General features: G+C 48.9%; 47 protein-coding genes, 3 tRNA genes and 1 other annotated feature (2 of these 51 cut by a window edge). Of the genes, 18 read left to right on the top strand and 32 right to left on the bottom strand.

From position 1 onward, the window contains the following. The 6 genes from Q4579_RS05480 to Q4579_RS05505 form a co-directional block, all read right to left on the bottom strand. On the bottom strand, positions 1–2,366 hold the 5' portion of the coding sequence (locus Q4579_RS05480; RefSeq protein WP_303562321.1) for a non-ribosomal peptide synthetase. 4,747 nt of this gene lie to the left of the window's left edge; only the first 2,366 of its 7,113 coding nucleotides appear in the window; it begins with the start codon at positions 2,364–2,366; its stop codon lies off the left edge, out of view. Between the two features lie 10 nt (positions 2,367–2,376). After that, positions 2,377–3,288: a class I SAM-dependent methyltransferase gene (locus Q4579_RS05485; protein ID WP_303562323.1), complete on the bottom strand. Its 912-nt coding sequence runs from the start codon at positions 3,286–3,288 to the stop codon at positions 2,377–2,379. Positions 3,289–3,300: 12 nt separating this feature from the next. Beyond that, positions 3,301–4,275 (bottom strand): diiron oxygenase, encoded by a 975-nt coding sequence (locus tag Q4579_RS05490; protein ID WP_303562330.1) that lies wholly within the window; start codon positions 4,273–4,275, stop codon positions 3,301–3,303. 156 nt (positions 4,276–4,431) lie between these two features. Continuing rightward, positions 4,432–5,631 carry a multidrug effflux MFS transporter gene (locus tag Q4579_RS05495; RefSeq protein WP_303562332.1) on the bottom strand — a complete coding sequence of 400 codons (1,200 nt, stop codon included), beginning with the start codon at positions 5,629–5,631 and terminating at the stop codon, positions 4,432–4,434. A gap of 778 nt (positions 5,632–6,409) precedes the next feature. Next, positions 6,410–6,500, bottom strand: a tRNA-Ser gene (locus tag Q4579_RS05500). 6 nt (positions 6,501–6,506) lie between these two features. Next, positions 6,507–6,594: transfer RNA gene (locus Q4579_RS05505), tRNA-Ser, on the bottom strand. A 199-nt stretch (positions 6,595–6,793) separates the two neighbouring features. Between Q4579_RS05505 and mscM the strand changes: the two genes are divergently transcribed. Then, on the top strand, positions 6,794–10,111 hold the full coding sequence (mscM, locus tag Q4579_RS05510) for a miniconductance mechanosensitive channel MscM (protein WP_303562334.1): 3,318 nt from the start codon (positions 6,794–6,796) through the stop codon (positions 10,109–10,111). A 72-nt stretch (positions 10,112–10,183) separates the two neighbouring features. Here the strand turns inward: mscM and Q4579_RS05515 are convergent, their stop codons facing one another. The 3 genes from Q4579_RS05515 to Q4579_RS05525 all read right to left on the bottom strand — a co-directional run bounded on the left by Q4579_RS05515 (position 10,184) and on the right by Q4579_RS05525 (position 13,964). Then, the gene (locus Q4579_RS05515) at positions 10,184–10,609 is read right to left on the bottom strand and encodes an L-alanine exporter AlaE (protein WP_303562545.1); all 426 of its coding nucleotides are present in this window, start codon (positions 10,607–10,609) and stop codon (positions 10,184–10,186) included. 667 nt (positions 10,610–11,276) lie between these two features. Continuing rightward, entirely contained in the window at positions 11,277–13,112 is a 1,836-nt protein-coding gene (locus Q4579_RS05520) for a M4 family metallopeptidase (protein WP_303562336.1), read from the bottom strand. A gap of 764 nt (positions 13,113–13,876) precedes the next feature. Continuing rightward, positions 13,877–13,964: transfer RNA gene (locus tag Q4579_RS05525), tRNA-Ser, on the bottom strand. Positions 13,965–14,209: 245 nt separating this feature from the next. Here Q4579_RS05525 and Q4579_RS05530 point away from each other — a divergent pair. Next, positions 14,210–14,785: a UPF0149 family protein gene (locus Q4579_RS05530; RefSeq protein WP_303562338.1), complete on the top strand. Its 576-nt coding sequence runs from the start codon at positions 14,210–14,212 to the stop codon at positions 14,783–14,785. A 99-nt stretch (positions 14,786–14,884) separates the two neighbouring features. Here Q4579_RS05530 and nadA read toward each other — a convergent pair whose 3' ends face one another. The 18 genes from nadA to aspS form a co-directional block, all read right to left on the bottom strand. Further along, on the bottom strand, positions 14,885–15,946 hold the full coding sequence (gene nadA, locus Q4579_RS05535; RefSeq protein WP_303562340.1) for a quinolinate synthase NadA: 1,062 nt from the start codon (positions 15,944–15,946) through the stop codon (positions 14,885–14,887). A 154-nt stretch (positions 15,947–16,100) separates the two neighbouring features. Further along, the gene (gene ybgF, locus Q4579_RS05540; RefSeq protein ID WP_303562342.1) at positions 16,101–16,850 is read right to left on the bottom strand and encodes a tol-pal system protein YbgF; all 750 of its coding nucleotides are present in this window, start codon (positions 16,848–16,850) and stop codon (positions 16,101–16,103) included. A 15-nt stretch (positions 16,851–16,865) separates the two neighbouring features. Then, positions 16,866–17,396 (bottom strand): peptidoglycan-associated lipoprotein Pal, encoded by a 531-nt coding sequence (pal, locus tag Q4579_RS05545; protein WP_211647635.1) that lies wholly within the window; start codon positions 17,394–17,396, stop codon positions 16,866–16,868. Positions 17,397–17,432: 36 nt separating this feature from the next. Then, complete coding sequence (gene tolB, locus Q4579_RS05550; protein ID WP_303562345.1) at positions 17,433–18,779, bottom strand: Tol-Pal system beta propeller repeat protein TolB; 1,347 nt, start codon at positions 18,777–18,779, stop codon at positions 17,433–17,435. 13 nt (positions 18,780–18,792) lie between these two features. Further along, positions 18,793–19,839, bottom strand: coding sequence for a cell envelope integrity protein TolA (gene tolA / locus Q4579_RS05555; RefSeq protein ID WP_211647633.1), 1,047 nt, complete (start codon positions 19,837–19,839; stop codon positions 18,793–18,795). 8 nt (positions 19,840–19,847) lie between these two features. Next, complete coding sequence (gene tolR, locus Q4579_RS05560; protein ID WP_249199198.1) at positions 19,848–20,297, bottom strand: protein TolR; 450 nt, start codon at positions 20,295–20,297, stop codon at positions 19,848–19,850. A 5-nt stretch (positions 20,298–20,302) separates the two neighbouring features. After that, positions 20,303–20,989: a protein TolQ gene (tolQ, locus tag Q4579_RS05565; RefSeq protein ID WP_211647632.1), complete on the bottom strand. Its 687-nt coding sequence runs from the start codon at positions 20,987–20,989 to the stop codon at positions 20,303–20,305. Then, complete coding sequence (gene ybgC, locus Q4579_RS05570; RefSeq protein ID WP_211647631.1) at positions 20,990–21,394, bottom strand: tol-pal system-associated acyl-CoA thioesterase; 405 nt, start codon at positions 21,392–21,394, stop codon at positions 20,990–20,992. It lies immediately after the preceding gene. A 239-nt stretch (positions 21,395–21,633) separates the two neighbouring features. Further along, positions 21,634–21,939, bottom strand: a complete 306-nt coding sequence (locus Q4579_RS05575; protein ID WP_303562546.1) for a cyd operon YbgE family protein — start codon at positions 21,937–21,939, stop codon at positions 21,634–21,636. Beyond that, complete coding sequence (gene cydX / locus Q4579_RS05580; RefSeq protein ID WP_211647629.1) at positions 21,932–22,051, bottom strand: cytochrome bd-I oxidase subunit CydX; 120 nt, start codon at positions 22,049–22,051, stop codon at positions 21,932–21,934. The genes Q4579_RS05575 and cydX overlap by 8 nt, the downstream gene beginning before the upstream one ends. Before the next feature lie 11 nt (positions 22,052–22,062). Continuing rightward, on the bottom strand, positions 22,063–23,199 hold the full coding sequence (cydB, locus tag Q4579_RS05585) for a cytochrome d ubiquinol oxidase subunit II (RefSeq protein ID WP_303562349.1): 1,137 nt from the start codon (positions 23,197–23,199) through the stop codon (positions 22,063–22,065). Positions 23,200–23,224: 25 nt separating this feature from the next. After that, complete coding sequence (gene cydA / locus Q4579_RS05590) at positions 23,225–24,808, bottom strand: cytochrome ubiquinol oxidase subunit I (protein ID WP_303562351.1); 1,584 nt, start codon at positions 24,806–24,808, stop codon at positions 23,225–23,227. Positions 24,809–25,856: 1,048 nt separating this feature from the next. After that, positions 25,857–26,870, bottom strand: a complete 1,014-nt coding sequence (gene ruvB / locus Q4579_RS05595; RefSeq protein ID WP_303562352.1) for a Holliday junction branch migration DNA helicase RuvB — start codon at positions 26,868–26,870, stop codon at positions 25,857–25,859. A 13-nt stretch (positions 26,871–26,883) separates the two neighbouring features. Beyond that, a complete protein-coding gene (ruvA, locus tag Q4579_RS05600; protein WP_303562354.1) occupies positions 26,884–27,504 on the bottom strand; it encodes a Holliday junction branch migration protein RuvA in 621 nt (206 codons plus the stop codon). Positions 27,505–27,606: 102 nt separating this feature from the next. Next, a complete protein-coding gene (locus Q4579_RS05605) occupies positions 27,607–29,064 on the bottom strand; it encodes a methyl-accepting chemotaxis protein (protein WP_303562356.1) in 1,458 nt (485 codons plus the stop codon). Positions 29,065–29,234: 170 nt separating this feature from the next. Next, a complete protein-coding gene (ruvC, locus tag Q4579_RS05610) occupies positions 29,235–29,756 on the bottom strand; it encodes a crossover junction endodeoxyribonuclease RuvC (protein ID WP_211647623.1) in 522 nt (173 codons plus the stop codon). Positions 29,757–29,759: 3 nt separating this feature from the next. Further along, entirely contained in the window at positions 29,760–30,503 is a 744-nt protein-coding gene (locus Q4579_RS05615; RefSeq protein ID WP_303562358.1) for a YebC/PmpR family DNA-binding transcriptional regulator, read from the bottom strand. A gap of 164 nt (positions 30,504–30,667) precedes the next feature. Continuing rightward, a complete protein-coding gene (aspS, locus tag Q4579_RS05620; protein ID WP_211647621.1) occupies positions 30,668–32,455 on the bottom strand; it encodes an aspartate--tRNA ligase in 1,788 nt (595 codons plus the stop codon). Between the two features lie 298 nt (positions 32,456–32,753). Here aspS and Q4579_RS05625 point away from each other — a divergent pair, with 298 nt between their 5' ends. The 9 genes from Q4579_RS05625 (at position 32,754) to Q4579_RS05665 (ending at position 41,777) form a co-directional block, all read left to right on the top strand. Continuing rightward, a complete protein-coding gene (locus tag Q4579_RS05625; RefSeq protein ID WP_303562360.1) occupies positions 32,754–33,629 on the top strand; it encodes a DUF72 domain-containing protein in 876 nt (291 codons plus the stop codon). 159 nt (positions 33,630–33,788) lie between these two features. Beyond that, positions 33,789–34,517, top strand: a complete 729-nt coding sequence (gene cmoA, locus Q4579_RS05630; RefSeq protein WP_303562361.1) for a carboxy-S-adenosyl-L-methionine synthase CmoA — start codon at positions 33,789–33,791, stop codon at positions 34,515–34,517. A gap of 37 nt (positions 34,518–34,554) precedes the next feature. After that, positions 34,555–35,529 (top strand): tRNA 5-methoxyuridine(34)/uridine 5-oxyacetic acid(34) synthase CmoB, encoded by a 975-nt coding sequence (gene cmoB / locus Q4579_RS05635; protein WP_303562362.1) that lies wholly within the window; start codon positions 34,555–34,557, stop codon positions 35,527–35,529. Between the two features lie 214 nt (positions 35,530–35,743). Further along, the gene (locus Q4579_RS05640; RefSeq protein ID WP_368501959.1) at positions 35,744–36,385 is read left to right on the top strand and encodes an ATP-dependent zinc protease; all 642 of its coding nucleotides are present in this window, start codon (positions 35,744–35,746) and stop codon (positions 36,383–36,385) included. A 100-nt stretch (positions 36,386–36,485) separates the two neighbouring features. Continuing rightward, positions 36,486–37,991 carry an inactive transglutaminase family protein gene (locus tag Q4579_RS05645; protein ID WP_303562365.1) on the top strand — a complete coding sequence of 502 codons (1,506 nt, stop codon included), beginning with the start codon at positions 36,486–36,488 and terminating at the stop codon, positions 37,989–37,991. Between the two features lie 3 nt (positions 37,992–37,994). Next, positions 37,995–38,966, top strand: coding sequence for an alpha-L-glutamate ligase-like protein (locus tag Q4579_RS05650; RefSeq protein ID WP_303562367.1), 972 nt, complete (start codon positions 37,995–37,997; stop codon positions 38,964–38,966). 108 nt (positions 38,967–39,074) lie between these two features. Continuing rightward, positions 39,075–40,223, top strand: a complete 1,149-nt coding sequence (locus tag Q4579_RS05655; RefSeq protein WP_303562368.1) for a MalY/PatB family protein — start codon at positions 39,075–39,077, stop codon at positions 40,221–40,223. Positions 40,224–40,288: 65 nt separating this feature from the next. Next, entirely contained in the window at positions 40,289–40,834 is a 546-nt protein-coding gene (locus Q4579_RS05660; RefSeq protein ID WP_368501960.1) for a VC2046/SO_2500 family protein, read from the top strand. 253 nt (positions 40,835–41,087) lie between these two features. Beyond that, positions 41,088–41,777, top strand: a complete 690-nt coding sequence (locus Q4579_RS05665) for an SDR family oxidoreductase (protein ID WP_303562370.1) — start codon at positions 41,088–41,090, stop codon at positions 41,775–41,777. Between the two features lie 179 nt (positions 41,778–41,956). Here the strand turns inward: Q4579_RS05665 and adhE are convergent, their stop codons facing one another. After that, positions 41,957–44,680 (bottom strand): bifunctional acetaldehyde-CoA/alcohol dehydrogenase, encoded by a 2,724-nt coding sequence (gene adhE / locus Q4579_RS05670; RefSeq protein WP_303562371.1) that lies wholly within the window; start codon positions 44,678–44,680, stop codon positions 41,957–41,959. Between the two features lie 616 nt (positions 44,681–45,296). On the opposite strand from adhE, the gene Q4579_RS05675 reads away from it, so the two are divergent. Next, positions 45,297–46,142 (top strand): ion transporter, encoded by an 846-nt coding sequence (locus Q4579_RS05675; RefSeq protein WP_303562373.1) that lies wholly within the window; start codon positions 45,297–45,299, stop codon positions 46,140–46,142. A gap of 36 nt (positions 46,143–46,178) precedes the next feature. Here Q4579_RS05675 and Q4579_RS05680 read toward each other — a convergent pair whose 3' ends face one another. From Q4579_RS05680 to cysS, 4 genes are all read right to left on the bottom strand, one after another. Then, positions 46,179–47,210, bottom strand: coding sequence for a hypothetical protein (locus Q4579_RS05680; RefSeq protein WP_303562375.1), 1,032 nt, complete (start codon positions 47,208–47,210; stop codon positions 46,179–46,181). 56 nt (positions 47,211–47,266) lie between these two features. Continuing rightward, complete coding sequence (locus Q4579_RS05685) at positions 47,267–48,874, bottom strand: D-arabinono-1,4-lactone oxidase (protein WP_303562377.1); 1,608 nt, start codon at positions 48,872–48,874, stop codon at positions 47,267–47,269. A 72-nt stretch (positions 48,875–48,946) separates the two neighbouring features. Beyond that, the gene (locus Q4579_RS05690; protein WP_303562379.1) at positions 48,947–50,791 is read right to left on the bottom strand and encodes a carotenoid oxygenase family protein; all 1,845 of its coding nucleotides are present in this window, start codon (positions 50,789–50,791) and stop codon (positions 48,947–48,949) included. A 337-nt stretch (positions 50,792–51,128) separates the two neighbouring features. Next, a complete protein-coding gene (cysS, locus tag Q4579_RS05695) occupies positions 51,129–52,508 on the bottom strand; it encodes a cysteine--tRNA ligase (protein ID WP_303562380.1) in 1,380 nt (459 codons plus the stop codon). Positions 52,509–52,790: 282 nt separating this feature from the next. Here cysS and Q4579_RS05700 point away from each other — a divergent pair, with 282 nt between their 5' ends. The 6 genes from Q4579_RS05700 to hisD all read left to right on the top strand — a co-directional run. Beyond that, positions 52,791–53,288, top strand: coding sequence for a peptidylprolyl isomerase (locus Q4579_RS05700; protein WP_211647606.1), 498 nt, complete (start codon positions 52,791–52,793; stop codon positions 53,286–53,288). Between the two features lie 48 nt (positions 53,289–53,336). Beyond that, positions 53,337–54,068 (top strand): UDP-2,3-diacylglucosamine diphosphatase, encoded by a 732-nt coding sequence (gene lpxH, locus Q4579_RS05705; RefSeq protein ID WP_303562382.1) that lies wholly within the window; start codon positions 53,337–53,339, stop codon positions 54,066–54,068. Positions 54,069–54,372: 304 nt separating this feature from the next. Beyond that, positions 54,373–55,587 carry an EAL and HDOD domain-containing protein gene (locus tag Q4579_RS05710; protein ID WP_303562383.1) on the top strand — a complete coding sequence of 405 codons (1,215 nt, stop codon included), beginning with the start codon at positions 54,373–54,375 and terminating at the stop codon, positions 55,585–55,587. A 3-nt stretch (positions 55,588–55,590) separates the two neighbouring features. Beyond that, positions 55,591–56,076, top strand: a complete 486-nt coding sequence (locus tag Q4579_RS05715) for a YchJ family metal-binding protein (RefSeq protein WP_303562385.1) — start codon at positions 55,591–55,593, stop codon at positions 56,074–56,076. A 161-nt stretch (positions 56,077–56,237) separates the two neighbouring features. Continuing rightward, positions 56,238–56,376, top strand: a sequence feature (His leader region). Between the two features lie 48 nt (positions 56,377–56,424). Beyond that, complete coding sequence (gene hisG, locus Q4579_RS05720; protein ID WP_303562386.1) at positions 56,425–57,321, top strand: ATP phosphoribosyltransferase; 897 nt, start codon at positions 56,425–56,427, stop codon at positions 57,319–57,321. 5 nt (positions 57,322–57,326) lie between these two features. Beyond that, positions 57,327–57,671 carry the 5' end (the start) of a histidinol dehydrogenase gene (gene hisD, locus Q4579_RS05725; protein WP_303562388.1) on the top strand. It continues 978 nt past the right edge of the window, so the window shows 345 of its 1,323 coding nt (coding positions 1–345); it begins with the start codon at positions 57,327–57,329; its stop codon lies beyond the right edge, outside the window.

A 57,671-nucleotide genomic window follows, 5' to 3' on the forward strand; every position in this document is an offset into this window, starting at 1 on the left:
ATTGCGAACTCAATGTCACCCAGCTCAATCCGATGGCCTCTCAGCTTCACCTGGAAATCACCACGGCTTATAAATTCGATATCGCCCGAGGGTAAATAACGAACCTTATCACCCGTTTTATACATTGAGTCACTGTGCTTCTCGCCATATTTTATGAATGGGTTTGGCAGAAATGCACCTGAAGTCAACTCCGGCTGGTTAAAATATCCGGCCGATACCCCTTCACCAGCAATGTACAGCTCCCCGATCACACCAGGAGCAACCGGCTGCATGACATCATTCAGTACATAGCACTGTGTATTCGCTAATGGTTTTCCAATATAGACTCGCTGATTTGTCGCCGTCAGATGATATGCGGTAGACCAGACTGTCGTCTCTGTTGGCCCGTACACATTCCAGGCATCACGGGTCAGTTTTGCTAATCCTTGCGCAACGTCAATTGGAACCGCTTCACCGCCACAAAGAACAGTGATGTCCAGATATTGACCTTCGAAATCAGAAACAACCTGCCGCCAAAAAGAAGGAGTCGCTTGCATATGAGAAACATCATTATTCTCTAAAGACTGCTTGAGTATGTTCATATCAAGCAACTGCTTTTGATCCGCCAACACCACACCAGCACCGAACATTAGAGGCATAAATAGTTCTAATGTAGAAATATCAAATGCCAGTGTTGTTAAAGCAAGCATCCGGGAATCTTCTGTTAAGCCAATTTTTTGCGAAAAGTCAGATGCGATATTCACAAAATTACGCTGTCGAACAGCAACACCTTTTGGCGTGCCTGTTGTCCCAGAGGTATAAATAATGTAAGCCAGATCATCAATATTAGGCTGGCTCGGAGACAATAGATAATTGGTGTTTTCTAAGCGATGTACAAGCGATTTCGTTACCGACAGAACTGAAACATGGCTTGGTATCCTTGCCTTTGACATCTCATCACTCAATAACACAAGTGCCGGTGAAGAATCCTGCAAAATGGCCTGAATTCGAATCTCAGGGGAGTTTTCATCAAGAGGGATATAAGCACAACGTAGCTTTTGTATCGCCAACAAGCTGATGATTAATGTGGCATCGCGTTGCATTTGAACTGCGATTCTTTCCCCAGGTTGAACCTTAAATTCATGTGCAATGAAACCAGCCAAAGCATCGGAAAGATAATGAAGCTGGGCATATGTTAGTTCAGTTTTTCCCGCTATCAATGCGATGCGGTCAGGATTATGAGTCACCTTTTCCTTAAACAACTCGATGATGGTTTTCTGTGGGTATACTCGCTTTTCCGGATTCATTGCATGATAATAATAAGCAACTGTATCTTCTGGCAAACGGCAGAATTCTTCCCAATTTAATTCACCTGACAAAAAATAGCCAATTCTACTGTGAAAGGTTTCAATATAATTCTGAATCAGAGAAAAGAATGGTACATGTTGATTAAAAAATATACGAATTCTATCGGCATCTATCTGAATAAAAAAGGTACCGCTATCCATAGATAACGGTAATTCAGGGTGTTCATAAAATCTAAATCTTGGTAAAGGAAAATCCGAGTGTATGTAAAGACGATCAATAAATATGTTACTTTTATCGCTATCATTAATTTCCGGAAGAAGATCTGAATAATACGCTTTCCCCTGCAGAAGAATATACCGAGTTAATTCACTATTTTTTGCCTTCTTATGAAACCCATACAATGTTTCTTGATTTGCATTTAAAATATACTGTATATAAAGTAGAAACAACGATGTTTCCGTACTATTCCAAGCATAGTTAAATTGTATTGACTCATAGCATTTAGGATTAACTTCATCATCAGTAAGAAAGACATCATGTAACTTTGCCTGCCGATTCAGTTCATCTTTTCTTTGCTGATTAATAAAACTCCCTTCGTACCAGAGTTGAGCATCATTGCTCCCCTGATATAATTCATAGTAAGATAAAGAATCAGAACGACCTAAATCAATAAAACAATCTATAAATAATTCAATAAGAAGGTTCAAAGTCTCTGGGTAGTTACTATAAACCTCTGAAGCATTTGAGACCGACACGACTCTTTCAACTTCAGAACAACTTACAATAGCATTAAATATAATATTCTGATCTTCAGAACAATTTAATCCAAGTCGAACCTTATTCGCACCCGAAAATGAAGTATCGTCGGGGTAACAAAACTCATAATCAATCTGATAATTCGCCACATCCCGAGCCGAGACAAGCCGAATATTATGATGGTCGTATTCAGCAATGGATGGTCTATCACAGAGTTCAGAGCTCACAAGGTGAACCTGATGCCCTGCATCAGCAAGGTAACGGATAACTTCCTGGTTTACTGCATCATCACTGACTTGGCTTAAAATATTTAATATACCCATGACCTTCTCCTTACGCTGGCTTCACTGCCTTCAATATTGGTAAAACGCCACGCTCGTTGTAGTAAACATCTGTGACCACCAAACCAGCATCTTCCATTTGAGCTCTGATTTCATCTTCACTGACAAAATTTAAATAGGTCGCTTGTAAAATATCACCAAAAATTGAAAACTCTTTCATAAGATCAGCTTGGGGAATACCATATTTCTGCCATTCTGAATCACCCGGTGGTGGAGGCGGCGTCAGAAAACTAATATAAAGTTGTCCTCCTGGTTTAAGTGCATTCGCGAAGTTACGGTATAATTCAATCAGACGTTCTGGGTTGGATTCATACATGTTCAAACCATTGCTTGTAATCACATCAAATTCATCAGAATAATCTAAAGACCAAGCATCCTTTACATCGAAGAAGCATATTTCAGATAATCCAACACGATGTGATTTTTTCTTCGCATACGCAATAGACTCCGGGTCGAGATCAATACCGAATAATTTCACATCTGATCGACCACGGTAGTCCTGATCTAATAACTCATCCATGACACCACAAGGAATAGAGGCAATAGCATCCACATGATCTATTTCATTTTTCAGGAGGTTCTTAAAACGAATAAACCTTTCTCGTGCCTGACATAACAATGAGTTTTCCATCAGCCAGTATTTCAGAGGATGTGTATCCTCAGAATCACACTGTTCCGTGAATATATAGGACGTCCAATACCCATTTAAGCCACGATTGTGTAGTAGAAAAATGCCCAAATCGAAGGTTGCTAACTCATCAACTAAAGTTAACGTATCTTCTAAAGGAAGTATCAGACTAGATTGGTTTTCTATAAGTCTATTTTTAATTTCATATATAATATTTTTTGTTTCTTCAGAAAGAGATAGTTCAGATGTTGTCTTATGCGAAACCATTGTCGTCATTGTATTTACCCTTTAAATAATCCAACCAGCATTGATGAAACCAGACTTAACATATTTGTCATCTAATAATTCTGTACGCTTTAGTGCACGCATAACATTTTTTACGATAGGCACATCAGGTGTAACTTCAAAACCTTTGTAGATTCTATCAATGACATTCTTATTCTCTTCTTCATCATCAATCATGCTATCGAGGTAGCTTTTATTAAACGATTTCTCAGATTCGACATTTAAGTACATTTTCACGAATTCTGCGATATGACGACCAATATCTTTTCTCGAAGATTCGGACATCTCTCCCCAGGTATATTTCAAGAGCTCCATAAAGAATATATAGTGTCTTGATTCATCATTCATATGATCATTTACATAATTTTTGATCGACGGGTGGACAGACTTTGCATTGAAGAACTCGACCAATTCCCTAACCAAAGTTGTTTCAAATATACAGACTGCAATAATTTCGAAGAGTTCTTTATTTTCATCATCTAATCGGCTCATGATTTCTGTGACTGAATAATAAGAATCTGATTGAGGCAGAACATCTTGCTTCAAGTAAGGATACTGTGATTTCAGTTGATTCATTAAATCCCGAGCAACATATACATGATAATACTCATCAATGATTACCGTGTATGCGTTCATTTTAATTTGCTCAGGATAAGAAACAGGTAAATCAGAGTAGATTAATTTGTTACACGCCGAGCTGATCAGTTTAATCTCTAAAGTTACAATATCATTTAAGTATTTAAAAAGAGACCGAATTAAGAGTTCGGATTTTTCATCATCACTGATATTTTTCAATCGTTCATCCAGTAATACAGGCTGGTTATCCTCTGGAAAAAAATGTCCATCAATGGTGAAGTCAATCTTCTTTTCTGGTCGCGTTCTGATGGAAGATCGTTTCTCCCACTTCTGTATATATAAGGGTGATAGCCCTTCTCGTGCATCTTTATCATTGATCGAGATTTTTCTCTTCTCTTCCATAAATTCATTTCCTCTGATAACAATCAATATAAATTCAGGCGATAATTATCCATAGGTTACAGATCGACCTATTGATTAAAAATATATTTATTTACTTGAATTAAAAATATACCCATCAAAAAAATTCAGTGAATATTCAATGACGGGTATTTAAGCTTAATATGAATCTGCGAAGGCTTGCTTATCTTTTCTACGGTAAAAAATAATCGTCAACACTAATGCAATTGAAGAGACACTCAACATGATATATGCCATCTCTAGAGGATCTCCCGTGTATAAATAACTACTCAATGTGGTTGATCCAACGACAAGCAATGATCTTGAACTCATATTAAATGCAGATGCAATACCAAACATTTCAGGAAAAACACTCATTGAACGACCAAATACAATGGGATACAACAATGCGAAACCAATACAGAAAATACTCATCAGTGTTGTCACCACTATTGCGTCATCCCCAAGGATAACAAGCAAACAGAGGCTAGTGATCACCATGAATATACCGGCTTTCTCAGCTTTCTCCGCACCGCCAATCAAAGTCGTTATCTTTGTGGAAAGTAAACTGGTGACAGAAAATGATGCCACAACAATGAAGAAATGCACTACAAACTGAAATAGTGAAAGCTCAAACGTTTCTCGATACAAAAATGCTGAGGATGCAATAAATACCATATAGGCTGAAAACAGCAAAGAAGGGACAAGGGAGGCAGTCAAGAAAGTTGAACTTGTAACGAGTTTACGATAACTGTCGGTTAAGAATTTCAAGTTAACAGTGACTTTATCTTTTTTCGTCTCAGGTAAAAACAGCATTAACGCGATAAATGAGAGCAATGTGATGATCGCAACAACAGCATAGTTTCCTCGCCAGCCTAAGTGATAGTTAATCCAGCCCCCAGCCAACGGTGCTAAAGACATTACAATCGACATAAATGCATTTACCAGGCCAAACAGGCCATACATTTTTGCGCCTTCGTATTTATCCGAAATAATTGCAAAAACAACGACAACTGGAGCACAAGCACCAATTCCCTGAATAAGCCTTGAGAAAAGCAGAAATTCAATACTTGTCGAAAAAACACACCCAATCGCGCCCAATAGCATCATCATTGAACCAAACAGAATCACTTTTCTGCGCCCGTAGCTCTCAGAAAGTGGCCCGTAAATCAATGCACCCACCACAAACCCGACAAAATTCAACGCAATGGTTAACTGTATTAATCCAATTTCTGCGTTGAATTCTTTAGCTATATCCGGAAAGCTCGGAATTGACATATCTATTTCTATACAACCTGCCAATAATGACAGCAATAAAAGAAATGGAACGATATCCATTTTACCTGACGCTTTACTCATACCTAACCCCAAAGGTGTACCGATTAAAAAATGCGTACTGTCGCCTGTAGCTCCAAAGGGTTTATGAACAACACGTCCAGCATCAACGAGGCCAGAAAAGCAATCGTAACAGCTGGTTGCGCGTTTTCTTCACCCAAAGTTCAACCGTTGATATCACTTTCATTCAATGAAATGGCTGAGTTGATGACAGGTTAAACATAAAACACCTAAATGCAACTGATAGCACTGCCACTATTTTAATCATGCGATCTATTTAATGTTTTTTTAGTATAAGTTGTTAGTAAAAGATCTAAGTGGTTGATTTATTGTGACCGAGATGTTAAATGGCGCTTTCAAAGATTAGTATTTCATGGGTATTTTTATTTAAAATCAGCAGGATAGCTGTAGAAGGGCGTATGCTATGTCGCCTTCTGCCAGCATCTTTAACAGAGGAAACCAGGGCACTCACGAAAAATCTGTTACATAAAAACCTTAATCCAACAATGTCAACATACCAGGGATGCAGCAGTGGCAACACATTCTCAAGGAATGTGTTCAGCGAAGTCGTGAGTTGAGAAACATCGAACGAAAAAAGCCTCGTCAAACGACAAGGCTTTTAAATGTGGCGGATAGACAGGGATTTATCGCTCGCAAGCTCGCGCCTCTACGGGCGTTGCCAGAAGGCAACGTGGTCTCGCTCCGTTCGGCTGAACCCACACTAGGGTTCCGCACCCTATCTTGATTGTGCCAAAGTTCAGATGAAAAAAAACCGCTGAGTGATCAGCGGTTTTTTCGAATGTGGCGGAGAGATAGGGATTTGAACCCTAGATACGCTATTAACGTATGCCGGTTTTCAAGACCGGTGCTTTCAACCACTCAGCCATCTCTCCGAAATGTGGCGGTGAGGGAGGGATTCGAACCCTCGATACGTTGCCGTATACACACTTTCCAGGCGTGCTCCTTCAGCCACTCGGACACCTCACCAAATTGTTTGTTGCGCTCTGTCTCGGCAACGGCGGCTAATGTACTGGCTGGAGCCTTGAGGGTCAAGGAATTTTCTGAAGAAGTTGTACTTTCTTGGCTTAAATGATGATGAAAAGATCAAATCGCTTTTTTCTTAGGCCTGACACGGGGATATTTCTACACTTGTAAGATATCGCTTTTACTTTCATGTCGTTTCAGTATGCGCAGATTTTTAGAACCCTTCTCTATTTTGCTGTTACTTTTCTCGCTCAGCACCGCGGCTGCCAGCGAAGAGCCAGCCGACACGCCGAACAGTGATCCACTGGTAGAATACAGTCAAGCGCTGGACAAGCAACTTGAACTTGCAGGGGGTCAGGAATCAACTGCAGAGAATGAAAAATTACTGGAACGCCTGCTTCAGGCCCAGGATCAATTAGAAAAAGCTAAAAGTTATCGGAAACAGGTTGAAGAGAGCCGACAGTTGCTGGATAACTTCGGCGAAGAAACGCAATCCCTGAAATCGCAACTCAAGGATTTTAATGCATCGACTTTTCCCGATTTCAGCCAGTGGGGGCAAGATCAGCTGACGCTTGAAATTGCTGATCAGGACAACAAGCTCGAACAACTGGAACTGCGGCGTCATAACTTTCGCAACGAACTGGAAGATATTGAACGCGACATCGATGCGTTTCCAAAGCGGGCCGAACAACTTCAACAGCAGATTGGTGATGCTGAAAAAGCTCAGAAACAAGCCGAACGGGACCGGGATACGCAACTGCTTCTGCTCCACAACATTGAATTTGCTTTCTACAATAATCAGCTTTCAGCGCTGGAAACAGAACAGCTTGCTGCAGATAACCGCCGCACCTTAACCAAACAAAAGCTTCAATTGGTCAATGCCGAGATTGAAGCCCGGCAGGCTTACCGGAATAATCTCCAGCTGATGCTGAACCGACTGCTCAGAACAGAAGCCGAGCAAACCGCACAAGATACGGATGCGCTGGTTCAGGAACTGGAAGACTTACCCCCGGAGCTGAAACAGCTGAGTGAAGAAAACCGCCGTTATGCCAATGTACTTTCCTCTCTTTCAGACCAGCTCGATCAGGTCCAGCAAAAGCAGGAGACCACGGATCATCAGTTAGAGCAGGTTGCCAAAACCTCCGAAGATCTGAGCAACATGGCTGAATGGCTCTCACTCAGTCCGGCTTTTAGTGAAAACATGCGCACCCGCCTGAGCCGGCTGCCCAGCCCCCCAGACATGACCGGGCTGGACAATCAGATTGCCCAGAATCAGGTTCGGAAATACGAATACCAGCAGCGATATGAAGATCTCTCAGATGTCGCCGATGCTCCCCCGGCAAAGAACCTCTCTGATGAGCAGAAAACGCAGCAGGGAGAACTGATTGAGAACAATCTCTCCCTGCTTGAAAAGCTGATTGATAGCAGCGACATTCTGATTTATCAGCAGGCGACGTTAAAAGTCGCTTTCGATAAACTCAATACCTCGCTGGAGCAGCTCAAAAATAATGCAACCCGGCTTTTGTTCTGGGCACCGGATACCAATGCCTTCAGCCTGAAGCTGGTTGAAAGCACATTGGAAAAACTGCAATGGTTTTTCTCGCCGTCCCATTGGGTCGGACTGCTGAAAGTACCTTTTGTCGCCGACCCCATTCTGCTTGGATTTTGTCTGGTGATTATCGGCCTGCTGATTCTGGCATTAAGCTGGTGCCGGAAACGCTGGAAAAAGTACCTGAGTGAAACCAGCCAGTCGATTGGCAAAGTCACCCGAGACAGATTCAGTTACAGCACTATCAACGTGGTCATCTCTGGGCTGTTTGCATGGCCGGTTCCCCTGACAGTTGCAGTCGTGGGTGCGTTGCTGACTGCCTTGTGGCAACTCCCCTTTATCCATCATCTTGGCCAGGCTCTGGCCCTGCCCTGGCCGCTGGTTATGTTCTGCTTTATACGTGAACTGGTCCGCCCGGATGGTCTGCTCATCAAACACTTCGACTGGCAGCCTGAACTGGTCGCCAGGTGTTTTGGTCATTACCGGCGACTGATCTGGCTGTACTTACCGATGATGGTCATGCAAAATTTCGCCATTGATTACAATGACTCCGATGTCAATGCAACACTGGGACGTTTAGCTTTTCTGATCAGTAACCTTGCCGTCAGTTTCTTTCTCTGGCGCATGGCCAATGAACGGATTCCCATGACCTATCGCGATTTGCCGCAAGGCCAGTTGCACATTGGTCATCATCTGTTCTGGTGGTTCCTGATTTTGCAGCCACAAGTGCTGAATTATTTTGCGCTCCAGGGATATCTCGGATCAGCTCAAAAACTGATGTCCAAACTTGAATATGCAGCCGTACTCGGCGTATTTACGCTCCTGATCTATTACCTGATCAAGCGGTTGATGCTCATTCAGCGGCGGCGGCTCGCCTTTGAACGGGCGAAAGCCAAACGGCAGGAAATTCTGGCACAGCGGAAAGCTGAATTGCTGGAAGAAAAAGAAGAACCTGCCAGCCATGAGCTGCACATTGACATCGAAGAACCCGAAGTCGATCTGGACATCATCAGTGCGCAATCTCTGCGCTTGCTGCGATCCCTGTTATTGCTGATCTTTCTTTCGCTGCTGGCCCTGCTCTCTTCAGACTTGTATCAGGCAACCAGCTTTCTGGAGGATATTACCTTATGGGATGTCAACGCGAACATTGACGGTATTGAACAACTTAGTCATATCACCCTGAAAAGTGTGCTGCTGGCATTGCTGGCCTTATGGTTAACCGCCATTCTGGCGCGAGATCTGCCGGGTGCCATGGAGTTACTGGTGTTGCAGCACATCAGTCTGAGTCCGGGGACAGGCTACGCGATTACGTCGCTGACCCGTTATCTGGCCATTTTCTTTGGCATCATCATCGGCTCGGCTTTAATTGGATTTGACTGGTCGAAAATGCAGTGGCTGATCGCGGCCTTGGGTGTGGGTCTTGGTTTTGGTTTGCAGGAAATTTTTGCCAATTTCATATCCGGCCTGATCATTCTCTTCGAGAAACCCATTCGTATCGGGGATACGCTGACCATTCGCGATCTGACCGGCGTTGTTGCCAAAATCAACACGCGTGCCACGACGATTGTCGACTGGGACAGAAAAGAAGTGATTGTGCCGAACAAGGCCTTTGTCACAGAACAGTTCGTCAACTGGTCACTGTCTGATTCAATCACCCGGGTCACTATTTCCATCAGTGTCAAATACCTCGCCGACACAGATCGGGTCACACAACTGCTTTTTGATGCCGCAGAAGAATGTGAGCTGGTTCTGGACAACCCGGCGCCCGAGGTTTTCTTCCTCAGTATCACCGCCGATGCACAGAACTTTGAAGTACGCGCCTACGCTGCAGAAACGGGGCACCGGCTCAGCCTGACACACGATCTGCACAGTCGCATCAAACGCAAATTCCTTCGTCATGATATTTCGATTGCCCATCCGCAGCTCGAGGTCGCCATCAAAAAGCAACAGCGGCATCCACTGAGTCGCTAAGCCGTTGGGGGAGATGAAAAACAAAAAGCAGCCAGTCAGTGGCTGCTTTTTACATTGTGTCACAGAGGAGAATCAGGCTTGCTGGTAATAACCCGGCACTTTAAACATACGGCGACATGCTTCAAGAAACTGACCGTAGACCCCCCCGAGGATCCCACTCACAACGGCATTACTGGCAACAGCAGTCATGATCTGATCAGCATCAGCACCCACAACCCACAAAATTGCGGCATAAACGGGTGACTGGAACAGCACGTAAGCCAGCATATCTGAAGTAAACTTCATCCAGCCCTGCGGACTCAATCGGGTCCCCTGACGAATCATCCAGTCACGGAAAACGCCGTAGGGCCAGGCAATCGCGATATTCACTGGAATAGACAGTGTTCGGGAAGCTAACGATTGCTGTAACGTCATACCAGACACAAAAACTTCGATCATCATGCCTGTGATAAAGCAAAAAACGACCATCGCGAATGTGTCTGCCGCAGCATGACGCATATTAAATTGTTCTTTCACTGCTACCCCGACCAAACAGAAATAAAGCCCGATAAAAAATGTATTGACGGGCTATATCTCTAAATAATAGCGACAAACCCAGTCATATTGCGTATTAAAACAGCTTTCTTGTAAAATTTCCCACCATATTCTTTATGGTGTAGTTAATTTACAACTTAATCGCGTGATGAAAGCCGCATTTTCCGCTACCGACGCACCACTGACGTGCTAGAAGGAAGAAATCAGGAATTCAGGCAGGCTGAAATCAGACAACAAACTCGCTGAGATTCGAAGTGAACGGGGAGGTTTACATCGTATTTCTTCACGCTGCCGGACTAGAGAACCAATACGCGATGAAATCGGACCAATGAATCAGAAAAGACTTCAATCCATTGAAAATAAATGACTAAAATTTTCATGAACACCCCAAAACAGAATCACACGCCCGGTTTATGAATTGAATCCCTAAAGAATGATGTCTTTTCGTCGCCAACCTTTGATCATACCTGTGAAACCGACCTGAAAAACAAGAAAGTGATGTCGATGCATTCAACGCTCGACAGAAATAAAACAACGTGAAATGTGAAATTAAATAACACTTATTTAACAATTCACCGCAACACAAAAAGGGAGCCAGAGGCTCCCTTTCATCTTTTTGAGATTGGTGTCTTTAGTAGTTCAGGCTCACAGTCACACCAGAGAAGCTGCTGTAACCACGTAACATCACATAGTAAGTCTGATTAGAGGACACAGCGACATTACAGGTTTCATTATTCCCGTAACGGTAAGGTCGGCAATCCCAAGACGTCGTGGTCGGTTTGCTGCCAGCTTTCACGTACAAATCCACATCACCGGTGCCACCAGAAACGCTCACTGACGCACTGGAAACATTGGCAGGTACGGTAAAGGTATAATGCAGTTCGCTGTTCGCATTACCAGACAGTCCGCTGATTGGTTTACCTTTTTCCAGCGTATCGCCGGTTGGAGGCGGTGTTGTACCACAGGCAGCGTTCACACCGACAGTATTAAACGCATCAACAACATCTGCCGTGTTATAGCCCAGATCCTCAGCCGCTTTCACGACACCACAACCGCCCTGATCAAAAGTTGAATTTGGAGTCCAGTAAAGTTGGTTTGCAACCGCAAAGATTTCAAAGCCTTTCCGTGGATCCCAACCCGCTTTATTCGATAACAGATAGTAAGCGCGGTTGAACACACCACTTGAATAGTGAACATTCAAACCAGAAGTATACTCGGATGCATGGTCAATCGAACGGCCATCACGGGAAGGTTGGTCAAAATAACGCAAGCCACCCGATTGCTTGAAGATGTCGCTGCCGACAACCCAGTCAACACTGCCACGCATGTAGTATTCAGCCGCTTCACCTGCGATATCAGAGAATGCTTCGTTAATACCACCGGACATATTCCGGTATTCCAGACCTGAGTTTTGCTCGGTGAAACCGTGGCTGACTTCGTGCGCACTCACGTTAATATCGACCAGTGGGTAGAACGTCGAATAACCATCACCAAAGGTCATTGCCTGTCCGTCCCAGAAGGCATTTTCATAGCTGTTACTGTAATGAACACGCATGGTGAGCTGGAAGGTCAGTGGTGCTGTATTCAGCCAGTCTTTATACATGTCGAAAACAACCTGACCAAAATAATGCGCATCATTCAGCGGAGAATAAGCACCATTAATTTGTTTCCGATCGTTATAGTTTGCATCCGTCGAACAGTTGTAGCTGAAAGCCGTTGAACCTGACGTGCGATGGTTCAGGTCGACCGTTTTCACCGCGCTGGTATTCATGGTACAGGTTGAACCATTCTTTTCGACCATGAAGTTCGGAAAGTCGACGCCAAACTGATATTGACCGGTCTTGGTGTTACCGCCAGGGCCAGTACCCGGCGCCTGAATATGTGCAATGCTTTCCCAGGTGTCCAGCACATCACCAGAATTTGCGTCAACAAAGAAGAATGGACGGGATGGCTCTTCACTTGCGACAAAGAAACTCACTTGATAAACCAACTGAGCCTGATTGCTTTCATTCAGGCGAACCATGAGTTTCACTTGCTCGTTCTCTACAGGCAATGCTTCCGGTGCCAGTTGTGCATGGGCTGCAGCATGATGTGCTTTCGCAATATTCAGTGCCTGTTTCCCTTCCAGACCAGGCAAAATAGCAGGCAGATCCTGCTCAACATTCTGGGCCATTTGGCCATGAACCTGAGTCAGCCCTTTGGCATTCGATGTGGCCACAACGCCGGTGTTATAAACGGGTAACCCTTTATAAAGCTGCTGATAGCGAACTTTTTGTTTACCATTTGGCAGGTTGACCGTTTTGACCGCTTTAAAACTGTTATTCAAAGGCGCCACGGAACGTGCTGACAACCCTTGTTCTAAGACAGAGACATCGGTGACATCAACCATGTCTGCGGCTAGTGTTGGTAAGGTAAATAAAGATCCTAGCGTTAATACGGCTACTTTTTGTCGTTTGTTTGTTTTCATTACTCATTCCTAGAGATTTTTAGCGAGCTGTCCTGCATCTCCCAACCAACAAATCAGTACTGCTTCAATGATTCATCGCCAAACAACTGAGAACTTCCTGTTTCAGCCCTGTTATCGATTAATTGGCTTTTTGTTAAAGCGATTTAACTTTGGCGTATCTTTTCAATCTGTTGCAAACAAAAAATACAAAAAATAACGAGAAGGATGTATAAGAAAGTAGACACATTAATGACAGAAAAGATAATACATAGGAGCTTTTATTCTATTCTTATTTTAAAACAGTTGGTTAATTAATTTTTATGTGTATATTCAATTTTACACATAAGCTTTATTGAATATATAGATATAGATAAATTGAAAAATGAAATGCAATAAAATCATGAGTTTTGTATGGTGACTCGCAAATTTATTCTATTTTAGAATAGTTTTTATTTGAATGATGGCTAATAGATATTTTTGAAATTTTTTCAGTTTATTTGATATTAAATTAAAATCATGCTTAGCCAAGCAAGATAATCCTTCTTTATATTCAATCACACCTAAATTAATCAGCTAAAAATCAATAATGATGATGTATTTTCGACCAGCCTTAAAAGGAAATACCGGAGTTTTATTTCACCATGGAATGAGATGAGCTCGGAAATGATGATTTCAGGGTTCAGATAGGCAAATAAGCCTGAGCAGATGACTGTTCCGGAGAAGGAACAAATCATTGAACACCTTCAGATATGAAAAAAGACGTCCTTAGACGTCTTTTCAAAAGATGGCGGTGAGGGAGGGATTCGAACCCTCGATACGTTGCCGTATACACACTTTCCAGGCGTGCTCCTTCAGCCACTCGGACACCTCACCAAATTGTTGGTCACTGTTGGCCAGCAACGGAGCGCTACTATAGTGATCTGTATCTTGTGGGTCAACCGAATATCCCACAAAACAAATCAAGTGAATATTTTTCAATCAAATCCAGCCCGACCTCCCCTTTTTCATCCCTTTCAACGCTTCAATACTGTGTCTGTCCGCTCTGCCTGCTACAATACGGGCCATTCAAAGTCAGGCATCATGATGGAATGTCTGCCCAATTGCGAAGAGAACTCAACATGTCTGCACAACTTTCAGCAATCCTGCAAAACACAGAGCTGAGTGAGCACTTACTGTCTGAATACCAAACCCGAGGCTTTGTCACTGCAATGGCGGCTGCGCCTCATCTGCTGGATCCGGCTGAATGGCTGGCTTACCTTTGGGGTGGCGAGGAAACCTCACCTTTCAGTACGCACGAAGAACTCGAAAACTATGCGAATGCGATTGTCGAGATTTGGAATGAATCCCGTCAGGCACTGCTAACGAGCGCCTGGCAATGGCCTGAGGCGTGCCAACTGGACGACAGAGAACTGGTGACCGAAGAAACCCGAGCTTTTGCTGAAGGTGTCTTACAGGGTTGGCAGCTCGCGCGCGATGACTGGGAAACCATTATGCCGGAAGACAGTCAGGACAATGCGCTGCTCGGTGGTGTGTTGCTGTCAGTCAGCCTGCTGTATGATCCGGAGAATGCAATTGCAGCCCTGTCTGAGCAAGGCGCGGAAGGTCTGGCACAGTTTGAGGAAATCTATCATGCAATTCCGCAAATGCTCTGCGGGCTCACGCAGCGTGCACAGCAACTGACAGAAAACAGCTGATCCCTTGTGTTTTCAGGACGGGACAACACATCCCTTCCTGAGCGCAAACAACTGAAACTAAAAAAGCGGCCAAAGCCGCTTTTTTATGCTAAAGAATGCTCAGGCATTTCCTTTGACCTGAAGCTGAAGTGCCGCAGCAAAGTCCAGCATCCGATTCAACGGGATCAAAGATTTCACGCGAATTGACTCATCCACAAAAATCTCATGCTTTTCACCGCCTTCACGCAGTGCCGTCTCGATCGCTTTCAGGCCATTCATCGCCATCCACGGGCAATGTGCACAACTGCGGCAAGTGGCCCCTGCTCCTGCAGTCGGCGCTTCAATCAGTTCTTTTTCCGGAACCATTTGCTGCATTTTAAAGAAAATGCCTTTGTCCGTTGCAACAATCAATTTCTGTTGCGGCAGACTTTTCGCCGCTTTGATCAACTGACTGGTTGAACCCACTGCATCCGCTAAAGCAACCACACTGGCCGGGGATTCCGGGTGAACCAGAATTGCAGCATCGGGATGCAAGTGTTTCATGTCTTTTAAAGCTTTGGCGGAAAACTCGTCGTGAACGACGCACTCTCCCTGCCACAGCAACATCTCTGCACCTGTTTTCTTCTGGATATAACTGCCCAGATGACGATCCGGGCCCCAAATGATGGACTTGCCTTCACTGTCGAGATGCTCAACAATTTCCAGTGCAATACTTGAAGTCACTACCCAATCGGCACGTGCTTTCACAGCGGCAGAAGTATTGGCGTAGACAACAACGGTATGGTCCGGATGCGCATCGCAAAATTCAGTGAACTCTTTTTCAGGACAACCTAAGTCTAAAGAACACTCTGCTGCCAGGGTCGGCATCAACACCTGCTTTTCAGGCGTTAGAATTTTGGCCGATTCACCCATGAAGCGGACGCCGCAAATAATCAGGGTTTTCGCTGGATGCTGATTCCCGAAACGCGCCATTTCAAGTGAATCACCAACAAAACCACCCGTCTCTTCTGCCAGGGCCTGAATTTCTGGATCTGTATAATAATGCGCGATCAGAACGGCCTCTTTTTCTTTCAGTAAGGCTTTGATCTTCGATTTGTAGTCTTCCTGCTCATTCACCGTTAAAGGGATCGGCTTTGGCGGGAATGGGTAAACCATTTCTGTAGGGTCAAATGTCAGGCTCATTACGTCTTGCTCTATCAGCTCGTCCTTTCAATCCGGGCATTATACACTGCAATTGCACTGTAATACTAATATGCTCGGTAAAACGAAGCCCACACCACCAACCTGCACATCACAAGTTGATGGTGAAGCAAAACGCCAGCATGGCGTCAGGGAATTATTTGAGGGATTTCAGGCTTTTCTCAGCCTGTTGTGAGGTCGTGGTATTGGGATATTCTGCGACCACTTGCTGATAAAGTTTTTTCGCTTCATCCGGCTTGTTCGCACGTTCAGCAAGGACCCCCATTTTCAGCAGCGCATCGGCACGCTTGTTGGAGTCGTGAAAATCTACGACAGATTGAAAATGCGATTGCGCCTCAGACATCTTATTCTGTGTGAAGTACAACTGACCCAGCCAGTAATGAGCGTTTGCCGCATAGACAGATTCCGGATAAGCCGACAGAAATCCGTTAAAGGCTGTAATCGCGCCCGCGTAATCTTTCTCTTTCAGAATCAGATTCACAGCACTTTCGTAGGCCGAGTTTTCATCTACATTGGCAGCATAAGTTTCACCACCACTGTTGTCAGTTTTTTCTTCTTTTACTTCCGCCGGCTTGGAGCGGCTCAGCTTATCAATTTCACGGTAAAGCTCGCGCTGGCGTTCCAGCATCTGCTTCATATCGTAACTGTTCCGTTCGACCATGCCACGTAGCTCACCAACATCACGGGATAATTCATCCAGTTGACGCTGCATATCCAGTTGCATCTGGCTTCGTGCTTCGAACATCCGTTCTAAACGTTGCAGACTGCTGTCACTGCCTGAGGAGCTGGCATTCAGCTCTGTCACAGGAGCAGGTGCGGCGACCACTGGGGTCGCCGCACCAATCAGCAACGTTAATGCGATGTTTCGCATCAGGTTACTGTTCATCTTGATTACCTTAACTTAGTAAACCAGAACCGAGCGACGGTTCTTCGCGTAATCGGCGTCAGTGTGGCCCAGTACCAGCGGCTTCTCTTCACCGTAGCTCACAATAGAAATCTGGCTTGAGGATACGCCCAGCGCTTGCAGGTATTTCGCAACTGCATTCGCACGACGCTCGCCCAGCGCGATGTTGTACTCAGGTGTACCACGCTCATCTGCGTGACCTTCAACAACGATTTTCACGTTGCTGTTGTTACGCAGGTATTCAGCGTGTGCTTCCAGCATTTCCTGGTAGCTTTCCTGAATTTCAGCATTATCAAACTGGAAGTAGATCGTCTGTTCCTGACGCAGCTGCTGGTTACGAACTTCTTGCTCTGACATTGCCGCTGAACCTGAATCTACAGGTGTTGTTACAACTGTAGTTTCTGAGCCAGTTGTACCAGCATTCGTTTGAGCCGCAGAACTATCTGTGCTCTCAGTTGAGCTACAAGCAGCCAGAGTAAACATTGGCAGCGCAATTGCCAAACCCTTTAAAACTTTATTCAGTTGCATTATTTTTCCTTATATATCGCTTTATTGCGGTGAACCTTATAAAAACGGTCCCCAAGATGGTGCCCTAACTCGACCACTGGTAGCGGGTAAACGCGCTTTGAATCGCCCGTCTATCGACACCAGGGACAGTTCGTTAGATTTGTTATTCACCGAACTGTAAATGACCATGCCACCGTTCGGTGCAATGCTTGGAGATTCATCCAGAAATGTCTTGGTTAGAATCTGCAATGCACCTGTTTTCAAATCCTGCTTGGCGATGTTGTAACCAGAATCCGATCTGTGCACCATCACCAAATAACGACCATCCGGAGTCAGTTGACCACCGAGGTTTTGCGATCCTTGCCATGTCAGACGCTCGGTCGAACCGTCAGATAAATTTACTCGATATATCTGGGGTTTACCACCTCTGTCTGACGTGAAGATCATCGATTGACCGCTTGGATCCCAAAACGCTTCAGTGTTGTTCGCACGCCCGTCTGTCACCTGTTTCATCTTTTTGGTCTGAAGATCTAATGTGTAGACCTGCAGACTGCCACTTTTTGACAAAACCATCGCCAGTTTGCGTCCATCCGGAGAGAAACGCGGCGATCCGTTGTGTCTTGGGAAAGAGGCGACCATTTCACGGGTGCCATTTGTAATGTCCATGACAAAAATCTGAGATTGCTGATTTTCAAAGCTGACATAGGCCAGTTTATTGCCATCCGGAGACCAGGACGGAGACATCAGCGGCTGTTTGGATTTCAGCACTAACTGCTCGTTATAACCGTCATAATCAGCAATACGGAGCTGATATGGATAGCCTGATTTGTCATCAATCACGACGTAGGCGATCCGGGTCAAAAACGCCCCTTTTTCGCCGGTCAGCTTCTCGTAAACCACATCAGAAATCCGGTGCGCAAACTGACGCATCCGGTTCAGTCGGATGGTTGCACGGTTATGCAGCAAAATATGGTCACTGGTCTGAACCAGTTGACCGTTTTCCAGTCCGCGGCTTTCACCATTTGTCAGTTGACCACGAACGACATCAATCAGTTTGTAATTAACAACATAATTTCCATCGGCATTTTTATCGATGGTCCCTGTCACTAGTGCATCAACACCCATGGCCGTCCAGGCAGAATAATTGATATCTGCATCATGGGTCGGGGTTTGCGGCATTTCGTTTGGCGCAACCGGGCTGAATTTACCACTGCGGCGTAAATCGGAAGCAATCACAGCCGCCATATCAACAGGCGCAGCCCCTTCGCCCTGCCACTGAAAAGGAATGATCCCGATCGGACGCGCCGAATCGACACCTTCAGTAATCACGAGTTCAAGTTCTGCGTGTGCCAGCTGGCTCATGGTGAGCAGGGCTGCACACAAGCCCAAAATCCAACGTTTCATTCCACCTTCCCTCTTAACTAACTGGCTTCACGGTTAAGCGAATTGATCGCAGTTTTTCCACCACAGCCGGATCTTCAGGCATAGGAAACTGGCTGACTTTGACAACAGCAGCCTTTGCCGCACGGCAAAGGCTGGTATCTCCACCGACATCGGATACATCTAACAGCAAGCCATTCGCAGACAACCGCATTTGCAGATTGCATTCTTTGCCGGAAAAATTTTGATCAAACAGAAGGTTCTGCTGGATCATTTGCTTATAAATTTCGCCATAACGCGTTGCCTCATCCGTGACAAACTGCCCTTTCGCACTCCCACGCAATTCACTTTCAGCTTCCAGTCCGGCGAACATGTCATTCAACGCAGCTTCCTGCTGACGTTGCAGTTCCTGCGCTTCTTTCGCCTTCCGCTCAGCCTCTTTACGGGCAGCCTCTGCTTTACGGGCTTCTTCTTCCGCTTTCTTCTTCGCGGCTATTTTTGCCTGGCGATCGGCTTCCGCTTTACGGGCAGCTTCTTCAGCACGTTTTTGCTCTTCGACTTTCTTCTGGCGGGCCAGTTCAGCCTGACGAGCGGCTTCTTCCGCTTCCTGTTTCGCTTTCAGCTTCGCCTGACGTTCTGCTTCAGCTTTGTTCGCCGCTTCGCGTGCCAGTCGCGCATCTTCATCCGCTTTTCGCTTCTCTTCCGCAGCTTTTGCTTTCTCACGAGCAATTCGCTCCCGCTCCGCATCGGCTTCACGCGCTGCTTTTTCAGCCTCGAGTTTATCGGATCTCAGCTTGCGTAAACGTTCTTCTTCAGCCTGACGCTGCTTTTCCAGCGCAGCAGCCTGACGTTCCAAACGTTCCAGACGATCTTGCTCGGCACGCTTTGCCGCATCCCGCTGTTCACGAATCTGGCGGGCCTGCTGATTCACCAGTGCAGGGTCAACCACCACGGCCTGAATCGTCGAACCGTGCGGCTTTGGCTTGGACATCGTAAAATCGGTGCCCCAGATCAGCGCAACGAACAGAACAGCATGGAAAAATAACGAAATAACGATGGCAACTGTGTAGTTGTTTTTTTTCATTGATTTTCCTACTGCTCGAGTGGTTCAGTCATCAGTCCCACAGAGCCGACACCCGCCTGATTCAGCGCATCCAGTGTTTCGATGATGGCTGAATAGGGCACTCTTGCATCGCCACCCACCATGACCGGTGTTTTCGGATTTAATTGCAGTTCTGCTTTGACCCGGGTCAGCAATTCATTCAGCGCCAGGCCACGCACCATATCTGCATTATCAACACTCAGCCCCAGTTGGCCGTCTTTGTCGACTTCAACAATAATGGGTGCCCCACTGTCATTCTCACCGGCTAACTCGGCCGCTGTTTTCGCAGATTGTGTCGCCGGGAGCTCAACATCAACGCCCTGCGTAATAAATGGCGCGGTCACCATAAAAATAATCAGCAATACCAGCATGACATCAATGTAAGGCACAACATTGATTTCTGCTGTCATCTTGCGCTTTTTCGGTTGATAAACCGCCATGGTGTTTACTCCTGGTTTGCAGCAAACGCCTGACGGTGCAGGATGCTGGAAAACTCTTCCATGAAGGTGGCGTAGTTATGTTCCAGCTTAGAAACCTTGTTCGTCAGACGGTTGTAAAACATCACTGCTGGAATCGCAGCAAACAGGCCCATTGCTGTCGCAACCAGCGCTTCTGCAATCCCCGGAGCAACCATGGCCAGCGTGGCCTGTTTTACGGCACCCAGTGCGATGAAGGCATGCATAATCCCCCACACGGTCCCAAACAGACCGATGTACGGGCTGATAGAACCCACAGTTGCCAGAAACGGCAAGTGTGTTTCCATATCTTCCACTTCACGGGACAGTGATACACGCATCGCACGACCTGCACCTTCCATCACAGATTCAGGTGCTTTGCCGTTATTTCGGTGTAAACGGGCAAACTCTTTAAAGCCTGCGTAAAAAATCTGTTCCGTCCCGGTCAGGCTGTCTTTTCGGCTCTGCACTTCCTGAAATAAATGGGACAAATCAATACCTGACCAGAATCGGTCTTCAAAACGTTCAGCTTTTGCTGCTGCCTGAGACAGGATCTGAGAACGCTTCACAATCAGCGCCCAGGAGATCACTGACATACCCAACAGGATGAGCATCACAATCTTGACCAGCAGGCTTGCCTGCAAAAACAAATCCAGAATAGAAAGTTCTGCACTCACTTAGGCTATCTCCGACAATATATTCTTTGGGATCACAATGGGTTTCATTGTTTGAGGGTTGACACAGGCTACCTGAACAGTAGCTTTACACAAGCACTGCCCTTCATTGTTTACTAAAATCTGACAAAATTCGATAGAGGCACGACGCACATTGGCTGTCCAGGTACGAACCTTCAGGTGATCGTCTAACTTTGCACCTTTAAGAAAGTCGATGTCCATATGACGAACAACGAAACTAAATCCTTGTGCCAACATGTCCTGTAAGCTGACTCCGAAGCTTCTGAAAAGTTCCGTTCTGCCCCGCTCGAAGAACTTCAGGTAGTTGGCATGATAAACAATACCGCCGGTGTCTGTATCTTCGATATAAATCGTCACAGGCCACTCAAAGGCGTTTTCTTCAGTCATCTGAATACCACGAATGATGATGCGTTAATGATGATGCATAAGACGCCAAAAATATGACGTCCTAGAAAATATCCAGCAATCACTATACCGGAGTTAAATTACAGAATGAAACCCTCAGCCCTGTGTGTGCTTAATTTCCTTTCAGAATTTGACCCTGCTGGAATTTTGAATCTTTGATTGCAACAAAAAAAGACAGCCCGCTATCAAAGCGGGCTGTTTATCAGAGAGGTAACTTCGCTTTAGCTCAAGCGAAGCCACAGGATCGCGGCCAGTATCGGCAAAGCCAGATACGGCGTGAACAGGAGTTGCCAATACCAACGGTGCGGTACGAAGCCAACCCCGAAAATCATGGCTGCACAGCAAGACCAGATTAATGCCGGAGATACGACCGGGCCAAAACCACCGATTGCCTGCGCAAACAGGGCCGGGTCCCACATCACAAGCCCGCCAGTGACCAGCCCCATCCCCAGAGCCAGTACTCTCAATGGGCTCCAGGCCAGCCACGCATGGCTTTTCTTCACCCAAAGGTCGAGTCCGTTACTCACTGTCTGCGCCATCTTTTGCATCCATGTTCTCGGTCGTTTCTAACCAAAGCGCATTGATGATGCCGAATGAGCAGGCCAACAGTACTCCCAGAATCCAGGCGAAATACCACATGACAAGTCTCCTTAGTACAGTGAATTCTTATTGTCTTCGATAAACTGCTTATCGAGACGACCGAACATTTTGTAATAACACCAGCTGGTATACGCCAGGATGATTGGCACCATCACGAAAGCAACCACGGTCATGATTTTCAGCGTCAGCTCACTGGATGTGGCATCCCACAACGTCAGGCTGTGCGAAGGGATCTCGCTTGATGGCATAATGAACGGGAACATCGCAAAACCAAAGGTCAGGATAATGCCCGCCATGGTCAAGCTGGAGAACAGGAAGGCAAAGCCTGCACGCTCAAACCGGCTTGCCAGAACCGTCAGCAACGGCATCACAAGACCCACCACAGGCGCCAGCCACAAGATCGGTTGGGCATTGAAATTCGCCATCAGTGCACCGGTCTGGCGGGTCACTTCTTTATTCAGCGGATTCGAAGCAGCATCTTTCACCAGCTCAGATACAACCACATAGCCTTCAATATTCTTCGCAAAGAAGCCTGCCAGCGCAAAAGCAACCAGAGTGATCAGTGCGGTGACGCAGGCCACAAAGCGTGCTCGGGTATGCAGTTCATCCGTGGTTTTCATCTGCAGATAAACCGCCCCCTGAGTCACAATCATTGCCAGGCTGACAATACCGCACAGCAGCGCGAATGGATTCAGCAAGCCAAAGAAAGAACCTTTATACGTCGGGATCAGCAAGTCACTCAGCACAAACGGCACACCTTGCAGCAAGTTACCAAACGCAACACCAAAAATAACCGGTGGCACGAGGCTGCCGATGAAAATGGCGCGATCCCACATATTGCGCCATTTTGGATCTTCAATCTTCGAGCGGTAATCGAATCCCAGCGGGCGCAGCCAGAGCGCAGCTAAGGTGATCACCATCGCCAGATAAAATCCAGAAAAGGCTGTTGCATATACCAGCGGCCAGGCAGCAAACAGTGCCCCCCCCGCAGTAACCAACCACACCTGATTACCGTCCCAGTGCGGTGCGATCGCGTTAATCATAATCCGGCGCTCGGTGTCGGTTTTACCGATCACGTTCGTCAGAACACCCACGCCCATATCAAAACCATCCGTCACTGCAAAACCGATGCAAAGCACACCAATCAGCAGCCACCAGATGAGACGTAACACTTCATAATCAAACATTTATCAATCTCCTGTCCGTCTCGAATTATTTCATCACGGGTTGTTCGGTCAGATCATGTGGGGCAATGTTCTGCTCGAAGTGATAACGACCGGTTTTGAGGCTGCTTGGGCCCAGACGTGCAAACTTCAGCATCAGATACACTTCAGCAATCAGGAAACACGTATACAGTGCAATAATCGAAGCCATTGAAATCAGAATATCCGATGCGGCCAGATTCGATGCGGCCATGGTCGTAGGCAAAATCTCACCTACAGCCCAAGGCTGACGGCCATATTCTGCAACAAACCAACCCGCTTCCACGGCAATCCAAGGCAACGGGATGGAGAACAATGCGGCGCGCAACACCCATTTCTTTTCTGTGATCTTGTGACGACAGGTCTGAATAAAGGCAGCGGCAAATACACCCAGCATGATAAAGCCACAGGCAACCATGATGCGGAAGCTCCAGAACAGCGGCCATACGGTTGGCAGTGAATCATCTGCCGCTTTGGCGATGTCTTCTTCTGTCGCATCGACAACTTTATCGGTATACGGTTTCAGCAGCAGGCCATAGCCCAGATCCTGCTTCACGGCATCGAAAGCCGCGATATTTTCCGGCGTTTTCTCACCGGCACGCAATTTTTCAAGCAGCCCGTAAGCAACCATCCCATTCCGGATTCGTACTTCGTGCTCGTCTTTCAGATCACGCAGGCCTGTCACTTGTGTATCAATAGAACGGGTCGCGATAATGCCCATCAAATAAGGGATTTTGATCGCGTAGTCGGTATGCATGGTTTCCTGATTTGGAATTCCAAACAGGGTAAAGGCTGCCGGAGCTTCTTCGGTGTACCACTCTGCTTCAATGGCGGCCAGTTTGGTTTTCTGAACGTCGCCCAGCTCATAACCGGATTCATCACCCAGCACGATTACAGACAGAATTGAAGCCATACCGAAAGACGCAGCAATCGCAAAAGAACGACGCGCAAAAGGAATATCACGACCTTTCAGCAGGTAGTAGGAACTGATACCCAGCACAAACATGGCACCGGTGACATAACCAGATGCGACGGTATGAACAAATTTCACCTGCGCAACCGGGTTCAGGACAACCTCAGCAAAGCTGACCATTTCCATACGCATAGTTTCAAAGTTAAATTCAGCACCAACCGGGTTTTGCATCCAGCCGTTTGCAACCAGAATCCACAATGCCGAGAAGTTTGAGCCCAGAGCCACCAGCCAGGTCACCAGCAGGTGCTGACGCTTGGTCAGACGATCCCAGCCAAAGAAGAACAAGCCGACGAAAGTCGATTCGAGGAAGAAGGCAATCAGGGCTTCAATCGCCAGCGGGGCACCGAAGATGTCACCAACGTAGTGTGAGTAATAGGCCCAGTTCGTCCCGAACTGAAACTCCATCGTCAGACCGGTTGCCACACCCAATGCAAAGTTGATGGCAAAAAGCTTACCCCAGAACTTGGTCATGTCCTTGTAGATTTGCTTTCCGGTCATCACATACACCGACTCCATGATGGCTAGCAGAAACGCCATCCCCAGAGTCAGTGGGACGAACAAAAAGTGGTACATCGCAGTCATTGCGAACTGTAGCCGCGATAGTTCGACGATATCAAACATGATAACTCCTTAAGTCACCAGTCAGCTGGTAACGTACGACATTATAGATTGAGCACACTGAGTGATCCCTGAGACTCGCTGCCAACACCTGCTGATATGGCAGCCATCATCGATTCGTGAGTTCACCGCGCGACGCTCATCATTAGACTTCGCTAAAATTTCCAGCTGGCATCACTGCCCTTCCCTTTCACTTGGCTTGAAACGGGTCCTCAAAGACATGTTCAAGGGATGTTGCAGGCATGTTTCGAATTATTGTTTTTAATGTAAATCAACAACTCACTCAGCTTGAACTAATACTACTGACTTCATCAGTCAGGTTCAAAGATATTTGTCAAAAACCGCATGAAGCTTCAATGAGACACCCGCCAGAAAACAGGTTTACGCACAATTACCATGCGGTAGATCAAAATTTTCTTAAATGCATAAAACTGTAGCTAACAGTTTAAAAAAATGTGATTTTTAAACAAAATAGCACCAAGAAATGAAAAAATAATCACAAATGAACATATCCGAAAGCCGGGATAAAAACGGGTAAAATTTCTCAGTAAAACCTAACGGGTCTGAATGCATAACTATGGGAACTTCCGAAGAAAAACAGGGAGAATAACCCTAGCTTCTCAACAGACACCTCGCCCCTGAAAGATTAGATTTTCTAATACATAAATTGAAGCACCATCACAAGAATGTCCATTCCCTGTAACGAAACCCACTCCAGAAAAGATTCTCCTCAGGCATTGATCTGCGACAGATTATTAACAATCTCAATGTGTTCCAGAGTGCGCCTGTTCACATTTCAAACATGCCTGATTTGTATCTGATCGTCTCAGAACATCAATCTCCGAAGTCTTCAGCATACGAAGGAGATTACTTTTGAACATTTTTAACGCAGGCTTCTTGCCAATTTTGGCCCGACTCCTGCACTTTTGCGTGGTCATGTGTTAAAAAAATGCAGTGACTCACACGGTTTGAACGACATGACCCGATGAAAAAATAAACAAAAAACGGAGCCCTGAGGCTCCGTTGTTAACATCAATTTCAGCCGTACAGGCTAACTTTCAGGTAAATCTAACCCGAAGTGCAAATAGGCACGCTGGGTGGCAATGCGTCCTCTTGGCGTTCGCTGCAGGTAACCCTGCTGAATCAGGTATGGCTCCAGCACATCTTCGATGGTGTCGCGCTCTTCACCAATCGCAGCAGCCAGGTTATCCAGACCAACCGGGCCACCCATGAACTTATCAATGATGGCCATCAGCAGTTTTCGGTCCATGTAATCAAAACCACTGCAATCGACATCTAGCATATCCAGTGCCTGACTGGCAATTGACTCGCTGATCCGGCCATCTCCTTTCACTTCAGCAAAGTCACGGACCCGCCGAAGCAGCCGGTTTGAAATTCGAGGGGTTCCCCGAGATCGACGCGCGATCTCCAGAGCGCCTTCAGCAGCCATGGTCAGCCCAAGACAATTGGCGCTGCGCTGGACAATATCCTGCAAGTCTTCAACTTTGTAGTACTCCAGCCGCTGAGTAATACCGAAACGGTCCCGAAGCGGAGACGTCAGCGAACCTGCACGCGTCGTCGCACCAATCAGTGTAAATGGCGGTAAGTCGATTTTGATCGAACGCGCTGCGGGGCCTTCACCAATCATGATGTCCAGCTGGTAATCTTCCATTGCCGGATAGAGTACCTCTTCAACCTGAGGACTGAGCCGGTGGATTTCATCGATAAACAGCACATCGTTTTCTTCAAGGTTAGTGAGTAATGCCGCCAGATCACCTGCTTTTTCAAGTACAGGGCCGGAAGTCGTCCGAATGCTGACCCCCATTTCATTGGCCACAATATTGGCCAGTGTTGTCTTGCCTAACCCCGGCGGACCAAAAATCAGCAAGTGATCCAGTGCTTCTTCCCGAAGTTTGGCCGCCTGTATGAAGATTTCCATCTGACTCCGGACATGATCCTGCCCCTGATAGTCCTGAAGCAGCTTCGGACGAATGGCACGATCGATGACTTCTTCTTCTTTATTGATCGGAAAATTGCCCGAGACCAGACGATCAGCTTCTATCATAATGCCTCACTCATCACACCATGGAACGCAGAGCTTCACGGATAATTCCTTCACTCGCCATCCCCTCTTGTGCGACCTGAGCCACGACTTTAGACGCTTGCTGCGGCTTATAGCCCAGAGCAATCAGAGCACTGACGGCTTCGTCTTCGGCACGATTTTGATCAGAAACCATCGGCTGTGCCTGGCTGGCGGCCGTGTCCAGCGACGGTGTGAAGAGATCGCCTTCACCCCAGCCTTTCAAACGGTCTTTCATCTCAATCAGCAGACGTTCAGCGGTTTTCTTGCCAACGCCCGGAATCTTCACCAACGTCGTGACATCTTCATTTTCAACACACAGCACAAACTGGCTGGCCGTCATCGCCGACAAAATCGCGAGTCCCAGTTTCGGCCCGACGCCATTGGCTTTAATGACTTCACGAAACAGATCCCGCTCACTTTTCTTGTTAAAGCCAAAGAGCAGTTGTGCATCTTCACGCACCACAAAATGCGTCGCAATGGTGACTTCCTTCCCCGGCTCCGGTAACTCATAGAAACAGCTCATTGGCATCTGGACTTCATAACCAATACCTGCCACTTCAATGACCACTTCTGGCGGTTGCTTTTCTAGGATAATTCCTCTTAGTCGGCCAATCACTGCCTTGCCTCTGTTTCACCGTTAAAATTGGCCCTAGGATAATCAAGCGCTGGATGGATATCCAGCGCTTTGTGGAAATGACACCGAGATTCTTGGCCCGCTTCAAACCTGATGACGGGAAACCAGTCCATTCAGTCCATCGGCCAACCCTTTCAGCATTTCGACACGGCTGGCAAGTTCAGCGCCCTGGTGCGCCACCTGATCGGAGACCCGGTTGGTCTCAACCACACTTCGAGCAACTTCCGTACTAGCCTGATCCAGTTCTTTGAGGGATTGCACCTGAACCCCCAAGGTGTCAGCCAGCTGATTGACATCCTCAGATAGTCCGGTGATCTCATCAATAATGCTGCCAAGCTCGGTCGCTGTGGCGTGAATAACTTTCTGTCCGGCTTCGACTTCATGTCGGCTTTTTTCGAGCAAGCCGCGGATTTCCTTGGCAGATGCATTACTCCTGGCCGACAATTGACGCACTTCATCCGCCACCACCGCAAACCCGCGCCCTGACTCTCCTGCTCTCGCGGCTTCAATCGCTGCGTTCAGTGCCAGCAGATTCGTTTGCTCGGCAACTGCGGTGATCAGTTCGGCAGCCGACATCACTGCCGCATTACAGTTGGAAATTCGGGCAATTGCATCTGTCGATGCCTGCAAAGATGCTGAACTGTGTTGCGCCTGTTGCTCAATGGTACTGCTGCGCTGACGCAGTTCAGTGACGAAGCGGTCTGACTCATCCAGACCTTCAGTCATCTGTGCTAATTGCTGGCTCATTTGTTCTGCAGCACTGGCCTGAGACAAACAATTCTGATTCAGCGCTTTGACCTGACCGTGCAGCGTTTCTGACTGCATTTCCAGCTCTTCTGCAACTTGCGCAAGCTGACCGGCATTGTCACTGGCTTTGACCATCACGTTGCCAAGCGCCTGCTCACCCTGTTTCGCCTGTTCCGCTAGCGCAGTACTGGCTCGTTCAGCTTCATACGATTGCGTCAGCGCGCTTTCCCGCTGACGAACTGTAAAGGCCTGCGCGATGCCAATCACAACCAGCGGCAGCAATAAGCCAGACCAGATTTCCAATCGTTCTGCACTGGGTGTCAGCACCAGATGCGGAAAATCATGACCCGAGATGTGTTCATTCACCATCCAGGCTGAAATCAGAGTCACCAATGCACTCCAGGCCATGGCAGTGACCGGTCTCGCAGCCAGAAAGAAGGCAACAATGAGCAGTGGCATCCAGAACGCCTGTGTTGACGCCACAATGCCGCCGCTCTGATAAACAATATTGACGGCATGGATCACCATGCCAAGAAATCCGACATTAATAGCGAGCTCAATCTGCTTCACCCAGCGCACGATGCAGCCGGCTAAAATTTCTGCGCCCATCAGGGTGACAGAAGTCAGTTCGAGAGAGGGATTGGCATGGCTGACCCATTTGATCCAGCTGTACAGACCAACACAAAATGAAATGAGCGTAAAAAATAGCAGGGTATCAACAAGACGGGCCTCTTCACCTTGCCATCCTGAGTTGGAGGGCATGAACAAACCGCGCCAGAAAGCGACTGGGGACATGTGGTTATCCTTGTCATTGTTTTATAAGAGCTATCCAACAGCTCCGACCACTATATTCCAGTTAACAATGAATTAACAAAGAAAAAAGCAGCACCCAGCTGCTTTTTTTGATCTGCCCGACACATCCCATACCCGAAAGGGATATATCGCGCAGGTGTGAGTCTTGTGGATTAACGATACCGGCCACGCCGGGAACCTGAAGCCTGCCCGGCCATCGCCACCAGCGTTTTATTGGTGTGCGCATGGCAGATTGCTACAGCCAACGCATCAGCCGCATCGGCCTGAGGCGTTCCGGGCAACTTCAGCATATGACAGACCATATGCTGGACCTGTGTTTTATCGGCACTGCCCTTTCCCACCACAGCTTGCTTGATCAGGCGTGCAGCGTACTCATGCACCGGTAAACTCGCATTCACGGCCGCAACAATGGCACTGCCCCGGGCTTGTCCCAGCTTCAGCGCAGAACTGGCATTTTTGCCCATGAAGACTTCTTCAATGGCAAAGGTATCCGGACGAAACTGCGTGATCACTTCCGACACACCCGCATAAATCTGATGCAGACGCCCCGGAATATCTTCGCAGCTGGTGCGGATACAACCGCTGCCCAGATACTCCAGTTGTCTGCCGGTCTGCCGAATCACCCCGTAACCTGTGATTCTGGAGCCTGGGTCAATCCCTAAAATAATGGCCATAGATTAAAGCTGCGCGGCAACCTCATCAGAAATGTCACCGTTATGGTAGACCTCCTGAACATCGTCCAGATCTTCCAGCACGTCAATCAGACGCAGCAGTTTAGGCGCGGTGTCGGCATCCAGTTCGGCTTTGGTTGAAGGCACCAGAGTCACTTCAGCGTTCTGGGCTTCAAAACCCGCACTGTCCAGCGCGTCCTTCACCTCACCAAATTCAGCGGGTGTGGTGTAGACATCAATCGAGCCGTCTTCATGCGTTTCAACATCATCGGCACCACCTTCCAGAGCCGCTTCCATCACCGCATCTTCCTCCAGACCCGGCGCGTAGGAAATCACCCCTTTTTTATCAAAGAGATAATTCACGCTCCCGTCAGTCCCGAGGTTTCCACCTGCTTTGCTGAATGCATGGCGAACCCCGGAGACCGTCCGGTTCCGGTTATCTGTCATACATTCCACCATAACCGCAGTGCCGCCCGGACCATAACCTTCATAAATCACGGTTTCAACGTTGTCATCCCCTTCGCCACCAGCACCCCGGCTGATCGCCCGGTTAATGGTGTCACGGGTCATATTGTTTGACAGCGCTTTGTCGACCGCCGCACGCAGTCGCGGGTTACTGTCGGCTTCCGGGCCGCCTTCTTTAGCTGCCACAACAATTTCACGAATCAATTTAGTGAAGATTTTTCCGCGTTTCGCGTCCTGAGCCGCTTTGCGGTGTTTGATATTGGCCCATTTACTATGACCTGCCATCACAATACTCCAATTGTCTGAGGGTTGTTTCCCGGTCGTGCCGGGGGCGTTGATCACTGTTCAAAACACGGCGAGCCATTTTGACATCAAACAGATATATCGCAGAATGCAATGTCATGAAGAGTGATCGGGCTGGCAGGACGCCAGCCCGGGGATCAGCCTGATCAGGCTTCTTTCTGTTCAGCGTCTTTTGCAGCAGCTTTGACTGCAATCGCCAGTTCTTCCAGCGCAGCCGGATTTGCCAGGCTTGGTGCGTCTGTCAGCAGACACGCAGCTGCCGTCGTTTTCGGGAAGGCAATCACGTCACGGATGTTTTCAGTCCCGCACAGCAGCATCACCAAACGGTCCAGACCAAATGCCAGGCCCGCATGCGGCGGTGTACCGAACTTCAGTGCATCCAGCAGGAAGCCGAATTTCAGTTGCTGCTCTTCTGCGTCAATACCCAGAATGTTGAATACCGCGGCCTGCATGTCTGCATTGTGGATACGCACGGAACCGCCACCCACTTCGTAGCCGTTAATGACCATATCATAAGCATTCGAATTTGCCGCAGCAGGGTTTGCAGCCAATTCTTCCGCTGTCACACCCAGTGGTGAAGTGAACGGATGGTGCATCGCGTGCAGGTTGCCTTCGTCATCTTCCTCAAACATTGGGAAGTCAACGACCCACAGCGGTGCCCAGGCTGATTCATTGGTGATGCCCAGATCTTTACCCAGTTTCAGACGCAGCGCGCCAATGGCTTCTGCAACCACGTTCGCTTTATCCGCACCGAACAGGATGATATCGCCGGATTGTGCACCAGTCCGTTCAATGATGGCATTGATGATTGCTTCGCTCAGGAATTTTGCAACCGGAGACTGAATGCCTTCCATGCCCGCGTTCAAATCGTTTACTTTCAGCCATGCCAGGCCTTTCGCACCGTAAATCGAAACGAATGCAGTGTACTCGTCGATTTGTTTTCGCGTCAGTGCCGCACCGCCAGGAACGCGCAGTGCCGCAACACGGCCTTTGCTGTCGTTTGCCGGGCCAGAGAAAACTTTAAAATCCACCTCTTTCAGCAGATCCGCCACATCAACCAGTTCCATTGGGTTTCGCAGGTCTGGCTTGTCTGAACCGTAACGGCGCATCGCTTCTTCATATTTCATGATCGGGAACGCCCCCAGATCAACATTCAGCAGCTCTTGCCACATGTCCGTGATCATTTTCTCGGTCACGGCACGGACTTCTTCAGCCGTCATAAACGAGGTTTCGATATCGATCTGAGTGAATTCCGGCTGGCGGTCAGCACGCAGGTCTTCATCACGGAAACATTTGACGATCTGGTAGTAACGGTCGAAACCAGACATCATCAGCAGCTGTTTGAACAGCTGTGGTGACTGCGGCAATGCATAAAAGCTGCCTTTATGAACACGGCTCGGGACCAGATAGTCACGGGCACCTTCCGGGGTTGCTTTGGTCAGAACCGGAGTTTCGATATCCAGAAAGCCGTTCTCATCCAGGAAACGACGCACAAAGCTGGACGCTTTTGCGCGCAGCTTGATGCGATCGCTCATTTCCGGACGACGCAGATCCAGGTAACGGTACTTCAGACGCTGCTCTTCGGTATTCTTCTGGTTGAAATCCAGTGGCAGGACATCGGAACGGTTGATGATTTCCAGACCTTTGGCGATGACTTCCACTTCACCGGTCGCCATGTCTTTGTTCACCTGGCTGTCCGGACGCTGGCGGACTTCACCGGTCAGACGGATACAGAATTCATTACGCAGCTGGTTGGCGACCTCAAAGATATCTTTCATATCCGGATCAACCACCACCTGAACCACGCCTTCACGATCTCGCATATCAATGAAAATAAGACCGCCTAAATCACGACGGCGGTTAACCCAGCCGCATAGCTCCACGGTTTGTCCCGCATGGGACTTGTTCAGGTGACCACAATATTGGGTGCGCATAAAGAATTTCCCGATCTGTTTACTTACAATCCTGTGTGTCCGCCCACAATCAAGATGACAGACATCAACGGTGACAAATCCGGTCGTTGGCCCTGCGTATGACGGGCCACAAACGTCCGGAAGAAAATAACGAGGCATTATAAATGAAAAATCCCACTGTAGGGAAAACCTCGGACTGAAATCAAGTAAATTAGGCCATTTCACCGCCGCAAGGTTGACCAGATGGCGGGATCTTCTCCAAAATGCGCCTCAATGTACGCTCGGGTGATGTTCCCAAAGACTCAGAAAAGGTTTCACAATGCATTTCTCTCCTCCGCTTTTCGTTGGTATGGCGATGTGGTCTCATGCTCCCTGGCAACGCAGCCTCTATGGCCGGGGATGCCCTTCAACCGAACGTCTTAGCCGCTATGCAGAAACCTTTTCAACCGTGGAAGGCAACACCACGTTTTATGCCACACCAAAGCCCGCCACAGTGCTCAACTGGCAGCAGGCGACACCGGATTCGTTCCGATTTACCTTCAAACTGCCCAAAACCATTACCCATCAGTACAAATTGCAGCATTGCCAGAGTCAGCTGAGTGAGTTTTTTCACATCATGGCGCCAGTCGCGGAAAAAACCGGCATCTGGAAAATACAGTTACCCGCCAGTTTCGGGCCGTCTGAACTGCCTGCCCTGTCTGCATTTCTGAAGCAATTCCCGCAGGACTTTACCGTTGGCGTTGAAGTCCGCCATCTGGCCTTCTTTGCGAAAGGGGAAGCTGAAACTGCGCTCAATCGTCTGCTGTGGGAACATCAGGCCAATCGGATTATCATGGATACCCGTCCGGTTTTCTCTGCTGCGCCCACCACAGATGCAGTCATCGATGCCCACCAGAAAAAACCGAAAGTTCCGGTGCATGCGGTCGCAACAGCGCAACATCCAGTGGTCCGCTTTATCGGACATCCGGATTTGCCGGCGAACGATGCTTTCTTTGCCAACTGGCTGAAACGCCTGCCGCACTGGCTTGAAGAGGGCAAACAGCCCTATCTGTTCATTCACACGCCGGACAATGATTTTGCGCCGGAGTTGGCCGTTCGTCTTTATCAGCAGTTACAACACGCGCTGGCAGGTCACGCCGGAGCACTGCCGGATCTGAAGCTGCCTGAAGGCGGTGATCAGGTTTCCTTACTCTGAACCCGCCCTGACGGGGTCGCCAAAGCACAAGACAAGTGTTGTGAATTTATCTACAATACGCGCCTTTTCTGCGGGGAAGGAATCTCCGGACCACATCTGCCCGAACGGCAGATAAGGACAGGCAACGTCCGGCATCTGTAACTGAATGAGGTAGTAGACATGGCAGGCCACGATAATTTGTTCGCCGCCCCGATTGAAAAGCTGGGTGATTTCACCTTTGATGCTCGGGTCGCCGAAGTATTCCCGGATATGATCCAGCGCTCGGTGCCGGGCTACAGCAACATTATCTCTGCCATCGGCATGCTAGCCGAACGCTTCGCCATGCCTGATTCAAATGTGTATGACCTGGGCTGCTCTTTGGGTGCGGCAACGCTGTCCATGCGCCGCCACATCAACCAGCCGGGATGCCGGATTATCGGAGTCGACAATTCTCCGGCGATGGTGGAGCGCTGCCGTTTACATGTGAATGCTTACCGCTCGGATACGCCAGTCAAGATCGTTGAAGCGGATATCCGGGATGTCGAGATCCACAATGCATCAGTGGTCGTACTGAACTTCACCCTGCAGTTTCTGGCCCCGGAAGACCGTTGCCAGTTGCTGGAAAAAATTTATGCGGGTCTGCGTCCGGGCGGGATTCTGATCCTGTCGGAAAAGTATGTGTTTGAAAACGATCAGGCCCATGAATTGCTGATTGACCTGCACCATGATTTCAAGCGTGCCAATGGTTACAGCGAACTGGAAATCAGCCAGAAACGCAGTGCCATTGAGAACGTGATGCGCCCCGACAGTATTCCGACCCACCGCCAGCGCCTGAGCAATATCGGGTTTAGCAGTGTGGAAGTCTGGTTCCAGTGCTTCAACTTCGGCTCACTGTTTGCCATCAAATAAGCCTCTTTGATTGATTTAAAGGTATCCGTTCCGTCTCATGTTTAGTTTTTCAGAATTTTACCGCCTGCTGGCCAACGACGAGCAACTGCGTCCATGGCTCAATATCCTGCCGCAACAATTATCCGACTGGGAAGCCGCCCAGCACGGCGATATGGGTCGCTGGATGCGCGCGCTGAAAAAATTTCCGACAGACAAACCGGATATCATCGACCTGCGCACTCAGGTCAGTGTACAAAACGACGTCCCCATTGCCGACGGTGAGCAGAAAAGGCTGGAAAGCCTGCTGCGGCTCCTGCATCCATGGCGAAAAGGTCCGTATCACATGCATGGGATCCACATTGACACGGAATGGCGTTCCGACTGGAAATGGGATCGCGTTTTGCCCCATATTTCACCGCTCAAACACCGCAAAGTACTGGATGTGGGATGTGGCAACGGCTATCACATGTGGCGAATGCTGGGCGAAGGCGCATCACTGACCGTGGGTATTGACCCATCGAACCTGTTTTTGATCCAGTTCGAAGCCATCAAACGCCTGATGGGACAAGATGAACGCGCTTATCTGCTGCCGCTGGGGATTGAACAACTGCCTGAGTTGAAAGCGTTCGACACCGTGTTCAGTATGGGCGTTTTATACCATCGCCGCTCGCCGCTGGATCATTTGCTTCAGTTAAAAAACCAGTTGCGTACCGGAGGCGAGCTGGTTCTGGAGACACTGGTCATAGAAGGTGATGAAAATGCGGTGCTGGTTCCTGCACACCGCTACGCACAAATGCACAATGTGTACTTCTTCCCGTCGGCCAGAGCGCTGAAAGTCTGGCTGGAAAAAACCGGCTTTGTGGATGTTCGTATTGTTGATGAAAATATCACCACAACTGATGAACAGCGCTCGACAGATTGGATGACAAATAATTCATTGCCGGAATATCTGGATCCGCAAGATCCTTCGAAAACGGCTGAAGGGTATCCCGCACCACGGCGGGCCGTGCTCATTGCGACAAATCCTGACTGAAGGTTAACAAAAGGGTGCTATCCGCATCCTTTTTTGTCAGCTAAACTACGGCCCCCTAAAGAAAAATTGATAACGACATAACATACTTTCGGGAGTAACAATGCTTGGCCGAAGCGCTTTTTTTATTGGATTGACTTTTCTATCCGGTTGCACAATGCTCAGCGCCGAACAGGCGCCGAAGCGGGACACAAATACACTGACAGCGATCGAAATGATGGAAACCAATGTTCATTTCCGCCTCAATCGCATGTCGCAGCAAATTAATGAACAAAATGAAAACATTGCTAAGTTAGAAAAAGAGCTATCATCAATGTCAGAAGACTTGAACAAAGTGGCTTCTGTTCCACCCCCTAAACCTGAAGTAATTGTTGAGAAAAAAATAGTGCCGGTACCACAAAATTCTATCGACATCGACCCGAAAACTGCTCACGGAAAAGTGATCCTCGGTGAGGAAGAATGGGTCTGGCTGGACTCAGTGCAATCCTTTTTTAAAGCCAGAGTAGATACTGGTGCAACCACCTCATCCATTAATGCACTGGATGTCCAGATCTTCGAACGTGACGGGAAGCAATGGGCACGATTTAACCTGAGCCATAGCGGTGAAGAGAATCAGCCTGCCGATCAGATTGTCGAAGCCCCGGTCGTCCGCTGGGTTAAAATTCGTCAGTCGTCTGCGGATGACAGCGAGCGCCGCCCGGTTGTCGAAATGTGGCTGAAGCTAGGGAAATTGCACGAAAAAGCGCAGTTTACGCTGGCCGACAGAACACAGATGACTTACCCGGTGTTGCTCGGACGCGAGTTCTTTAAAGACGTTGCACTCGTTGACGTCGGAAAACAGTTCGTCCAGGGACGGTAATTGCATTTACATGGGGCATGACGTTCTGTCATTGCCCCATTTTCATATTCATTACTTTGCTTGATTCAACCAACAAAGGATAAAAAATAAAGAGGTTGTCATGACGTCAAGAATTCCGTTTTATTTCCTGATCACCTTGCTCGTGATTGCCGGAACTGCATTAAGTCTCTACCGCCATGATGTTTATGGCGTGCCTTGGACACCCGGAGAAAAGCGAGCCCTGTGGGAGCTGGAAGCACGGGTAGAATTCGATGCGATCGGACAGGCAGTGAAAGTTTCCATGGCTGCGCCGGAAACCCAGAAAGGCTTTACTCAGATTGATGAAAGTACCTCCTCCCCCGGCTACGGGGTTGCCTTGATCGACACGGATCAGGGCCGTCGTGCGGAATGGTCTATCCGTCAGGCATCCGGCAAGCAAGTGCTGTATTACAAAACGCAAATGCTGGTCGACCCGCAGGCAACCTTCTCGTCGGACAAGCCCAGAGGTAAACCTGAAGTGCCGAGCCTGGATAACCCGCAGGAAACCGCGGCCATGGCCATTCTTGTTCAGGCCAAAACACTGTCGTCAGATAATATGACGCTGACTCGTGAAATTCTCAAACAACTGAATGACAGAAACAACCAGAATGCTTCCCTGTTACTGAATGCGTTCAAGAAAGAAAACATTGTGGTCACGTTACTGTCATTGGAAGGCATTAACTCCCGGATCGTTGGGGGATTGCAGCTGGAAGATGGCCGACGCCGACAGAGTATCACGCCGATGGTTGAAGTCTGGGGCGGCGAGAAATGGCATTTGTTTGATCCCAACACGGGCCAGGAAGGTAAACCCAATGACGTGCTGGTCTGGAACCAGCAGGGACATTCATTATTAGATGTCATCGGTGGCCGTAACTCCAATATCAGCTTCTCAATTATTTCTCAGGATATTACGCCGCAGCAGGCCACCCGGGAAAAAGTACAGGCTGAAGACTTACTGAACTTCTCGATTCACAGTCTGCCGATTGAAGAACAGGCAATGTTCAAAACCATCATGCTGGTGCCAATTGGCGCTCTCATCGTGGTATTCTTGCGCATTATCGTTGGCCTGAAAACATCCGGGACCTTCATGCCGGTCCTGATTGCCGTTGCCTTTGTTCAGACGCAGTTGATCACCGGTGTCCTCGGTTTCCTGCTGATCGTCGGGACAGGTCTGATCATTCGCGGTTATCTGTCGCGGCTCAACCTGCTGCTGGTCGCCCGGATCTCCGCCGTCATTGTGTCGGTGATTCTGATTATCTCTATCTTTACCGTGGTTGCCTTTAAGATTGGCTTGGTCGAAGGTCTGACGATCACCTTCTTCCCGATGATCATCTTGTCGTGGACCATCGAACGGATGTCGATCCTGTGGGAAGAAGAAGGGGCGAAAGAAGTTCTGATCCAGGGCGGCGGGTCTCTGCTGACGGCGATTATCGTCTATGTCGCCATGACCAACGATCTGGTGCGTCACCTGACATTTAACTTTATCGGCCTGCAACTGATTGTGATGGCCTTAATCCTGATGCTGGGGAACTATACGGGCTACCGCCTGAGCGAACTCCGCCGCTTCAAACCGCTTGCGGAGGATTAAGCCATGTTCCTATCCCGTTATACGACGCCATGGCGGCTGCGCGAACGCGGCATCATGGGCATGAATAAACGCAATCACAGTTACATTGGCCGGTATAATGACCGGAGTCTTTTCCCGCTGGTGGATGACAAACTGAAAACCAAGATTCTGGCCCAGCGTGCAGGCGCAACCGTGCCTGAACTGATTGGCGTGATTGAAAGCCAGGTCCATGTCAAAGAAATTCACGACATGGTGAAAGACTGGCCGGGATTTGTCATCAAGCCTGCTCAAGGCTCGGGCGGCAAAGGGATTCTGGTCATTACCAAACATGCCGATGGCTTTTACACCAAGCCTTCCGGTGCCGTCATCGATAAGCAGGATGTCGAACGTCACATCACCAACACGCTGGCGGGCCTGTTCTCGCTGGGGGGTAAAAATGATGTGGCCATGGTGGAAAACCTAATCCAGTTTGACGATATCTTTGATGGATTCAGCTTTGAAGGGGTGCCGGATATCCGGGTCATCGTCTTTAAAGGTTATCCAGTGATGGCGATGATGCGCTGTTCAACTGCAGCCTCAGATGGGAAAGCGAACCTGCACCAGGGCGCTGTGGGTGTCGGGATTGATATTGCCAGCGGAAAAGCTGTCCGGGCAGTCCAGTTTAACCAACCAATTGAACGGCACCCGGATACCGAACGCTTACTCAGTGAGCTGACCGTTCCCAACTGGCACAAGTTACTGGAACTGGCTTCCGGTGCCTGGGAAATGACTGGCCTGGGTTATATGGGAACCGATATGGTGCTCGATAAAGTCAAAGGCCCGATGGTGTTGGAGCTCAACGCCCGCCCTGGTCTGGCCATTCAGATCGCGAATGGCTGCGGTTTATTACCAAGACTGCATCATATTGAAAGTCTGGGTACGCCGAACAAGATGCCATCTCCTGCCGAGCGGGTCGCCTACGCCGCCGAGCAATTTGGCGCGAAACCTCAGTTCTGATTCCCCCCAAGCCCCAATTTTTGATTGGGGCTTTTTACATCCCGCCGGTTCTGCGCATAATAGTTCTATTCGAATCAACAACATTCACCTAGGGCATCAGGAGCATTCATGTCAGACACCCTGAACTTATTCGATCAGCACATTGACCGGACCCTCAGCAACAGTATCAAATGGCAAAAATATCAGGGCCGGGATGTTCTTCCCATGTGGGTGGCAGACAGTGATTTCAGAGTGCCGGATGCCATCACTCAGGCCCTGCATCAGCATGTCGACCACGGCATTTTTGGTTATGGTTCTGCGCCGGAAGCCCTGAGTGAACTGCTGGTTGAGCGTATGGCAACCCTGTATGGCTGGCACATTAAACCCGAGTGGATTGTCTACCTGCCCGGTTTGGTTTGCGGGTTGAATCTGGCGGTTCGGGCCACGACACAAGACCACGAAGCAGTCGTCAGTCCGACGCCCATCTATCCGAAATTTTTCGCCGCTGCCAAGCATGCAGATCGCCCGTTAGCCCAAGTCCCGGTCACCTTACAGCAGGGCCGCTGGTTATCAGATTTCAACGCTGCGGATGTCCCGGCAAATGCGAAAGTCATGCTGTTCTGCAATCCGCTGAACCCAGGTGGCACCGTCCACACCCGGGAAGATTTAGACGAAGTGCATCAATTCGCCAAACAACATGATTTGATTGTGTGCTCTGATGAAATCCATTGTGATCTGATTCTGGATGAACAGGCCCGGCATATTCCATTCGCCAGTCTGGATGAAGATGCCGCACAGCGTTCGATTACCCTGATTGCACCCAGTAAAACCTTTAATATTGCCGGTCTGGGAGCATCCATGGCCATTATTCCGAATTTTGAGTTACGTCGCCGCTTTCACCGGGCCAAAGCCGGTATCGTGCCAGAGGTGAATGTCTTGGCATATACCGCCGCTGAAGCGGCTTATCGCGACGGCCAGCCCTGGTTGGATCAGCAACTGAGCTATTTACGTCAGCACAGGGATACCTTGCACACAGCAATCAATCAGATGCCCGGCCTGGTACTGCACCCCATCGAAGCCACATATCTTGCCTGGATTGATGCGACAGCATTACCGGTAAGCAACCCACATAAATTCTTCGAGGAAGCAGGGGTGGCTTTCTCTCCCGGACGTGATTTTGGCAATCCGGGCTTTGTTCGCATGAATTTTGGCTGTACCCGCGCGACGCTGGCGCTTGCCCTGAGCCGAATGCAGCGAGCCATTGATTCAATTGGTTAATTTTTTCATCAATTAACACTATTTTTTTCTAAAGATTTTTATCAAGCGTCCGATAGAAAGTGCACGTGGTTAATTTTCTGTCGGACTTCATGCAAATCCATACCTTAGACAAAGCACATCTGATCAGTGAAGTGCAGCTCGGTCACTCTCTCAACCATGCGGTTGGGCAGGGTCGCCGTTCTGATTTCGCGCTGATGCTTGCAATGTTGTCGCCGGATTATCTTGAAACGACACCGACCGAGAAACCACTGCCGCCCACCACGACGGAAGAGCAACTACGCACCTACTTCGAATTGCAGGAACCCGGACCACTCACCACGTCTGAGTACTGCTACCCACGTGGCGCAGAACAATCCAACGCTTTTCATGTCGGCGGCCTGACAGCAACTCGCTTGCTCAGTTCTCTGCAGCCGATCGCAATCACTTTCCCACCTCAGGACACCAAAGGCCTGCCGGAAGAGCTCTATCATAACCTTTCAGGTCACGAGCGCCGTCGGATGCCTCCGGTTCAGACGGAACCAATGAAAGGCTCACCTCAGGATCTGTATCTGAATCTGATTCGCGCCAAGCGCTCGGCAGAAATGTACGGGACCGTCGCCACCTTCAACTGATCAGCGCCCCATTATTTCTGTTACATTTCAGTCAATTATAAATTTTCTTAGGTCAACTTCACAAAGTTCAAAATTTCGTGACAACCGTCATAAGCCGAACAATTGAATGCCGCTTTCCATCTTTGCTTAACTAAGATTTAACAATAATCCGCTGTTATTTAATTAATTAATAAAGACAGCATGTGGGTGAAAGACGCCTGTTGATTGAGCATCATGACTACATCGATGTATCCACATATAGGAAGATTGCGCTATGAATATTGCAGAATCAGTTATTCTTGTGACGGCTGCAGGCTGCCCGCTTGGAAAAGCATCGTCGTTTCATTTTGCTTCGCTTGGGGCAAAGATTGCCCTAGTCGATAACGATGAAGCCAGACTGATGTCTAATTATCAGGAATGCCGTAACCGAGGTGCTGACTGCTTTTCTTTCTATCTGAAGGATCATCATGAATCCACCATCGCCGATGCCATTGAAGCCATTCACCAACGCTTCGGAAAGATTGATGTGCTGATTAATTGCTGGTTGGGCGTTGAAATGCCTTTGCTCCTGACACAAACATCAGTCGAAGAGTTTTGCCAGTTGATGACCGAAGGCACTTCTGCGTTTTTATCTTTCGGAAAGCAAACCGCCAGCTACATGCGAGCGCAGCAACATCACGGCGTTATCATTAACCTAGCGGCCTGCCGCCCGGACAACCCGATTCCGCTCACCAGCAGTTCCCGAGCCATGCTGGCCGGATTTACGCAAAGCTGGTCGAAAGAGCTGGCTCAGTACAACATCCGGGTGGGGGGTGTTTTTCCCTTACTCTTTGATGAGCGTCAGGATCTGCCGCCCAGCACCCTGCTCAGCATGCCGATGCAATATGAAATCGCCAGAAGTGCGGAGTATATTGTGACCAATGACTATTTCAATGGCCGGATGATAGAAGCTGAGGTGGTCTGAGTATCATCGTCTCACCGCCAACTGCGAATCATATCAATCGCAGTCAATCATTGGTCATCCTCTCCGTGCTCTGATAAAAAAACCCTTGATTTTCACCAAGGGTTTTCGTCGCAATTACAACTCATTCAAGCTTTCATTGCTGAATGGCTGGACCCAAATGCGTGAGCCCATGCCAGTGTTTAAGCCTTTGCTGCAACCTTCTTCGGCTTCGCTTCCGGAGCAGACGCCGCAACTTTTATCGATTCCGCTGGTTTCTGATCCACTTTTTTCAGAATCACTGTGGTGCCTTCCACGGTTTCGCCTTCAACATAAGCTTTGCCGTAGTAAGAAGCCAGCAGCACTTCTTTCAGCTCAGTAATCAGCGGGTAACGCGGATTCGCACCGGTACACTGGTCATCAAAAGCTTCAACGGCCAGTTCATCCAGTTTCGCCAGAAAATCTGACTCAGAAACACCCGCTGCCTGAATTGACTTCGGAATATCCAGATTGTCTTTCAGTTCATCCAGCCAGCTCAGCAGACGCTCAATTTTCTTCGCGGTACGGTCGCCCGGCTGACTCAGACCCAGATGATCTGCGACCTCGGCATAACGACGGCGTGCCTGCGGACGGTCGTACTGAGAGAATGCTGTTTGCTTGGTTGGGTTGTCATTTGCGTTATAACGCACCACGTTTGCAATCAACAGTGCATTGGCCAGTCCGTGCGGAATGTGGAACTCAGCACCAATCTTGTGTGCCATAGAGTGACAAACCCCCAGGAATGCGTTCGCAAATGCAATCCCCGCAATGGTCGCCGCATTATGGACCTTCTCCCGGGCAATCGGGTCTTTGGCGCCATGGGCGTAGCTGGATGGCAGATAGTCTTTCAGCAATTGCAGCGCCTGCAAAGCCTGACCATCCGAGTACTCATTCGCCAGCACAGAGACATAAGCTTCCAGTGCGTGCGTGACCGCATCATAGCCACCAAAGGCGGTGAGCGATTTCGGCATATTCATCACCAGGTTTGCATCCACAATCGCCATTTGAGGCGTCAGCTCGTAGTCAGCCAGCGGATACTTGGCACCGGTTTCATCGTCAGTCACAACCGCAAACGGCGTCACTTCAGAGCCAGTCCCGGATGTGGTGGTGATACAAACCAGCTCTGCTTTTTTACCCATTTTCGGGAATTTATAGATTCGCTTACGGATATCCATAAAGCGCATCGCCAGTTCTTCGAAATGCGTCTCCGGATGTTCGTACATCACCCACATGATTTTCGCCGCATCCATTGGTGAACCACCGCCCAGCGCGATAATCACATCAGGCTGGAAGCTTTTCATGGCTTCGGCGCCTTTTTTCACCACAGTCAGCGTCGGATCGGCTTCAACATCGTAGAAAGCATGAACGTCCATGCCCTGCGCTTTCAGCAGCGACATCACTTCATCTGCGTATCCGTTGTTAAACAGGAAACGGTCAGTCACCAGAAACGCACGTTTCTTGTCTTCCAGATCCGTCAGTGCAACCGGCAGGCTGCCACGTCGGAAGTAGATTGATTTCGGCAGTTTGTGCCACAGCATATTCTCAGCGCGTTTCGCGACCGTTTTCTTGTTGATCAAGTGCTTCGGACCCACGTTTTCAGAAATCGAGTTGCCGCCCCATGAACCACAACCCAGCGTCAGAGAAGGCGCGACATTGAAGTTATACAGGTCGCCGATCCCGCCATGTGTGGTTGGAATATTGACCAGAATTCGCGCAGTCTTCAGCTTATCGCCAAAGTACTTGATTCGATCTTCATTGATATCCTGATTGGTGTACAGACCAGACGTATGGCCGATGCCGCCCAGTTCGACCATCTGACAGGCCATCTCGACCGCCTCTTCGAACGTCTTGGCACGGAACATCCCCAGCGTTGGCGACAGTTTTTCATGGGCAAATTCTTCATCAATCGTGATGGCCACCCCTTCACCAATCAGCACTTTGGTATCGGAAGGCACAGCAATACCGGCCATTTCAGCAATCTTGGTGGCTGGCTGACCCACGATATTCGCGTTCAGGTTGCCTTCAATCAGGATCACCTGGCGCACTTTATCGGCTTCCGCTTTGTTGAGTACGTAGCCTTTGTGGCTGGCAAAACGGGCTTTCACTTCGTCATACACTTCGTCCATGACAATGACCGCCTGCTCAGACGCACACACCACACCATTGTCGAAAGTTTTCGACATCAGCACAGACGCCACAGCACGTTTAATATCCGCAGTTTCGTCGATCACCACAGGTACGTTGCCCGCACCCACGCCGATGGCGGGTTTACCGGAAGAATAAGCCGCTTTCACCATGCCCGGACCACCGGTTGCCAGGATCAGGTTGATATCATCGTGCTTCATCAGCGCGTTTGACAGTTCAACGGAAGGCTGATCAATCCAGCCGATGATGTCTTTCGGCGCACCTGCGGCGACCGCTGCATCCAACACCAGTTTGGCCGCAGCATTGGTGGACTCTTTCGCGCGCGGATGCGGCGAAAAGATAATCCCATTCCGGGTTTTCAGTGAAATCAGAGATTTGAAGATCGCGGTTGACGTCGGGTTGGTCGTGGGGACAATCCCGCAGATAATGCCGACCGGTTCGGCGATTGTCAGCGTGCCATACTCATCGTTTTCTTCGAGAATACCGCAGGTTTTTTCGTCTTTATATTTGTTGTAAATGAATTCAGAGGCGAAGTGGTTTTTGATGACCTTGTCTTCGACAATCCCCATGCCAGATTCCTGAACCGCTTGCTGTGCCAGTGGAATACGGGCATTGTTTGCTGCCAGCGACGCTGCACGGAAGATCTTATCGACCTGCTCCTGAGAAAAAGTCGCGAATACTTTCTGAGCCGCTTTCACACGGGCAACCATTGCATCGAGTTCAGCCAAATTCGTAACAGGCATAGTCAACTCCTAACTTAAGATTGAAAACTTTTTAGTAAGGATACGTCTCAGATTCCTTGTCTGGCGGATGTGTTCCTGGGTTCCGCATACTTAGTAAATTGCTTTCAAAACTGATTTTATGACTTCATCCATCCATAAGATTTGATCTGGATCATGTGAAACGCACAGTTCACAAATCCAAGACAATCACCATGAAATGTATTTAAAATCATTTATTTAAAAGAATTCACTCAAGAATTATTCACAAAATCAATATTTAATCGCACTCTGCTTGATGTAAAAAAATTACATTTATTCGACACGTGGATTCAATTTGAAGACCCGCGCCTTCTGACAATCGCCTTCTGGCTGAGATACCACTTTCGGATGAGCGCCAAACCTCATAAAGCCTAAGCCACAATTGCCCAAAACGAGAACTCTTTGAAAATGCTTCTTGTACGGATTCCATCCGAACCAGTGCAACATAGCACATATTCTAAAAAGCACGGCATCTATCCGACAGTGATGCGAAAAGAAACAGTCAGTCTCCCATTTTCACGCTGGCGCTGAACAACAACTTGGCAACGGTCGCTACACTTCAGTATGCTTTTGTCTTTCAATCAAACAGATACATGTTATGGCCCGTTCAGCACTTCAGGAAAAAATCTACGTCACCATTTTTGGCACGCACACACCGGCGGGTAAGACTTTCGACATCGCCTTAATTGTGATTATTCTGGCTTCAATCACCGTCCTGATGTTGGGCTCTGTCAGCAGTATTGGTTCGAGCTGGGGCAAGGCTTTTTTCTGGATGGAATGGTGTTTTACACTGATATTCACTGTTGAATATGCGCTACGCCTATACAGTTCGCCCAAGCCCGCGGCCTATGCACGCAGCTTTTATGGCATGGTCGACTTGCTGGCCATATTACCGACTTATCTTGTTTTTCTGTTTCCGGCCGCGCATTACCTGATGGTCATCCGATTGCTGCGGGTGATGCGGATTTTCCGTGTCCTGAAGCTGATGCGATACTTGCAGGACTCCAACCTGCTGCTGCGTTCTCTGCTGCAATCCAGCCGTAAGATCATGATTTTCTTTACCACAGTCGCGGTGCTGGTCACCGTGTTCGGTTCGCTGATGTTTGTGATTGAAGGGCCGGAAAATGGCTTCACCAGTATTCCTTACAGCATTTACTGGGCGATCGTCACGCTGACGACCGTGGGCTACGGCGATATTGTCCCGCAATCTGATCTGGGGAAAGCGCTGGCTTCTTTTACTATGCTGATGGGTTACTCCATCATTGCTGTCCCCACCGGGATTATCTCCGCGGAAATCGGGCATCAAACGCAACTTCACCGCACTTTGGTGAAATGTATGAACTGTTCCCGGTCCGGCCATGAAACCGATGCGATGTTCTGTAAACATTGCGGCAGCCAACTGGCCGATCCGGAACACCGGGTCGTGCCATCGGCAGACTCTTAAAAACAACCTTGCCCGGCACGCAATGCGCCGGGCAATTCACAACTGGGGACAGGCCTCACTGCCACTGAATTCCAGCAGCCCCTGCGGCACTTGCATTTCATCCACCAGCTTTCCCCAGTGGTAAACTTTCGCAGTAATCTGCGCATTCATAGATTTCATAATCGGCAGTGTCTGGCCGAACACCACCTTGGATGGCATCGCAGAGAGATAAAAATCTGTCAGATCCGAGCTGGCTTCCACTTCCATTTTTCTGCCCAGCTTGGACACGGTCAGTTTCAGATAGCCCCGGCAAGCGTCGGATTCTTTGGTCACACTCAGGCCAACCAGTGACGACCCTATCCGCCAGTCCACCGCTTCAGACATCATCCGGCCGACCCAGATTTCCAGCGGCGATCCGTCCTGTGAACCACCGGTCAGCATCAGCTGATGTTGCGGCGTAAAAGCGCCGACAAAAATAAAACCCTGGCTTTTCGCGGCATCAAACCAGCCTTTATCCAAATAGGTGACGCCCTGACCCTGGTGGCGGATATTGCCCAGTTGAAACTGGTATGTGCTGGGCGTACCCAGGGTATACACAAAATAGTTTACCGCCACACCGGGTAAATCACCTATCCAACCAAACGGATTCTGACCGGGATTTTCCCCGCTGGCATAATGCCGATGCGCACCGGTATAAGCTAACTCAAAAGACAAATCTGGCAGAGACAGCCGGATGCCGGTCTGATCAATATCGACCAGTCCAGCCACACGAAACCGGAAGGCTTCACTGCCGGGTTTACCTGCCAGTTCAACCTGATCAAAATACCGGTCAATCACCACCTGCGGACCGCCAATCGGGGCATACACCACATGCAGGTAGCCCCGTTCGTGCGGCGTCGTCATTTCTGGCGTGAGATACGTCTGGGCGCTGATTTTGAAATAGCCGACATGCGGATCATTCAGATAATAAAACCATTGCTCACTCCACGTCTGACTCGTCGGCGAATGAGGACGAATGTCGTCCAACGTTGTCGCCAGCGCGTTCCAGCTCAGACACCAGAGCACACAAGCTGCCACCATCAATTTCATGCTGCTGCCTCCATCAGTCACTGTGCGGCACAAAGCCGTGTCGCACCGATACAGAGTCAAGGACGACAAATCCGTGCATCTTCAAAGAACAAACCGGCCTGACAGCTTGTTCCGGCGTCGCAATGTGCGTCGGTCTGGCAGTAGCACTCTCCACGGGTGTTACAGCCGGGGGTCTGGTAATCCTCCAGCGGGATTTCCCCACTGACTCGCTGCCAGAACGGATTGGTAAAGACATTGAAGGGATCCAGCGTTTCTTTAGCTTGCAGGAACTCCGGCCAGCGATTGAAACGGGATGGCATGTCTTCAAAGATCGCCACCGAGTTTTTGCCCCAGTGGGGCCGCGCACCGTATTTACGCAGCGACATCTGCTCGATTTCCAGATTCACGAAGTAATTTTTGGGGGCCTTCCTCCCTTCCTGACGCAGGGTATATTCGATGCCGACAAAGGCTGTATCCCGTCCGGCACTCATCCCCAGATAACTTTTCGAAGCCTGCCCAAAGCGGAAATAGATCCCATTCAATGGGAAACAAGTTTTGGGATAAGCCGCAACGATCTGGCGGACATCCCGGATCCAGTCCGGTAATTGCTCGATATCAATTGCCACTTCCTGTAACGCAATCGGCAACCGGTCCCAGATACAGCGGTTCGGATCTTTACATTTGAAATACTGCATCTGATCTGAATGCCCGACCGGATCACGCACTTTCCGGCCTGTCTCCAGATCCCTGAAATAAGAGTCCGCTCTGGCCTGATACCGGGCAGAAGCTGCCAGACACTGCAGTCCGCTCCCCGGAAACTCATGAGCCGCATTGAACAGCAGGCCGAAGAAAAACTCCTCCAGATCCGATACATCCGCCTGCGCGTTATAAGCGTTTCCCGGGGTATCTAAAGGCACCGGTTCATAAATGGTTGTGGTATAGCGGCCCAGACCGGGAAACCAGGCAATATTGGCCGAATAATGACTGCGGGCAATGTCCAGCACCTGATCTTCCAGTCCGTCATCACTCCGGTAGCCATTCACGCTTGCCCTGACCTTAAACGCATCTTCAAGCTGCAAGGTGACTTCCACCACCACGCCGAGTACCCCCAGATTCACCCGGGCCGCATTCAATAAATCTCCGGTCAGGACTCGGGACTGCCCTTGTCCGTCCACCACTTTCATGGCCGTCACATAATCGGCCAGCATATTGCTGGGCTTATCCAGAGTCGAGCCATGAGTCCCACTGCCCAGCATGCCGCCGATGGTAAAGGTTCCCAGTTCAGTGACCATATTCACCGCCAGTCCCTGCGCGCGGAGAAATTCATTCAGGTCGTTAAATCGCATCCCTGCTTCGACCGTCACCTGCTTTTGAGCAGCATCAAAATGGACAATCTTATCCATATTTTTCAGGGTGATCTGAACCTGCCCTTCCCCGGCACAGGCCGCATCAATCTGGCTGGCAAATTTACGGTTTCCCGTCATCACGGTTTTTCCTTCCGCCAGCGCTGATGCCACAATTTCCTCAACTTCTTCAACTGAGGCAGGATCATAAATCACCCCCGGATGACAGGTATAAGTCCCCTGATAATTGGTCAGGGTTGTCTCCGGCTCACTGGAATGAATCACAAAAGCCACACCGACGGCGGCCACCAGCACAAACAACAAACGTCCGATTTTTTTCATGAGGATTTCCCTTTTATGCGTTGTGCCCTTCCGATTGTCTGAACCGCCACACGAGTGAAGGGGCCGTTTTCCTTAGCCAAACCGCGGTAAGATCTGAGTTTCGATCACGTCCCGGACCGCACGACTGTGCGCATCAGCACGATTTCTGAAAAAGTCACCCACCTCAGCCCGGTAACTGTCGTCTGGCCGCGGACCAATCTCCGGCACCCAAAGGGCATGATTGGTGGTGGCAAAATTCAGTGCCGGGTGCCCTAAAATGGCAATCGGTCCCTGTGTCAGATTCTGGGCATCAAACAACCAAATCTCCTTCCCGTTGCCGATCCCCTGCGTCGGTTGCTGACGCACCACTGCCGTGAACACATACCCATCCTGCTGTGAGCTCGCATCAGGTCTGGACATAAACTGGGGCGTGCGCATGACACAGTCTTCAGGAAATTGATAAGCGTCCGTTAACGTCATGGTGTTGCAATCCAGATGAACCAGTGCGGAAGGTCGGGTTTCCTGCGGTAAGGTGTCGTTGGTGTAGAAGCGATTCGGGTACTGGCTGTAAGCATCGGCCACGCGCTTGACAACATGTTCTGGCCGGTAACCGACGGCGGCCCAGTAGATATGTTCAAAAGTTTCAGGAAACTGGAAATGCCCCTGATACGCAGGATCATTCATGTCCCAGAACAGTTGATCATCACGCAGCAGCCGGAAATCTGTGGGGATCTCGCGAACACGATCCGGTTTGACCTGAATCCGGGTCCGGGTCAGTCCGCCCACATCAACCGGTGCAGCGGGATAACCGGCAATACGCGCTGACACCCGGCCCCCGAACTGACACCGCTCCCAGTGATATTGCGGCTCCGATTTATCCATAGCCCCCAAATACTGGCCATATAAGGTGATTTCATCATCGTGATCATCGTAGTTACACATCACATCAGAGGTGTCGAAATTCAGCGCCAGATAGTCCGCGACAACCTGTGTGTTTCCGGCTTTCAAATCTTTCTTGCGGATAATCCAGACCGGTGTGCGATGCTGCTGCGGTGCAACACTGCGAATGCCCATCATCCGCAGGGGCTCGACCTGGGCCGCCGTTTCGAAAATCAGAATATGATGCCGGGTGACCCCCAGAGAGTGCGCGGTTGCAGCAATAAACGCCGGTCGGCCATCTCTGCCAACCACTTGCCAGCGCTTGAGTGCACCCTGCTGATCCCAGCGGATCAGGTCAACAAAACCCGCTGCGGTGCCAATGTTGCCAATATTGCCGCCGTAATTGATGGTGAAACACGCTTGTGTTTCCAGATCAAAATAAGGATGTCCCGTGGTCCTCACTTGTGGAAATAACCATTTCTCCGGCGTCAGTGCGTCAATGAAAGGCGGCAGGCTGCTTTTCCATTCATCGTAATGACCAATCGGCGTGATGAGCTCCAGCGACATCGCATCAAACTCATAGGGCACCCCCCCTTCAAAACTCAACGCAAAGCGATTGTTACCCATAAAATTCGGGGCAGTATTGCACGTATTCACAAACCCCATGGTCGGGCTGTAATGCACCATCCCACCCAGCAGGCGAAATCGATCCGGCCAGCTGTCAATGAACTGCTGCATGAGAACCGACGGAGTCTGAATCATTTTACGCGTAAACTGAGGGATGCCATTCGGTTGGAAATCAATCCGGGTCAGCGCTCCCCGGCCGCTGGGAGTGAAATGGCCCTCTTCCAGCGGAATACCCTCCGCAAAAAACACATGCCCGAACACGTCACCCGGCAACTGCCCGTATAACAAAGACAACTCACCTGACTGATCAGTGAGATGCGCATCCATAATGCTCTGAGGAAATGAGGAGGATGCGGGCGAAGGAAAGGCATAACGACTGACCGGTGTCATTGCCACGCCAGCCAGTCCTTTTAAAAAAGACCTTCTTTTCATCACGAATATCCGCTGGTTATCTGTAAACGTAACTCTAGCGGCGAATCATTTTATAAAAGGAAAGTTTTAGGTTTTTGCAAAATACATCAAGATACGCATGCAAAAATCAGCTCATTTACAAAGAAATTCATTATTAGCTGTGTTTTTGCAAGACAGTATCTAATGAGAGAGCACTTCACACTATTTATGAATGAGTTAATAAGAGCAAAAAACAAACAACCAGAAAATTTTCCGATTGAATAACCTGGTATTTCCCGGAAATAAGCATAAAAAAAGAGCCGCTGAAATATCGCGGCTCTTTTTTGTCTCATTTTATGCACTCAGGAACAGTGACACCTTACTTTCGGCGCCAGGTTGTCCCCTGCGGGCCATCTTCAAGAATGATCCCCATGTCCGTTAGCTTGTCACGTGCGGCATCCGCTGCAGTCCAGTCTTTCGCAGCACGGGCATCCAGACGCAGCTGAATTAGTGATTCGATTTCAGCAACATCATCTTGCTTGGCACCACTTTGCAGGAAGGTTTCCGGTTCCTGAGCCAGCAGCCCCAGCACTTCGCCCAGTTCACGCAAGCGCGCACCCAACGCAGACGCAGCCGTCAGATCTTCCGCTTTCAGGCGGTTAATTTCGCGCGCCATATCAAACAGCACTGAATACGCCTCCGGGGTATTGAAATCGTCATCCATTGACGCTTTAAAGCGCTCAACAAATGCTTCACCACCTGCCGCTGCAACCGTGCTGTCCAGACCACGCAGCGCCGTGTACAGACGCTCCAGCGCTGAACGTGCCTGCTTGAGGTTATCCTCGCTGTAGTTCAGCTGGCTGCGGTAATGGCCCGACATCAGGAAATAACGCACGGTTTCTGCATCGTAATGATTCAGAACATCACGAATCGTGAAGAAATTCCCCAGAGACTTAGACATCTTCTCGCGATCAACCATCACCATTCCGCTGTGCATCCAGGTATTCACATACTGGGTGCCGTGGGCGCAGCAAGACTGAGCGATTTCGTTTTCATGGTGCGGGAATTGAAGATCTGAACCCCCACCGTGAATATCAAAGTGATCGCCCAGAATCGCTGAGTTCATGGCTGAACATTCAATGTGCCAGCCCGGACGACCCGGTCCCCAAGGTGATTCCCAGGTTGGTTCACCCGGCTTGGACATTTTCCACAGCACAAAGTCCAGCGGGCTGCGTTTCGCGGTCTCGATATCAACACGCGCACCGGCCTGCAGCTGTTCCAGATCCTGTCCGGACAGTTTGCCGTATTCATCGTACTTGCTGACTTCAAACATGACATCGCCATTGTCGGCCACATAAGCAAAACCACGTGCGATCAAACGCTCACACAGCGCAATAATCTCAGCAATAAATTTGGTTGCCCGCGGTTCAACGTCCGGACGCGCCATACCCAGCGCATCAAAATCGGCGTACATTTCACCAATCAGGCGCTCTGTGAGCATATCGCAGCTCTCGCCGTTTTCTGCTGCTCGCTTGATGATTTTGTCATCAATATCTGTGATATTACGGACAAACGTCAGATCATAACCGCTGTAACGCAAGTAGCGCGACACCACGTCGAACGCGACAAAAGTCCGACCGTGGCCGATGTGACATAAATCGTAAATTGTAACCCCACAGACGTACATGCCGACCTTGCCAGGCACGATGGGTTTAAATTCCTCTTTTTGTCGAGTCAGTGAGTTATAGATCTTTAACATGTCTGATAATTACTCATTTTCGGGGTTACGATTCAAAGGACTGATTATACTCATGTGTCCTCAAGATGCTAGGTGCAGTCAGGCCACTTCATCTTTTACTGTCCGGTGCCCGAGCGCTTCCGGGCTCAGATGCTCGCTGAGTTTTCGACCTGATTTTACCTCTCAGAACGCTCTTCTATAGTTAAAAGGATAAAATCAGCCCGTTCAACGTGTATTGACGCTTTGACTTAGTTCGTTAGAATTCAGGGTTTAAAGCAATACACTCCAGTTAAGGATAAGCTCATGGTAACGCTTCACACCACTTTTGGTGACATTAAAATTCAGCTGAACTCAGAAAAAGCACCAGAAACCAGCGCCAACTTCCTACAATATTGCCGTGATGGTTTTTACAATGGCACCCTGTTCCACCGTGTGATTGACGGCTTCATGATCCAGGGCGGCGGCATGGCTTCCGGTATGGTTGAGAAAGAAACCCGCGATCCGATCAAAAATGAAGCAAGCAACGGCCTGAGCAACAAAACGGGGACCATCGCGATGGCTCGCACCATGGAACCGCATTCAGCCAGCTCTCAGTTCTTCATTAACGTGAACGACAACAACTTCCTGGACTTCAAATCAGAGACGCCAGACGGCTGGGGTTACTGTGTATTTGGCGAAGTGGTTGAAGGCATGGATGTTGTGAACAAAATCAAAGCCGTTGCAACCGGCAACTGGGGTTATGTTCATCAGGACGTACCCGTTGAAGAAGTGGTGATTAACTCCGTCACCATCGAAGAATAAAATACTCTGTTCGTGGCCGGGTTCACCGGTCACGTTCTTTTGGATGCTATGACCACTTGCTTTATTGCAGATTTGCATTTGAGTGCAGATCGCCCCGATATTACGAATTGTTTCCTTCGATTTCTGTCTGAAGAAGCCACCCAATGCGAAGCACTGTACGTGCTGGGTGATCTGTTTGAGATGTGGATTGGTGACGACGATAAAAATCCCTTTCACCGGCAGATTACTGAGGCGTTCAAAACGCTGACGGACGCGGGGGTCCCCTGCTATTTTATCCACGGCAACCGGGATTTTTTGATCGGCAAACAGTTCAGCCGCGAAACCGGTATGACGCTCTTACCCGAACATACGGTCATTGACCTATATGGTACCCCAACCTTAATCCTTCACGGCGATACGCTGTGTACACTGGATGAAAGTTATCAGCGCTATCGAAAAAAGGTCCACAATCCACTGATTCAATGGCTGTTTCTGAGACTACCTTTGTCGTGGCGGCAGGCTGTGGGTCGCAAAATGAGAGCCAACAGCAGCAATACGAATCAAATGAAAGCAGATGCGATCATGGATGTTACACCGGAAGCTGTCGTTGATTTGATGCGTGAAACTCAGGTGAAGCACATGATCCACGGACACACGCACCGCCCCGCTGTCCATACCCTTCAGGTGGACCATCAGCAGGCGACGCGAATAGTCTTAGGGGATTGGTATGATCAGGGGTCGGTACTCATCTGCACACCCGATGGGAATCAACTTGAAACCAGACGATTTCAGGTAGCCTGAGATGACTTGAAAGTCATGCCACTGGCATTCATCAGCTCAATCATTGACCATTGTACTTTCTGTTATCCCTTCAGATGTGCTGATTATTTTTATTTATCCAACACATCTTTTGGGCTGAAGATCACAAGGCGCGTAATTTCTCAGCGATAGTTCACATCCGGTGGAAAGTTCTGCTGCGAATATTACCTATCAATGATAATTATAAGTAATCTAATGGACTACCCCTGTCATGCGGATGACTCATCAACAAGGACTTCTGGCTTTGCAACCCCTCGCCAACATAACCATAAACAGTACTGATACTATGTATTCTTATCTTGCGAGACAGCCCGTATTAGACCGAGACAAAGCCACCATTGGCTATGAATTGCTTTTCAGAGACGGTCCCAAGAACTGTTTTCCCAATGTTCCGCCGGAAGAGGCGACGAATCGCCTGCTTTTAGATAATTTTTTTTCGAACGGTTCAAACGACATTTGTGGTGGAAAACTGGCATTCGTCAATTTTCCTGAAAAAAGCCTGCTGCAAGGTACACCTCTGCTGTTCCCGTCAAACAGCTTCGTCATTGAAGTACTGGAAGACTGCACCCCCTCAGAAGCTTTACTGACGACCGTCAAAGACTTGTTCCAACGCGGATTTCTCATCGCACTGGATGATTTTAATCCGAGTGTGGAATGGAACCGCTTTCTGCCTTTCGTCCATATCGTGAAATTTGATCTGCAATTGACACCGATTGAAAAAGCACGCTTTTTTATTCGTCGACATCAGGACAAACCCATTCAGTTTCTGGCAGAAAAAGTAGAAACGTATGCGGAATTTCAGGAAGCAAAAGCTGCGGGTTTTCATCTGTTTCAGGGCTATTTCTTCAGCAGACCTGAAATGATGCAGCAAAAAACCCTCAGCCCCTCCGCACTGACAACACTTCGCCTGTATCAGCAAATCTGTCAGGACGATGTGAATTTCGACGCCGCCGAAGAAGTCATCGCGACAGATTTATCGCTTTCTTATAAATTGCTCCGGCACGTCAATGCGATTACGTCCAACCGGGCCGTGCCAATCTCATCGTTCAAACAGGCATTGGTTTATCTGGGACAGGAAAGGTTACGCCGGTTTATCAGTTTTGTCGCGACCTCCCATGTCACCAAAAACAAGCCGCCATCCTTATATTGCCTGTCCTTGCAGCGTGCGCATCTGTGTGAGTTACTGGCCGAGGACATCTCTCCGAAACTCAACAGTAACCGTGCCTTTCTGACCGGCCTGTTTTCCATGCTGGATTCATTACTGGATCAGCCGATGGATGTATTGATCCCGATGCTGCCACTGGATATCACCATTCAGGATGCGCTGATTCAGCGCAGTGGTGAACTGGGATATCTGTTATCACTCGTCTGTGCTTACGATCAGGCAGACTGGTCACTGGTTGATGCGATGTGCAAACAGCTGGGATTACAAAACGAAAACGTTGCGAAGCGCTATCTGGAATCCGTAGAATGGGTTACCCGCATTGAAGAACTGCAATAACCCATGAAAGAAACAACTGTTTGCCCCTGCGGCAGCCGGGAACCACTCGAAACCTGCTGTGCTCCCGTCCACCTTGACCCATCAGCTGCGACCCACCCGGAGCAGCTGATGCGGGCGCGTTACAGTGCCCATGTACTGGGACGGGTTGATTTTGTTGTGAATACCTATCACCCCAGTTGCGAGGCAGAACAGTTTCGTGATGCCATCGCTGAGTCCATCCACAGTGAATGGCTGGGCCTGGAAGTCCTTGGCAGCAGTCTTGCCAGCGACACCGAGGGATATGTTGAATTCAAGGCCTTTTATCGTGAACAGGGCAAGGAGTGCTGTTTGCACGAAAATTCACGCTTTTTACGGGAAACGGTCGGGAACCAGCGGCAATGGTTCTACATCGATGGCGAATACCCTCACCCGAAATCAGACGAGAAAACAGGCAGAAACGACCCTTGCCCTTGTGGCAGCGGGAAAAAATTTAAAAAATGTTGTCTGTAATCGCATGCCGCTGCGCCATAAGGACACTCAAGAAAATTTGAAAATGTACTAATTAACTATTGCAAAATCTCAAGAGCTTGGTTAGTGTGAATGACACGTTCAAAGTCAATAACGATTTAGACAGAGCAAATAATTATGCGTATCCCAATGGTTAATCTACAACATCATCACCATCATCCTGACTAGTCTTTCAGGAGGATACGCCTCATCTGGAAGACGAGAATTCGCTTCTTCCAGTGGTCGCTACAATAAAGCAGCATTCAGACCCCCGGAAGAGAAATCTTCCGGGGGTTTTTCGTTTGAGCACCCACAAAAAAATTTGAAATCAAGCATATAGGGAATGTCATCATGCAGACACAACGACTGAGAATCGCAATACAAAAGAAAGGACGTCTGAGCACAGAGTGTAAAGATTTGCTGAAGCGCTGTGGCGTGAAGTTCAATCTGATCGGTGAGCGTTTGGTTGTTCACAGTGAAAATATGCCCATCGACTTATTACTCGTTCGTGATGATGACATTCCCGGTCTGATTATGGATGGCGTGGTTGATTTAGGTTTTATTGGAGAAAACGAACTGGAAGAAGTCGGCCTTGAACGTGCTGCCCGGAATGAGCCAAGCAACTATGTGAAACTCCGCCGGTTGGACTTCGGCGGTTGTCGTCTCTCCATCGCCATCGACAAGGATGAAGACTACAATGGTCCGCAGGATCTGCAAGGCAAGCGTATCGCAACCACTTATCCGCAATTGGTGAAACGTTATATGAGCGAGCAAGGTGTGTCTTTCAGCACCTGTATGCTGAACGGCTCCGTTGAAGTTGCGCCTCGCGCCGGGCTGGCGGATGCGATCTGTGATCTGGTCTCAACCGGTGCAACACTGGAAGCCAATGGCCTGAAGGAAGTCGAAGTCATCCTCCAGTCAAAAGCCGTACTGATTCAGCGCAGCGGCGATTTCAGCGCCGACAAGCAAGCCTTGATCGAGCGCTTACTGACCCGGATGCAGGGTGTGATTCAGGCAAAAGAATCCAAGTACATCATGCTGCACGCGCCAACCGAATGTCTGGAGCAGGTCACCGCCCTCCTGCCAGGTGCCGAAGACCCAACGGTACTGCCACTGTCCCACGATAAAAGCCGCGTGGCTGTTCACCTGGTCAGTTCCGAAAACCTGTTCTGGGAAACCATGGAACAGCTCAAAGCACTGGGCGCAAGTTCAATTCTGGTGCTGCCGATTGAGAAAATGATGGAGTGATCCCCATGAAGACGGTTGTATGGCAATCTCTGAGTGAAGCACAGCGTGAAACCCTGTTACAGCGTCCGGCAATTTCAGCAGGTCAGGATATTTCCGCCATCGTCCGCGATGTGATCGCCGATGTACGGGTGCGGGGCGACGAAGCGCTGCTGGATCTGACTGAGAAATTCGACAAAATCCGGCCTGAATCCATCAAAGTCTCGCCGGAAGCCATTGAAGCGGCAGCAAACCGCCTGTCGGATGACATGAAGCAAGCGCTCCAGCAGGCCTACAGCAACATTGCCAAATTCCACAAAGCGCAGAAAACCAAGCCACTTCAGGTGGAAACTCAGCCCGGCGTGATTTGTGAG

It is taken from the genome of Photobacterium sp. 1_MG-2023 (genome assembly GCF_030547945.1).
GTDB lineage: Bacteria > Pseudomonadota > Gammaproteobacteria > Enterobacterales > Vibrionaceae > Photobacterium.

Excerpts from the sequence above, each read along its gene's own strand:
- cydA (WP_303562351.1), bottom strand. The coding sequence starts at position 24,808 with ATGTTTGATATCGTCGAACTATCGCGGCTACAGTTCGCAATGACTGCG.
- Q4579_RS05715 (WP_303562385.1), top strand. The coding sequence starts at position 55,591 with ATGAAAGAAACAACTGTTTGCCCCTGCGGCAGCCGGGAACCACTCGAA.
- aspS (WP_211647621.1), bottom strand. The coding sequence starts at position 32,455 with ATGCGCACCCAATATTGTGGTCACCTGAACAAGTCCCATGCGGGACAA.
- Q4579_RS05530 (WP_303562338.1), top strand. The coding sequence starts at position 14,210 with ATGTCTGCACAACTTTCAGCAATCCTGCAAAACACAGAGCTGAGTGAG.
- Q4579_RS05645 (WP_303562365.1), top strand. The coding sequence starts at position 36,486 with ATGACGTCAAGAATTCCGTTTTATTTCCTGATCACCTTGCTCGTGATT.
- Q4579_RS05675 (WP_303562373.1), top strand. The coding sequence starts at position 45,297 with ATGGCCCGTTCAGCACTTCAGGAAAAAATCTACGTCACCATTTTTGGC.
- Q4579_RS05615 (WP_303562358.1), bottom strand. The coding sequence starts at position 30,503 with ATGGCAGGTCATAGTAAATGGGCCAATATCAAACACCGCAAAGCGGCT.
- cmoB (WP_303562362.1), top strand. The coding sequence starts at position 34,555 with ATGTTTAGTTTTTCAGAATTTTACCGCCTGCTGGCCAACGACGAGCAA.
- Q4579_RS05680 (WP_303562375.1), bottom strand. The coding sequence starts at position 47,210 with ATGAAATTGATGGTGGCAGCTTGTGTGCTCTGGTGTCTGAGCTGGAAC.
- Q4579_RS05490 (WP_303562330.1), bottom strand. The coding sequence starts at position 4,275 with ATGGAAGAGAAGAGAAAAATCTCGATCAATGATAAAGATGCACGAGAA.
- Q4579_RS05485 (WP_303562323.1), bottom strand. The coding sequence starts at position 3,288 with ATGACGACAATGGTTTCGCATAAGACAACATCTGAACTATCTCTTTCT.
- nadA (WP_303562340.1), bottom strand. The coding sequence starts at position 15,946 with ATGAGCCTGACATTTGACCCTACAGAAATGGTTTACCCATTCCCGCCA.
- Q4579_RS05655 (WP_303562368.1), top strand. The coding sequence starts at position 39,075 with ATGTCAGACACCCTGAACTTATTCGATCAGCACATTGACCGGACCCTC.
- cysS (WP_303562380.1), bottom strand. The coding sequence starts at position 52,508 with ATGTTAAAGATCTATAACTCACTGACTCGACAAAAAGAGGAATTTAAA.
- tolR (WP_249199198.1), bottom strand. The coding sequence starts at position 20,297 with ATGGCGGTTTATCAACCGAAAAAGCGCAAGATGACAGCAGAAATCAAT.
- tolA (WP_211647633.1), bottom strand. The coding sequence starts at position 19,839 with ATGAAAAAAAACAACTACACAGTTGCCATCGTTATTTCGTTATTTTTC.
- Q4579_RS05665 (WP_303562370.1), top strand. The coding sequence starts at position 41,088 with ATGAATATTGCAGAATCAGTTATTCTTGTGACGGCTGCAGGCTGCCCG.
- ruvC (WP_211647623.1), bottom strand. The coding sequence starts at position 29,756 with ATGGCCATTATTTTAGGGATTGACCCAGGCTCCAGAATCACAGGTTAC.
- tolB (WP_303562345.1), bottom strand. The coding sequence starts at position 18,779 with ATGAAACGTTGGATTTTGGGCTTGTGTGCAGCCCTGCTCACCATGAGC.
- cydX (WP_211647629.1), bottom strand. The coding sequence starts at position 22,051 with ATGTGGTATTTCGCCTGGATTCTGGGAGTACTGTTGGCCTGCTCATTC.
- Q4579_RS05690 (WP_303562379.1), bottom strand. The coding sequence starts at position 50,791 with ATGAAAAGAAGGTCTTTTTTAAAAGGACTGGCTGGCGTGGCAATGACA.
- Q4579_RS05710 (WP_303562383.1), top strand. The coding sequence starts at position 54,373 with ATGTATTCTTATCTTGCGAGACAGCCCGTATTAGACCGAGACAAAGCC.
- Q4579_RS05650 (WP_303562367.1), top strand. The coding sequence starts at position 37,995 with ATGTTCCTATCCCGTTATACGACGCCATGGCGGCTGCGCGAACGCGGC.
- Q4579_RS05495 (WP_303562332.1), bottom strand. The coding sequence starts at position 5,631 with ATGAGTAAAGCGTCAGGTAAAATGGATATCGTTCCATTTCTTTTATTG.
- Q4579_RS05625 (WP_303562360.1), top strand. The coding sequence starts at position 32,754 with ATGCATTTCTCTCCTCCGCTTTTCGTTGGTATGGCGATGTGGTCTCAT.
- pal (WP_211647635.1), bottom strand. The coding sequence starts at position 17,396 with ATGCAACTGAATAAAGTTTTAAAGGGTTTGGCAATTGCGCTGCCAATG.
- mscM (WP_303562334.1), top strand. The coding sequence starts at position 6,794 with ATGCGCAGATTTTTAGAACCCTTCTCTATTTTGCTGTTACTTTTCTCG.
- ybgC (WP_211647631.1), bottom strand. The coding sequence starts at position 21,394 with ATGACTGAAGAAAACGCCTTTGAGTGGCCTGTGACGATTTATATCGAA.
- Q4579_RS05700 (WP_211647606.1), top strand. The coding sequence starts at position 52,791 with ATGGTAACGCTTCACACCACTTTTGGTGACATTAAAATTCAGCTGAAC.
- hisG (WP_303562386.1), top strand. The coding sequence starts at position 56,425 with ATGCAGACACAACGACTGAGAATCGCAATACAAAAGAAAGGACGTCTG.
- cydB (WP_303562349.1), bottom strand. The coding sequence starts at position 23,199 with ATGTTTGATTATGAAGTGTTACGTCTCATCTGGTGGCTGCTGATTGGT.
- adhE (WP_303562371.1), bottom strand. The coding sequence starts at position 44,680 with ATGCCTGTTACGAATTTGGCTGAACTCGATGCAATGGTTGCCCGTGTG.
- Q4579_RS05515 (WP_303562545.1), bottom strand. The coding sequence starts at position 10,609 with ATGCGTCATGCTGCGGCAGACACATTCGCGATGGTCGTTTTTTGCTTT.
- Q4579_RS05605 (WP_303562356.1), bottom strand. The coding sequence starts at position 29,064 with ATGTCCCCAGTCGCTTTCTGGCGCGGTTTGTTCATGCCCTCCAACTCA.
- Q4579_RS05685 (WP_303562377.1), bottom strand. The coding sequence starts at position 48,874 with ATGAAAAAAATCGGACGTTTGTTGTTTGTGCTGGTGGCCGCCGTCGGT.
- ybgF (WP_303562342.1), bottom strand. The coding sequence starts at position 16,850 with ATGAACAGTAACCTGATGCGAAACATCGCATTAACGTTGCTGATTGGT.
- Q4579_RS05640 (WP_368501959.1), top strand. The coding sequence starts at position 35,744 with ATGGAAACCAATGTTCATTTCCGCCTCAATCGCATGTCGCAGCAAATT.
- Q4579_RS05520 (WP_303562336.1), bottom strand. The coding sequence starts at position 13,112 with ATGAAAACAAACAAACGACAAAAAGTAGCCGTATTAACGCTAGGATCT.
- lpxH (WP_303562382.1), top strand. The coding sequence starts at position 53,337 with ATGACCACTTGCTTTATTGCAGATTTGCATTTGAGTGCAGATCGCCCC.
- ruvB (WP_303562352.1), bottom strand. The coding sequence starts at position 26,870 with ATGATAGAAGCTGATCGTCTGGTCTCGGGCAATTTTCCGATCAATAAA.
- cmoA (WP_303562361.1), top strand. The coding sequence starts at position 33,789 with ATGGCAGGCCACGATAATTTGTTCGCCGCCCCGATTGAAAAGCTGGGT.